The 56,822-nt window shown below is 59.7% G+C and carries 51 protein-coding genes and 2 pseudogenes (2 of these 53 cut by a window edge); 41 read left to right on the top strand and 12 right to left on the bottom strand.

Going from position 1 to position 56,822, the window contains the following annotated elements:
- On the bottom strand, nt 1-402 hold the 5' portion of the coding sequence (locus tag ACFO3S_RS22485) for a C40 family peptidase (RefSeq protein WP_378100643.1). Its footprint begins 114 nt before the window's first position; only the first 402 of its 516 coding nucleotides appear in the window; the start codon lies at nt 400-402; its stop codon lies beyond the left edge, outside the window.
- Nucleotides 403-649: 247 nt separating this feature from the next.
- On the opposite strand from ACFO3S_RS22485, the gene ACFO3S_RS22480 reads away from it, so the two are divergent.
- The 11 genes from ACFO3S_RS22480 (at nt 650) to ACFO3S_RS22430 (ending at nt 11,445) form a co-directional block, all read left to right on the top strand.
- Nucleotides 650-1,228: a guanylate kinase gene (locus ACFO3S_RS22480; protein ID WP_378100641.1), complete on the top strand. Its 579-nt coding sequence runs from the start codon at nt 650-652 to the stop codon at nt 1,226-1,228.
- A 153-nt stretch (nt 1,229-1,381) separates the two neighbouring features.
- Nucleotides 1,382-2,545: a nucleotide-binding protein gene (locus ACFO3S_RS22475; RefSeq protein WP_378100639.1), complete on the top strand. Its 1,164-nt coding sequence runs from the start codon at nt 1,382-1,384 to the stop codon at nt 2,543-2,545.
- A complete protein-coding gene (locus ACFO3S_RS22470; protein ID WP_378100637.1) occupies nt 2,508-3,752 on the top strand; it encodes a CpaF family protein in 1,245 nt (414 codons plus the stop codon). The genes ACFO3S_RS22475 and ACFO3S_RS22470 overlap by 38 nt, the downstream gene beginning before the upstream one ends.
- Nucleotides 3,749-4,489, top strand: coding sequence for a type II secretion system F family protein (locus ACFO3S_RS22465; RefSeq protein WP_378100635.1), 741 nt, complete (start codon nt 3,749-3,751; stop codon nt 4,487-4,489). Before ACFO3S_RS22470 ends, ACFO3S_RS22465 begins: the two co-directional genes overlap by 4 nt.
- Nucleotides 4,486-5,328 (top strand): type II secretion system F family protein, encoded by an 843-nt coding sequence (locus ACFO3S_RS22460; protein ID WP_378100634.1) that lies wholly within the window; start codon nt 4,486-4,488, stop codon nt 5,326-5,328. Before ACFO3S_RS22465 ends, ACFO3S_RS22460 begins: the two co-directional genes overlap by 4 nt.
- Before the next feature lie 30 nt (nt 5,329-5,358).
- Nucleotides 5,359-5,559 (top strand): Flp1 family type IVb pilin, encoded by a 201-nt coding sequence (locus tag ACFO3S_RS22455; RefSeq protein ID WP_378100632.1) that lies wholly within the window; start codon nt 5,359-5,361, stop codon nt 5,557-5,559.
- Entirely contained in the window at nt 5,543-6,250 is a 708-nt protein-coding gene (locus ACFO3S_RS22450; RefSeq protein ID WP_378100630.1) for a hypothetical protein, read from the top strand. The genes ACFO3S_RS22455 and ACFO3S_RS22450 overlap by 17 nt, the downstream gene beginning before the upstream one ends.
- Nucleotides 6,247-8,448 (top strand): hypothetical protein, encoded by a 2,202-nt coding sequence (locus ACFO3S_RS22445; protein ID WP_378100629.1) that lies wholly within the window; start codon nt 6,247-6,249, stop codon nt 8,446-8,448. Before ACFO3S_RS22450 ends, ACFO3S_RS22445 begins: the two co-directional genes overlap by 4 nt.
- Complete coding sequence (locus ACFO3S_RS22440; RefSeq protein WP_378100627.1) at nt 8,411-9,385, top strand: TadE/TadG family type IV pilus assembly protein; 975 nt, start codon at nt 8,411-8,413, stop codon at nt 9,383-9,385. The genes ACFO3S_RS22445 and ACFO3S_RS22440 overlap by 38 nt, the downstream gene beginning before the upstream one ends.
- Entirely contained in the window at nt 9,382-9,867 is a 486-nt protein-coding gene (locus ACFO3S_RS22435; RefSeq protein ID WP_378100625.1) for an A24 family peptidase, read from the top strand. Before ACFO3S_RS22440 ends, ACFO3S_RS22435 begins: the two co-directional genes overlap by 4 nt.
- 6 nt (nt 9,868-9,873) lie before the next feature.
- Nucleotides 9,874-11,445, top strand: coding sequence for a DUF6382 domain-containing protein (locus ACFO3S_RS22430; protein ID WP_378100624.1), 1,572 nt, complete (start codon nt 9,874-9,876; stop codon nt 11,443-11,445).
- A gap of 92 nt (nt 11,446-11,537) precedes the next feature.
- On the opposite strand, the gene ACFO3S_RS22425 is transcribed toward ACFO3S_RS22430, so the two are convergent.
- The 3 genes from ACFO3S_RS22425 to ACFO3S_RS22415 all read right to left on the bottom strand — a co-directional run bounded on the left by ACFO3S_RS22425 (nt 11,538) and on the right by ACFO3S_RS22415 (nt 13,399).
- Nucleotides 11,538-12,443 (bottom strand): TIGR01777 family oxidoreductase, encoded by a 906-nt coding sequence (locus tag ACFO3S_RS22425; RefSeq protein ID WP_378100622.1) that lies wholly within the window; start codon nt 12,441-12,443, stop codon nt 11,538-11,540.
- Nucleotides 12,444-12,467: 24 nt separating this feature from the next.
- Nucleotides 12,468-12,881: a hypothetical protein gene (locus tag ACFO3S_RS22420; protein WP_378100620.1), complete on the bottom strand. Its 414-nt coding sequence runs from the start codon at nt 12,879-12,881 to the stop codon at nt 12,468-12,470.
- A gap of 83 nt (nt 12,882-12,964) precedes the next feature.
- Nucleotides 12,965-13,399, bottom strand: coding sequence for a DUF2621 family protein (locus ACFO3S_RS22415; protein WP_378100618.1), 435 nt, complete (start codon nt 13,397-13,399; stop codon nt 12,965-12,967).
- Nucleotides 13,400-13,536: 137 nt separating this feature from the next.
- Here ACFO3S_RS22415 and ACFO3S_RS22410 point away from each other — a divergent pair, with 137 nt between their 5' ends.
- From ACFO3S_RS22410 to ACFO3S_RS22390, 5 genes are all read left to right on the top strand, one after another.
- Nucleotides 13,537-14,658 (top strand): deoxyribonuclease IV, encoded by a 1,122-nt coding sequence (locus tag ACFO3S_RS22410; RefSeq protein ID WP_378100616.1) that lies wholly within the window; start codon nt 13,537-13,539, stop codon nt 14,656-14,658.
- Between the two features lie 48 nt (nt 14,659-14,706).
- The gene (gene purU, locus ACFO3S_RS22405) at nt 14,707-15,606 is read left to right on the top strand and encodes a formyltetrahydrofolate deformylase (RefSeq protein ID WP_378100614.1); all 900 of its coding nucleotides are present in this window, start codon (nt 14,707-14,709) and stop codon (nt 15,604-15,606) included.
- Nucleotides 15,607-15,743: 137 nt separating this feature from the next.
- Nucleotides 15,744-17,756, top strand: coding sequence for a transketolase (gene tkt, locus ACFO3S_RS22400; RefSeq protein WP_378100612.1), 2,013 nt, complete (start codon nt 15,744-15,746; stop codon nt 17,754-17,756).
- A 28-nt stretch (nt 17,757-17,784) separates the two neighbouring features.
- Nucleotides 17,785-18,099: a pyrimidine/purine nucleoside phosphorylase gene (gene ppnP, locus ACFO3S_RS22395; RefSeq protein ID WP_378100610.1), complete on the top strand. Its 315-nt coding sequence runs from the start codon at nt 17,785-17,787 to the stop codon at nt 18,097-18,099.
- Nucleotides 18,100-18,240: 141 nt separating this feature from the next.
- Complete coding sequence (locus ACFO3S_RS22390) at nt 18,241-19,077, top strand: YitT family protein (RefSeq protein ID WP_378100608.1); 837 nt, start codon at nt 18,241-18,243, stop codon at nt 19,075-19,077.
- A 71-nt stretch (nt 19,078-19,148) separates the two neighbouring features.
- Here ACFO3S_RS22390 and ACFO3S_RS22385 read toward each other — a convergent pair.
- Together ACFO3S_RS22385 and ACFO3S_RS22380 are read right to left on the bottom strand one after the other, a co-directional pair.
- A pseudogene (locus ACFO3S_RS22385) lies at nt 19,149-19,469 on the bottom strand (PilZ domain-containing protein); the annotation flags it as partial.
- 78 nt (nt 19,470-19,547) lie between these two features.
- A pseudogene (locus tag ACFO3S_RS22380) lies at nt 19,548-20,558 on the bottom strand (NAD(P)-dependent oxidoreductase); the annotation flags it as partial.
- A gap of 38 nt (nt 20,559-20,596) precedes the next feature.
- Here ACFO3S_RS22380 and ACFO3S_RS22375 point away from each other — a divergent pair.
- Nucleotides 20,597-21,469, top strand: coding sequence for an SPFH domain-containing protein (locus ACFO3S_RS22375; protein WP_378100606.1), 873 nt, complete (start codon nt 20,597-20,599; stop codon nt 21,467-21,469).
- Between the two features lie 8 nt (nt 21,470-21,477).
- A complete protein-coding gene (locus ACFO3S_RS22370; protein WP_378100604.1) occupies nt 21,478-21,684 on the top strand; it encodes a type II toxin-antitoxin system antitoxin in 207 nt (68 codons plus the stop codon).
- A 66-nt stretch (nt 21,685-21,750) separates the two neighbouring features.
- Here ACFO3S_RS22370 and ACFO3S_RS22365 read toward each other — a convergent pair whose 3' ends face one another.
- Entirely contained in the window at nt 21,751-22,626 is an 876-nt protein-coding gene (locus ACFO3S_RS22365; protein ID WP_378100602.1) for an AraC family transcriptional regulator, read from the bottom strand.
- Nucleotides 22,627-22,827: 201 nt separating this feature from the next.
- Here ACFO3S_RS22365 and ACFO3S_RS22360 point away from each other — a divergent pair, with 201 nt between their 5' ends.
- The 5 genes from ACFO3S_RS22360 to ACFO3S_RS22340 all read left to right on the top strand — a co-directional run bounded on the left by ACFO3S_RS22360 (nt 22,828) and on the right by ACFO3S_RS22340 (nt 29,016).
- Nucleotides 22,828-24,564 (top strand): DUF4091 domain-containing protein, encoded by a 1,737-nt coding sequence (locus ACFO3S_RS22360; RefSeq protein ID WP_378100600.1) that lies wholly within the window; start codon nt 22,828-22,830, stop codon nt 24,562-24,564.
- Entirely contained in the window at nt 24,561-25,760 is a 1,200-nt protein-coding gene (locus ACFO3S_RS22355) for a Gfo/Idh/MocA family protein (RefSeq protein WP_378100598.1), read from the top strand. Before ACFO3S_RS22360 ends, ACFO3S_RS22355 begins: the two co-directional genes overlap by 4 nt.
- A 133-nt stretch (nt 25,761-25,893) precedes the next feature.
- Nucleotides 25,894-27,243 (top strand): glucose-6-phosphate isomerase, encoded by a 1,350-nt coding sequence (locus tag ACFO3S_RS22350; RefSeq protein ID WP_378100660.1) that lies wholly within the window; start codon nt 25,894-25,896, stop codon nt 27,241-27,243.
- Between the two features lie 75 nt (nt 27,244-27,318).
- On the top strand, nt 27,319-28,260 hold the full coding sequence (locus tag ACFO3S_RS22345) for a hypothetical protein (RefSeq protein WP_378100596.1): 942 nt from the start codon (nt 27,319-27,321) through the stop codon (nt 28,258-28,260).
- Between the two features lie 120 nt (nt 28,261-28,380).
- On the top strand, nt 28,381-29,016 hold the full coding sequence (locus ACFO3S_RS22340; RefSeq protein WP_378100594.1) for a YigZ family protein: 636 nt from the start codon (nt 28,381-28,383) through the stop codon (nt 29,014-29,016).
- Nucleotides 29,017-29,118: 102 nt separating this feature from the next.
- Here the strand turns inward: ACFO3S_RS22340 and ACFO3S_RS22335 are convergent, their stop codons facing one another.
- On the bottom strand, nt 29,119-29,520 hold the full coding sequence (locus ACFO3S_RS22335; protein WP_378100593.1) for a secondary thiamine-phosphate synthase enzyme YjbQ: 402 nt from the start codon (nt 29,518-29,520) through the stop codon (nt 29,119-29,121).
- 258 nt (nt 29,521-29,778) lie between these two features.
- Between ACFO3S_RS22335 and cysT the strand changes: the two genes are divergently transcribed.
- The 5 genes from cysT to ACFO3S_RS22310 all read left to right on the top strand — a co-directional run bounded on the left by cysT (nt 29,779) and on the right by ACFO3S_RS22310 (nt 34,641).
- Nucleotides 29,779-30,585, top strand: a complete 807-nt coding sequence (gene cysT, locus ACFO3S_RS22330) for a sulfate ABC transporter permease subunit CysT (protein ID WP_378100658.1) — start codon at nt 29,779-29,781, stop codon at nt 30,583-30,585.
- On the top strand, nt 30,582-31,379 hold the full coding sequence (locus ACFO3S_RS22325) for a sulfate ABC transporter permease subunit (RefSeq protein WP_378100591.1): 798 nt from the start codon (nt 30,582-30,584) through the stop codon (nt 31,377-31,379). The genes cysT and ACFO3S_RS22325 overlap by 4 nt, the downstream gene beginning before the upstream one ends.
- Before the next feature lies 1 nt (nt 31,380).
- Nucleotides 31,381-32,445 (top strand): sulfate/molybdate ABC transporter ATP-binding protein, encoded by a 1,065-nt coding sequence (locus ACFO3S_RS22320; RefSeq protein ID WP_378100589.1) that lies wholly within the window; start codon nt 31,381-31,383, stop codon nt 32,443-32,445.
- A gap of 104 nt (nt 32,446-32,549) precedes the next feature.
- Complete coding sequence (locus tag ACFO3S_RS22315; protein ID WP_378100656.1) at nt 32,550-33,572, top strand: sulfate ABC transporter substrate-binding protein; 1,023 nt, start codon at nt 32,550-32,552, stop codon at nt 33,570-33,572.
- A gap of 118 nt (nt 33,573-33,690) precedes the next feature.
- Nucleotides 33,691-34,641: a GNAT family N-acetyltransferase gene (locus tag ACFO3S_RS22310; protein WP_378100587.1), complete on the top strand. Its 951-nt coding sequence runs from the start codon at nt 33,691-33,693 to the stop codon at nt 34,639-34,641.
- A gap of 90 nt (nt 34,642-34,731) precedes the next feature.
- Here the strand turns inward: ACFO3S_RS22310 and ACFO3S_RS22305 are convergent, their stop codons facing one another.
- Nucleotides 34,732-35,535, bottom strand: coding sequence for a Cof-type HAD-IIB family hydrolase (locus ACFO3S_RS22305; RefSeq protein ID WP_378100585.1), 804 nt, complete (start codon nt 35,533-35,535; stop codon nt 34,732-34,734).
- Nucleotides 35,536-35,654: 119 nt separating this feature from the next.
- Between ACFO3S_RS22305 and ACFO3S_RS22300 the strand changes: the two genes are divergently transcribed.
- Nucleotides 35,655-36,653: a Gfo/Idh/MocA family protein gene (locus ACFO3S_RS22300; RefSeq protein WP_378100583.1), complete on the top strand. Its 999-nt coding sequence runs from the start codon at nt 35,655-35,657 to the stop codon at nt 36,651-36,653.
- Between the two features lie 977 nt (nt 36,654-37,630).
- Here ACFO3S_RS22300 and ACFO3S_RS22295 read toward each other — a convergent pair.
- On the bottom strand, nt 37,631-38,689 hold the full coding sequence (locus tag ACFO3S_RS22295; RefSeq protein WP_378100582.1) for a LacI family DNA-binding transcriptional regulator: 1,059 nt from the start codon (nt 38,687-38,689) through the stop codon (nt 37,631-37,633).
- 330 nt (nt 38,690-39,019) lie between these two features.
- Between ACFO3S_RS22295 and ACFO3S_RS22290 the strand changes: the two genes are divergently transcribed.
- The 6 genes from ACFO3S_RS22290 (at nt 39,020) to ACFO3S_RS22265 (ending at nt 47,466) form a co-directional block, all read left to right on the top strand.
- Nucleotides 39,020-40,450, top strand: a complete 1,431-nt coding sequence (locus ACFO3S_RS22290) for an L-fucose/L-arabinose isomerase family protein (RefSeq protein ID WP_378100580.1) — start codon at nt 39,020-39,022, stop codon at nt 40,448-40,450.
- Entirely contained in the window at nt 40,450-41,313 is an 864-nt protein-coding gene (locus tag ACFO3S_RS22285) for a transketolase (protein ID WP_378100578.1), read from the top strand. The genes ACFO3S_RS22290 and ACFO3S_RS22285 overlap by 1 nt, the downstream gene beginning before the upstream one ends.
- Nucleotides 41,306-42,256 (top strand): transketolase family protein, encoded by a 951-nt coding sequence (locus tag ACFO3S_RS22280; RefSeq protein ID WP_378100576.1) that lies wholly within the window; start codon nt 41,306-41,308, stop codon nt 42,254-42,256. The genes ACFO3S_RS22285 and ACFO3S_RS22280 overlap by 8 nt, the downstream gene beginning before the upstream one ends.
- Nucleotides 42,253-43,746, top strand: a complete 1,494-nt coding sequence (locus ACFO3S_RS22275; RefSeq protein WP_378100574.1) for an FGGY family carbohydrate kinase — start codon at nt 42,253-42,255, stop codon at nt 43,744-43,746. Before ACFO3S_RS22280 ends, ACFO3S_RS22275 begins: the two co-directional genes overlap by 4 nt.
- Nucleotides 43,747-43,821: 75 nt before the next feature.
- Nucleotides 43,822-46,509 (top strand): glycoside hydrolase family 78 protein, encoded by a 2,688-nt coding sequence (locus ACFO3S_RS22270; RefSeq protein WP_378100572.1) that lies wholly within the window; start codon nt 43,822-43,824, stop codon nt 46,507-46,509.
- Between the two features lie 18 nt (nt 46,510-46,527).
- Nucleotides 46,528-47,466 (top strand): nucleoside hydrolase, encoded by a 939-nt coding sequence (locus ACFO3S_RS22265; protein WP_378100570.1) that lies wholly within the window; start codon nt 46,528-46,530, stop codon nt 47,464-47,466.
- Nucleotides 47,467-47,785: 319 nt separating this feature from the next.
- Here ACFO3S_RS22265 and ACFO3S_RS22260 read toward each other — a convergent pair whose 3' ends face one another.
- Complete coding sequence (locus tag ACFO3S_RS22260) at nt 47,786-48,511, bottom strand: response regulator transcription factor (protein ID WP_378100569.1); 726 nt, start codon at nt 48,509-48,511, stop codon at nt 47,786-47,788.
- 6 nt (nt 48,512-48,517) lie between these two features.
- On the bottom strand, nt 48,518-50,449 hold the full coding sequence (locus ACFO3S_RS22255; RefSeq protein WP_378100567.1) for a sensor histidine kinase: 1,932 nt from the start codon (nt 50,447-50,449) through the stop codon (nt 48,518-48,520).
- A gap of 191 nt (nt 50,450-50,640) precedes the next feature.
- On the opposite strand from ACFO3S_RS22255, the gene ACFO3S_RS22250 reads away from it, so the two are divergent.
- The 6 genes from ACFO3S_RS22250 to ACFO3S_RS22225 form a co-directional block, all read left to right on the top strand.
- Nucleotides 50,641-51,984, top strand: a complete 1,344-nt coding sequence (locus ACFO3S_RS22250) for an ABC transporter substrate-binding protein (protein WP_378100566.1) — start codon at nt 50,641-50,643, stop codon at nt 51,982-51,984.
- Between the two features lie 91 nt (nt 51,985-52,075).
- The gene (locus ACFO3S_RS22245) at nt 52,076-52,948 is read left to right on the top strand and encodes a carbohydrate ABC transporter permease (protein WP_378100564.1); all 873 of its coding nucleotides are present in this window, start codon (nt 52,076-52,078) and stop codon (nt 52,946-52,948) included.
- Nucleotides 52,948-53,766, top strand: a complete 819-nt coding sequence (locus tag ACFO3S_RS22240) for a carbohydrate ABC transporter permease (RefSeq protein ID WP_378100562.1) — start codon at nt 52,948-52,950, stop codon at nt 53,764-53,766. Before ACFO3S_RS22245 ends, ACFO3S_RS22240 begins: the two co-directional genes overlap by 1 nt.
- Before the next feature lie 9 nt (nt 53,767-53,775).
- Entirely contained in the window at nt 53,776-54,780 is a 1,005-nt protein-coding gene (locus ACFO3S_RS22235) for a helix-turn-helix transcriptional regulator (protein WP_378100560.1), read from the top strand.
- Between the two features lie 96 nt (nt 54,781-54,876).
- Nucleotides 54,877-56,220 carry an alpha-L-fucosidase gene (locus tag ACFO3S_RS22230; RefSeq protein WP_378100558.1) on the top strand — a complete coding sequence of 448 codons (1,344 nt, stop codon included), beginning with the start codon at nt 54,877-54,879 and terminating at the stop codon, nt 56,218-56,220.
- Nucleotides 56,221-56,256: 36 nt separating this feature from the next.
- Nucleotides 56,257-56,822: the 5' portion of a Gfo/Idh/MocA family protein gene (locus tag ACFO3S_RS22225; protein WP_378100556.1), read on the top strand. The gene runs 508 nt beyond the window's last position; the window shows 566 of its 1,074 coding nt (coding positions 1-566); its start codon is at nt 56,257-56,259; its stop codon lies beyond the right edge, outside the window.

Raw genomic sequence — 56,822 nt, 5'->3', positions numbered from 1 at the left:
ATAGATGCCGACATGATTGACGGTGCCAGGCTTCGACACGCTGAAGAAGACGAGATCGCCTTTTTTCAGATTGCTTTTGGCGACATAGACGCCTTGCTTGCTTTGCGCCTGGGAGCTCCATTTCAGGTTTACGCCCTGCTTGGCGAACACGTATTTGGTGAAGGAAGAGCAGTCGAACCACAGCTTTCCGGGATTGTTCACGTTGAATTTGTAGGTGACCTTGCCCTTGAGCTGCTTGGCCAACGCGATAACGGCGTTCGCTTTCTGGGCGGAGGTTGCGCTTGCGGATACCGTAGACGCGGCATGGGCGGAAGGCTGTTCGAGCGCGCCGACGCCGGTGGCCAGCAGCGCGAAGCAGGCGGCTCCGATCGCGATTTTCCTCAGTCGTTTTGTTATGTTCATGTCGATTCCTCCTGATCTGATTCTCGATGACAAAAAGGAGTATATCATGATGCTTGTCCCTATATTGAGAAATTAAGGGCATCTTAATCTTGCCAATATGTGCCGATCAGCGGGATCGTCCTCAGCGATCGGCGAATAGCCGACGGCAATTGACGGTTCAAGCTCTTGTCTTCTATAATTGATAATTATCGGATAATTCTGTATTTTTTTAAAAGTAAACCGTTTTCATGGGAAGGAGAGGATACGGATGCGCGACACGAATCGGATATTCGTCTTTACCGGGCCGGACGGTTCTGGAAGAAAATCGGTTGCGGAAGCGGTCGGCCAAACCTTCGGCATGGAGAAGATTGTTTCGTACGCGACGAGGCCGCCTAGGCCGGGGGAAGTGAACGGACAGGATTACACGTTCGTGACTCACGAGGAGTATCGGGAGATGGAGCGGCGGGAAGAGTTCCTGGAAAGCGTCGAAATCGACGGCCAATTGTACGGCATACGCAGCCGGGATATCGAGAACAAGCTGGCGCAGCAGGATTCCGTCTATCTCATTTTGAATCATGAAGGCGCTAGCATCCTTAAGAAGATCTACGGGGACAAGGCTGTTCGTCTGTTCCTCTACGTGGATCCGCGGACGGCGGAGGAACGTCAGCGCAAGCTCGGATTGCCGGAGGAGGTCATTGCCAAGCACCTGAGCCATTACGAGCAGGAGCTCGGCTATCGCGCTTCCTGCGAGCACGCGTTCGAGAATTACGATTTGGCGCAGACGACTTACGAGATTACGAATACGCTGGAGACGTATCTGCAGCGGGATCTCGTCGACAAGGACTGACGGAGCGAAGAATCGAAGAGCGGGCGTTGACGAAAATGGAAAGTCATGGTATGTTAGGGCTACGATTTCAATAGCGAAAGCGGAAGCACCGCAAATTTCGACGCGTATGCGTCGGGGTTTGCGGTTTTTCGTTTTCCGGAGGGGAGGCGGAACATGGTCAAGAGGATCGTGCTGGCGGCTGCGGAGAGGGAATACGTCGCCAAGCTGGCGGAGTATTTGCGGGAAGAGGAGAAGAGCTGGGAGGTGGCGGCGTACACGCACGACAGCGCGCTGAGAAGGGAACTGCAGAGCGGGGGGAGAATAGACGCGCTGATCGGAGAGCGGGAGATGATAGGACCGTTGACCGTTTCGAGCAGCCGAATCGGAAAAGTCGTCGTTCTGTCGGACGAGTCCGGAACGGGGAGGCGGGGCGAGGAAGAAGTAGAGGAGTGGGTGGAGATTTCCCGCTACCAGCCGCTGCCGGCTCTACTGAGCTGCATACGAGGATCGTTGGGGGCGGACGAGGCCAAGCTGGAGGGCCGCTGCCAGATCTGGACGGTGTTCTCTGCCTCGGGTGGCGTAGGCAAGACGACCGTGGCGTTAAACCTTGTCCGCCAAGCGGGGGAAAGGGGGCTTCGCGTTCTCTATCTCAATCTGGAGGAACTGAACGCGACATCGCTCCTGTTCGGAAGAGGCGAGCCGGATGGGCTGTCCCGTCTGCTTTACGCGCTGCAGGCGCATCCGGAGCAATGGGAGGAGCAATCGCGGCGGCTGTGTCGACACCAGCCGCAATTGCGGGCCGACTACATCGACGCTCCGGAGCATCCCGGGGAGCGGCTTGCGCTCACTCCAGACGTCGCGCGAGAGCTGATCGACAAGCTGAAGTCCGGGAACCGGTACGACGTCATCGTCGTCGACCCCGATTCCGGCGCCGGAGAATGGCATCTGCGCCTGCTTGAGCAGAGCGACCGGATCGTCTGGCTGACGTTGGACGATGCGCAGTGTCTGCTGAAGGCGGAGAAGCTGCATCGGCACTGGGAGACGCGATTGGACGGCGCTCCGTGCAGGGTGTCGTACGTCATGAACAAGTTCGGCGGGGGACGGTCGGTTAACCGGTGGCCGCTGCCCGGAGCGGCGCCTGAGATGGCGCTTCCGTATGCTCCGGAGTGGAAGACCGTCGATCAGCCGGGCAGATTGCTTTCCTCGCCGGCCTATTCGGGAGCGGTGGAGAGGCTGTTGGACCTGTTGGGCGCGGACGGCGGCCGCTCGGGAACGGATCGCAGGAGGAGGGGCGAAGGCTATGGCGGACAGCGGGCTTACGATCGAGGAGCTGGTTGAGCTGAGGAACGCCGTTCGCGCCCGCTTGGCCTGGGACGACTCCATATCGGACGAGGAATTGCGGAAGCGGATCGAGGACGAGCTGTTCCGCAGAGATCGAGTACGGAGAATGACGGCGAGGGAACGCGGGGCGGCGGTCATGCGCCTGTATCATTCCTTCCGCGGTTTGGACGCGCTGCAGCCGCTGCTCGAGGACCAGGAGATCACCGAGATCATGATCAACTCCCACAACGAGATTTTTATTGAAAAGGGAGGGGAACTCCGAGCGGTCGATCTCGGCTTCGAGAGCCGCGAGAGGTTGGAGGATCTCATTCAGAGCATGGTCGGGCGCGTGAACCGAATCGTCAACGAAGCTTCGCCGATTGTGGACGCTCGTCTGCCCGACGGCTCCAGGGTACATGTGGTGCTGCCTCCGATCGCGCTGAAGGGGCCGACGGTGACGATACGCCGATTTCCGAATCAGCCGCTCGGAATCGAGGACTTGATCGCCAAGGGATCGCTAACGAGAGAGGCCGCAGACTTTTTGCGCGAGCTGGTGATGGCGAAATACAACCTGTTTATTAGCGGAGGGACGGGCTCGGGCAAGACGACTTTCCTGAACGCGCTCGCTCAGTGGATTCCCTCTCACGAACGGGTGATTACGATTGAGGATGCCGCCGAGCTGCAGATTCGGGGCATCGCCAATCTCGTTGCGCTGGAGACGCGCAACGCCAACAGCGAAGGCAAGGGGCAATTAGGCATACGCGAGCTGATTCGGGCATCCCTGCGGATGAGACCTAACCGGATAATCGTCGGCGAGGTGCGCGGATCGGAGGCGCTCGATATGCTTCAGGCGATGAATACGGGACATGAAGGCAGCTTGTCTACGGGACACGCGAACGGCGCCAAGGATATGATCTCCCGATTGGAGACGATGGTGCTTAGCGGAGCGGACTTGCCGGTGCCCGTCATCCGCCAGCAGATGGCTTCGGCGCTCGACATTGTCATTCATTTAAGCCGTTTTCGAGACTCCACTCGCAAGGTTGCGGAAATATGCGAGGTGACGGGAATGAAGGACGGGGAGATTTTGCTGAACGCGTTGTTCCGCTTCGAAGAAGAAGGGGAACGGGAGGGCCGCGTCGTCGGCAGCTTGCGCAGGCTGGCTCCGCTGCGCGATACGGGCAAGCTGCGCCATGCCGGTCTGCTGAAGGAGGAGAGGGGGAGTTGACGGACTACTCGGTCTATCGTCTGAATGCCAGGGAGAGGGTTTGGGCCATTGTCCTCGGCTGCGCCTTCTGCTATGCGAGCGTATGGCTGCTGTATCGGCACCCCTTCATCGCTGCGGCGGCCGCGCCTCTCGGGTTGGCGTACCCGCGTCTTTATGCCCGCAGCCTGTGCCGCCGTCGCAAGGAGAAGCTAAGACAGCAGTTCAAGGACGCCCTGCAGGCATTGACCTCCTTGCTCTCCGCGGGCAGATCGGTCGAGAACGCCTTTATGGCTTTGGAGAACGATCTGATCCTGTTAATCGGAGACAGCCGCTCCGACTTGATTACAGAACTAAGGGCGATCTCCAATCGGCTACATAACGGAGAGCAACTGGAGGCCGCCTTGCAGAACTTCGCCGGGCGTTCCGATCTGGAGGAGGTGAAGAGCTTCGCCGAAGCGATGGCGATCTGCAAGAGAGCCGGAGGAGATCTGGTCGAGGTGGCGAGAAGAACGTCTCAACTGATTGCCGAGAAGATGGACGTCGAGCTGGAGGTTTCCGTTCTGATCGCTCAGAAAAGGTTCGAAGCGAGAATTATGATGGTCATGCCCTTTGCTTTCGTCGGTATACTGGGCTTTCTGGCTGCCGATTATATGCAGCCGATGCGAGAAGGGATGGGGATCGTTGTGCTGACGGTTGGCTTGCTGCTGCTGGGGCTGTGCAGCTGGTGGATGCTTCGGATTATGGACATCAAGCTATGAGCGAATGGTTGATCCGAGCGGCATGCGTACTGCTGCTGGCTGGATATGCCGGGCTGATCGCAGCGGCCTCCCGGGGCCGGAAGGGACGCGCGCTTAGGCTTCGGACCGATCCGTTCGCGATTGCGCTGCGACATCCCGCCGTATGGAAGAGGACGCTGCCTCTGCTGGACAGAGCTCGCGTCTCGTTAGCTTTGCTTAACGGAGGCTCATGTCCGGAAGTCCGATTGATCGATTGGGCGGCGGAGAGCGCGGGGCTGGGCTACATGACGCTGACGGGCATGAGTGTGCTGGCCTGGGCGACGGATACGCCGGATTTGCTCGCAGTTGGCGCGGTGCTTGGAGTCTGCCTTCCGGTTTTGCGGCTGAAGGAGCTGTCGGCTCAAGTGGGCAAGCGCCGCCAGAGCATCGTGATGGAGCTGCCGGAGCTGTTAAGCAAGCTGCTGCTCATGGTGAACGCGGGAGAGAACGTCATGCGCGCGCTGTCCCGGGTAGCCGAGAAAAGGCGTTCGGCAGACAATCCGCTGTACACGGAGCTGCGAGCCGCGATCGAGAGCATGAACCGGGGAGAAAGCCTGGCAGCGGCGCTGGAGGAATGGGGGCGCAGGTGCGCGGTGCCCGAAGCCAAGCTGTTTGCGACGACGGTGCTGATCAATGCGAGAAGAGGCGGAGATGCGTTCGTACCCGCGCTTCGCGAGCTGACCCGGCAAATGTGGGAGAAACGGAAGGCGATCGCCAGAACGGTAGGAGAACAAGCCTCCTCCCGGCTCGCGTTTCCGCTGACCGTCGTATTTTTGCTCATCCTGGTGCTGGTCGGAACGCCGGCCGTATTCATGATGTGATTTCAGTCCATAGGGGAAAGGATGATCGGAATGATCGGATTCTTGTATCAGTACGGACTTCATGCCTGGCGCGCGCTGCGCGACGACGAGGACGGAATCGGCACGCTGGAGCTGGTGCTGATCGTAGCGGTGTTGATAGCGATTGTGCTCGTGTTCCGGGAAGAGATTATCGGATTTTTGAATAGTCTGATGGATAGGGTAGAGAGCAAGTCGGATGAAGTGTTCGAGTAAGAAGGAGATGGAGACGGCTGGGTCGTTCACGCTCGAAGCGTCGATGCTGCTCCCTTGGGTGGTGATGCTGACCTTCCTGCTGCTCTTGTTCTCTCTGTACATGTCGCAAGGAGCGCTGCTTTACTACAGCTCGGCCGTCATGGCCGAGAGGGCCGCATACAGCTGGGCGAACTCGTCCGCCGACATACGCACGGGCGGGTACCCCGCCGGGCAGCACGACGGTCTGTACTGGCGACTGAGCGACGATGCTCTGGTGCAAGGTCTGTTCGGAATGGCTTCGGATGAAGCGGGAGCGAGCGTAGAGGTGTATGCGGGCATGTCGGAAGGAGAGGGGAGCGGAGCGGCGGCCAAGCTGAGGAAGGCGGCTTACGCGACGTCGGCCAAGCATAACGCGGGAGCAGGGGAGCTGAGCTATTACAACATCGGCGTGAAGCGCCGGATCGATGCGGAGCTTCGAAGCCGCTGGCTTGCGGTTCCGCTTGTCCGCTTCAGAGGGGGAGGGCCGGCAGAAGCGCACGTATCCGCACTTGTCGTGGAGCCGGCGGAGTTCGTGCGCGCGTTCGATCTGATCCGCTACTATGCAGCCAAGCTTCAGAATGCCCCGGAGGGGGAAGCGAATTACCGCTCCCAGGCCGGAGAGGTTTTGAACAAACGCAAAACGTCCCTGGGGAACGGGGGGAGCGGGACATGAGACAATCGCAGAGTCGGGGAACGTTAGGCTCCGTCTCGATCTATTTTATCGCGGCGACGGCCGCGCTGTTCCTGCTGACCTCCCTTCTTATCGATTTCGCTCGAATGGCGGCTTTTCGCAAGCAGACCGAGCTGGCGGTCAAGTCGGGCGCGCGATCGGTCATGTCGTCATTCGACCCGGTCGTCTATGCGCGGTACGGCTTGTTCATACGGGGCGGAGAGCCCGCGAACGAGGTGTTCCGAACGACGCTGGAGGGAAACGCCTATGCGGGAAGCGGCGGAGGCTCTTTTGCCTTTCTGGATACGAGGTGGGAGCGGGCGGAGGTGACGGAGAGCAGGCCGCTCGCCGATCACGGCGTCTTTCGCAGGCAGATTCTCGAGGAGATGAAGTACAAGGCGCCGATCGATCTGACGATCGAGCTCGCCAGCCGGTTTCGGGGGCTCACGGGCACGATGAAGGAGGCGGCCCGCACCGTGGATCTGCTGGAGAAGATGCGTCGAGCCTACGACCGCAGGGAGAAGGCGTTGGACGGCGTCTACGGGCGGCAGAAGGAGCACGGGACAAGGGCGGCTCAGCGCGCGGAATCGGCTCTCGGTTCGGCGGGAAGCGTCGTCGGGGGCTACGACGATTACGTGGTGAAGAGAGAGGAGGATCGGTCCCGAAGGGAATCCCTGAGAAGATGGGAGGAGGAGAGAAGCCGACGGTTGAACGAAGGCGAGGATCCGGAAGAGATCGAGAAAACCCGGCCGGAGGGGCCTCGTTTCGAGGCGGAGGTAGCCGCATACGAGAGTCGAGCGTCCTCGGCGGCTCAGCAGCTCGGGAGGGCGGCGGACGATGCGCGCGCGGAATCGGACTCGTTCGTCCGAGCGGCCAAGGAATCGTTGAACGAGGCTTTGCGCGCGAACGAGGAGATGAGCGCCATCGCAGCCCGATCGAACGACGGGGCGGGGACAGGCGGAGAGAGGGAAGAAGACGCCATGGACGCCGATCACCGCCGGACGATGGAGGAGCTTCGCAATTCGGCGGAAGATTTGATTCTGGAGCCGGGCTTCTTCCGGGATTACGAAGCCGAGCTCGAACGGCAGCATAGCCGGGGACTGGCGCTTGCAGGCGAGATCCAGAGCCTCTCCTCTCTGATCGGCTCCGTTCCGGGCTCGACAGGTATGGGAGCCGCGTTGAGTGCAGGGGAAGCCCGAGCGAGCGCGAAACTTGCCGAGTTCTCCAGTGACTACGGGGCTGCGGGCGAAGTCATCGCAGCGCGGCTGGAGCTGTTGGAGTCCCGCCGCTCCCATGACGGCGAGCGCAGAAGGCAGGAGAGTCTGGCGAGGTCGGAATGGCAGAACGCTGCGAGCTTCCTGGGCTCGTTCTCCGGAAGATCCGGATCCGAGGAGGAGCAGGCAGGTTTTCAGGAGACGAAAGAGAGGGTCGAGGCGAACCGGGAGTGGAATCGGACGGAGGAAGAGGCGAAGAGAGCGGGAAGAAGCGACGATCCTTCGCAGGGCAGAGACGAAGCGATGTCGTCGGTGAACGGATGGTTGGACGCTCTGGAAAGCGCAGTTCTCGGAACGAGGGATCAGCTGTATTTCTCCGAATACACGCTCGGGAGAATGACGCATTTCGCTCCTTCCTCGGCTCGGGAGCTGCTGGCGGGAGGGGATGTCTCTTTGGATATCCACAGCCAGGAAACCGAATTTATTTTATACGGACTCCAGCATCCTTCCGGGAATATCGCGGCTGCCTACGGGGAAATCTTCGCTTTTCGGCTGGCGATCCGAACGATGGAAGGGTTGATCGAGTGCCGCGCGATGGGACACCCGCTGCTGGTATTGGCGGCTGCGCTTGTCTACGGTATTACTCAGGCGATGCTGGATATGGGCCAACTGCTGAACGCCGATCGTGTTCAGCTGTCGAAATATTGGAAGATCGACACGCGATATGCGGATTATATGCGTTTATTCCTCCTGATTCATGGAGGCGGCGGCACGTCGACGGCCAGAACGATCGCGTTGATGGAGCATGCCTCCGGCCTCGATTTTCGCGGAGCTTATACGTATGCGAGCGGCGAAGGAACGGCATCGGTCAGGCTGTGGTTTTTCCCCGGCCTGCTCAAGGCAATGGGGAAAGCCGGAGATTTGGGAGGAACGGTAAAGGGGAACCGCTATGAAGCGACGTATGCGGCAGATCACTCTTATTTCTAACCGGCAGCGGCTGGCTGAATCGGCTTCCGGCAGCGTAACGCTGGAAAGCGCGCTCGCGATGCCGATTTTCCTGCTGTTTGTCATGTTTCTGATCTTTCTCGTTCAGACGGCGGTTATCTCCATGGCGCTTCACGGCGCCTTGTCGCAGACGGTACGGCAAGCGGCAGCCGCCTGGTACCCGATCGCGCTGGCTGCCGACAAGGCGAGAGACTCCGAGTTGAACCGGCAGATCGAGCAGTGGAACGGCAAGTGGCTGAGCGTAGCGGATACGCTTCGCCGATACGGGCAGCAGTTGCCCTCCCCGATGAGCGAATGGGCGGAGCAGGCTTCCGGCGTGTCGTTCTCGCTGGAGGAACAGGCTGCCAAGCTCGCCCTCGGTCAACTGCTGACTCAGTTCGCTGACCGGCGCGTACTGGACTTGTCCCGGATCGACGTGGCCTCGGTCGGCCTGCCGGACGTCGCGAATCGCGCGGACGCCTACCTGACCTTGGAGGCCGAGTATTCGCTGCCGATGCGGGTTCCTTTTCTCGGACGCAGACTGGTGCTCCGAGAATCGGCCAGAGAACGGGTATGGATCGGGGGAAGCCCTTCGGCCTCCAGGCCGCACGACGACCAGACGGGAAAGCCGTTCGAGGTGTCGTTCGTATCGCTCGAGCCGAATCCGGCGAGACCCGGCCGCAAGGCGACGCTCGTCGTCCGAACCGAGCCGGGAACCGTCGTCGACCTGTCCATATTGTACAAGAGCGGTCCCAGCCAGGCGAAAAACCTCGGAAGCGCGACGGCGGACGAAGCGGGCATCGTGTCTTGGACCTGGCACGTATCCGGGAGAACGACGCCGGGACAATGGAGCATGGAAGTCTCGAACGGCGACGGAGGCGTGTGGAGGCATTCGTTCGAGGTTGCGGGCAGGGCGTCGGAGGAGGGGGATACACGGTGAACCTGTGGGAGTGGCTCATTGCCGGAGTTTTGTTGGGATCCGCGAGTTGGACCGATCTGCGCCGCTTGCGGATTCCGAACGGACTGAACCTGGCCTTCGCGGCAGGGGGCCTCGCGTATCAATTTCTCTGTTACGGGAGCAGCGGACTCGTCTGGGCGTGCGCCGGCGCGCTGTGCGGCTTTGTGCCGCTCTATGCGATGAACCGGCTGGGCGGCATCGGCGGCGGGGACGTCAAGTGGTTCGGAGCGTTCGGCACGTGGGCCGGACCTGCGTTGACGTTCCAACTGCTGGTCGTCTCGATTCTGATCGCTGGAGGCATAGCCTGCTTGCTTATGGCGCTTCGAATTCCCGGCTTAAGGAAGCTGGGCCGAAAGCTGAGATGGCCGTGGGGCGAGCATCCGGCGAGCGGGGACAGAAGAGTCAGGTTTCCTTTTATGCTGGCGGTGGCGCCCGGGTTTCTGATTCTATTGGGGAAAGGATAGAAGCGAATGAGCGTATGGCCGCTATCGGTAAGATTCGAACAGCGAAGGGGGCATGTCATGATCGTGGAGTGCGATCCGCCCCTGTCCCGCAGCGAGATCAACGAGACTCAGCTTCGCATGCTTCAGCATTGCGAGGCAGCGTCTCTGCTTCCGCTGGAGATCGAAGAATGCGACGGACAAGTCAGCTTGAGGTTCTCTTTGGCCGGCTCGCGCAGGCTTGCCGAGGCGACGAGAGCGGTTCGGTGGTCGATGAGCGAGATGATGGAGGCGCTGTGCAGGCTTGCCGATACGCTGGAGGAGTGCCGCATGATCATGCTGGACGCCGAACGGGTCCGGCTGCAGGACGAATTTATTTTCATAGGGAACGACGTTGGCGATATTCGGTTCACTTATTTGCCCCTTGCCGAGCCCCGATTCTCGATGACATCTTCAAGCTGGAAGGAGGATTTGGAAAGACTTGTCGTCCGATGGATGATGAGGGTCAAGGAACCGGACGGACCGGCTTTTCAACAGGTGCTGCGGCTGATCTCCAGCGCGGAGTTCGTTCCGGCGGCTTTAAGCCGATTCGGCAAAAGGTATTTGGCCGAAGCCTGGGGAGGCGAAGAGCCGCCGTTCGCGGCTGCCGATTGCGAACCTGAGCCGGTTCCGGTCTCCGAGCCGAAGACAGGGAGCAGGCAGGGGGAAGCGAAGCCGAGAGGCCGCTCGTGGGACTTGCTGCAGCCGGCTACGGGAGACGCACAGCCGGTCTCCGAGCTCTGGGGAGAGCCTCGGGCTTTCCCGTTCGACGCGGAAAGACGGGGCCCCGACGCTCCTCGGGCGGTGAGGGAGCAGGGGCCGCCAGATGTCGGGAGATGGCGGACGCTGATCGGTTGCGCTTCCCTGCTGACGCTTGCCGCGACCTGGAAATTCGTGTACCTGGACCGGCCGGGCGAGCAGCAGCTGCTCGTCAGCGCCTGTCTGACCTTGATCGCCGGAGCGGCGGTGCTGCTGTTCTGGAACGGACCGCCCTGGCGTTATCGAAGCCGAAGCGGCGCGCCGGCCGAGCCGGGACCGCGAGAGATCGAAGCGGCATTCCGCGACTTCCCCGACGAGAAGCCGAGCGAGGAGGCGGGCTGGAGGCCGCCGGGATTCCCGGTTCCGGAGAAGCTTCCCGACAGGGCTCCGGCGGCCGTCAGGGCAGAGGGGAGAGGGGCTGCGCCGGACACGACCTGGATTTCCGAGCAGGAACGGACGGCTTATCTGGACGGACCGATCTCTCCCGGACCCGAGGAGTACCATTTGATATGGAAATCTGGCGGCGAGCAGCTTCGCATTTCCTTGCGCGGGGACTCCTTCGTGATCGGGCGTTCGGAGGAGGCCGCCGATCACGTCGACGAGACGGCGGGCGTTTCCCGCGCCCATGTCGAATTCGTGCGGGTGTCCGGGCAATGGAAGGTGAAAGACCTGGGCTCCCGCAACGGAACCCGTCTCAACGACAGGCCGATGGCTCCTTATGAACTGTACCCGTTGCAGGCTGGAGACTGCATCGCGCCGGCCCGCTCGCAGTATATCTTTCAACCGGCGCTGGCGGGGCACTAGATCGAAGATTCGGCCGGGCGCTAGATCGCAGGCGTCTGCGCTCGCGCCCGGCATGGAAGCGCGAACGCCAAGGTGACGGAAGAAAAAAAGCCCTAGCGGGTTAAGTCCCGCAGGGCTTCTTCGAGCTTGGGAAAGGCGAAGTGAAAACCGTGATCGAGCAGCTTGCGAGGCATCGCCTTCTGGCCGGTCAGCACGAGCGTGCTCATCTCCCCCAGGACGGCGCGCAGCAGGAAATCCGGAACCGGAAACCAGTGCGGCCGACGCATCGCTTGTCCGAGCTTCCTGCCGAACTCGTCGTTGGATACCGGCTCCGGGGCGACCGCATTGACGGGGCCCTCGACCGACTTGTTGTCCAGACAGAACAGAATTAAGGCGACCATGTCCTGTAGATGAATCCAGGGAAGCCCCTGCTTCCCGCTGCCGATCCGACCTCCCGCGAACAGTCGATAGGGCAGCCGAATAAGCGGGAAAGCCCCGCCCTCCCGGGCGCAGACGAGTCCGATTCTCAGCTTGACGAGCCGCTTTGCCGGAATGAGATCGGCAGCCGCTTCCCAGCGGACGACGGTTTCGCCGAGGAAGTCGGCCGGCTGTGCGGGAGACGCTTCGTCGAATACCTGCTCGCCGGAATGGCCGTACAGCGAAATGCCCGAAGCGTTCACGACGACCTCCGGCGGGTAGCGCATACGCTTGACGTGTTCTGCGATTCGCTCGGCCGCTTGAACCCGGGAGCTTACGATTCGCTCCTTCGCTTTGGCTGTCCAGCGCTGATTAATCGTCTCGCCGGTCAGATTGACAATGCCGTCGAAGCCGGACAGCCGATCGGGATCGGCGTCCCAATCTTCCCAGGTCACGTAGCGGGGGTGGGGCAGCGCGTGGTCAAGGGCTGCGGAGAGAGGCTTTTTCCTCGTGACGATCCATACCTCGTCCCCCCTGGACAGCAGGGCGTGCGTTAATGCTTTGCCGATGAAACCGGTTCCCCCGCATAGCAACAAGCGCATGCCGCGCCCCCTCCTCGGTAACGGTTATTCTTTGTCGATGGAGACGATCGTTTTTTGCTCGACCGCTTCCTCTCCTCCGTCCATTTTCTCCACAATATATTGGAATTTGACGGGAGTGTTTTCTTCCCAATCTCCGACCTTCTCGACGATCTCCGGACCGACCTGGAATCCCATCGGGCCTTCCGCGGTCTCAATCTCGATGGAGTGGCTGTCCTGAAGCCCTACATATTTGCCCGTAGCTTCGATCTGTTCAGGAGCGCCTTCCGGATTCTGATTCTCCGAGTCGGGCGTCGCGCTTGAGGTCGGGCTGGCCGATGCGGAGGGACTGGCGGACGGAGAGGAGCTCGAATTGCCGTTGTCGCTGCAGGCCGTTCCGACTAAAGCCAAAGCGAGCAGGGCGGCTCCCAGTGTCATCGTCATTTGGTTGCGTTTTTTCATCGTGTTGATGCACCTCCTAAGAGGTTAGACGAAAATCCGCCTCAAAGGTTTCGTTTTTCTCCGAATCGCCGTTCCGAAAAGAGTCACTTGAGCAGATGGCTGTAGGCGGAATAGTCGATTTGTTTTTTCTCCAGAAAGTTGATCAGGCTCTTATGATCCCGAGCGGGGGTCGCTCTTATGTAGCCCTCGATGCAGTGCTCCTTCGTGACCTCCTTCGCGCCGCTCTCCACGGCGATCTGTCCGATCTTGGCGGCGATGGAGTGGCTTGCAATATCGCGAAAAGGGGTCGGAACCGGAGAGACGAGCGTCTGCAGCATTTCCTTGGACTCCGGGGTCCACAGATCGCGGCTTCGTTCCACCCAATAGTTTTGCCAATCGAGCTTGGATTTCCCGTCTTTTTGCGGGAGCACCTTGAGGAATTTGCGGAACATGAAAAAGCCGCCGACACCCATGAACACAACGAGCACGACAGTCCAGAACGCGATGAAATAAATAAACCAGGTTGGGGTCTCGCCCATTATGATCACCTCATTTTGAAATTATACCTCATTCCTAGATTTATTTCGACGTTCGCGATACAATAGGGAAATAATTGCGACAACAAGCCCCGAACGAACGAAAGGGGACGGAAACGAAGGCGAGAGGAGCCGGTATTATGTTGAAAATCGGATCGCACGTATCATTTTCGGACAAGGGGCTGCTGACGGCGACGAAGGAAGCGGTGTCTTACGGATCCAGCACCTTCATGATCTACACGGGCGCGCCCCAGAATACGCGCAGGAAGCCGATCGAGGATCTCTACATCCCCCAAGGCAAGGAAGCGATGGCGGAAGCGCAAATCGGCGAGATCGTCGTGCACGCTCCCTACATCGTCAACCTGGGTTCTTATAAGGAAGATACGTTCCGGCTGGCGGTTGACTTTCTGCAGGAGGAGATTCGCCGGACGCATCGGATCGGCGTCCGGAACATCGTGCTGCATCCCGGCGCCTACACCGAGAAGGATCCGGAATACGGCATCGCGCGCATTGCCGAAGGGCTGAACGAAGTGCTGGAAGGCACGGAGGAGACGGACGTGAACATCGCTCTGGAGACGATGGCGGGCAAAGGCACCGAGATCGGGCGATCCTTCGAGGAGCTGGCGCAGATTATCGAGCGAGTGCGTCTGAACGACCGGCTGACCGTCTGTCTGGACACGTGCCACGTTCACGACGCGGGATACGATATCGCAGGCGACATCGACGGCGTGCTGCGCAAGTTCGACGACATCGTCGGTCTTGACCGGATTGCCGTCGTCCACGTCAACGACAGCAAAAATCCGCTGGGAGCGGCCAAGGACCGTCATGCCCCGATCGGCTCCGGCTGGATCGGCTACGAAGGGATTGCCGGAGTCGTCGGACACGAGCTGCTGAGGGACAAGCCTTTTATTCTCGAGACGCCTTGGATCGGGAAAAACGAACGCCCGATGTACGAGGTGGAGATCGCGATGCTTAGAGGCGACGCCGAGGAGAGATTCGGCGGCGAGTTCATGGTCGATGTCGAGAGGCTGCACCACTTCTTCGAGAAGGTGGGGATCGACTCCCGTCTGTACGTGCTCAACACATGGGAGCTGCTGAAATCCGACGCCAAGGCGAGAAAAGCCGATCCGCGCGAACCGATGGAAAGGCTGTACGATATGCTGATGGAAAACCGCGTGCTTCCGGAGGAGTACAGCGAAGAAGCGGTGAACCATCGTCTGCTCGCGTATTTGGCGGGCGAAGAATGGTTATCCCAACAATAACACTGCCTGCTTCCAGGCAGCGTCGATAAGAGAGGTAGAAAAATTACGATGAGTCAAACCTACCAGCCGCAAGGGAACAAACGGCTTGAAGACAAAAACGCGCGCGCGCGCATGCTGATCTCCTGCCCCGACAAGGCGGGGATCGTCGCCGCCGTATCCCAGTTTCTGTACGAGCAAGGAGCGAATATCGTCCAGTCCGATCAGTATACGATGGACCCGGAGGGCGGCATGTTCTTCATGCGGATCGAGTTCGACTTGCAGGAGCTGGAGCAGCGCTTGCCGACGCTCCAGGAGGATTTTACCCGCGTTGCGGATCGCTTCTCGATGCGATGGAGCATTTTCCGCGCGGCGCGGCGCAAGAGAATTGCAGTGTTCGTCTCCAAGGAGGATCATTGCCTGATGGAGCTGCTCTGGCAATGGCAGTCCGGAGATCTGGACGCCGACATCAGCATGGTGATCAGCAATCACGAAGAGATGAGGGGAGTCGTCGAGTCGTTCGGCATTCCCTATCACTACGTCCCGGTTACGCCGGATACGAAAGCCGAAGCCGAGAAGAAGCAGCGCGAACTGACCGCAGGCAAAGCCGATTTGATCGTGCTGGCTCGCTACATGCAGATCGTGTCCCCGAAATTCATCGAGCAGTATCACAATCGCATCATCAATATCCATCATTCCTTCCTGCCGGCGTTCGTCGGAGGCAAGCCCTACCAGCAAGCTTATCATCGCGGGGTTAAGCTGATCGGAGCAACGGCACACTACGTAACGGAAGAGCTGGACGGAGGTCCGATCATCGAGCAGGATATCCAGCGCGTCAGCCACCGCGACAACGTCGCCGAGCTTAAGCGCATCGGGCGTCATATCGAGAGAATCGTTCTGGCGCGGGCCGTAAAATGGCATGTGGAGGATCGGCTGCTCGTCTATCAAAATAAAACCGTCGTGTTCGTGTAAGGGCCGACTTGTACAGACAGGTTATGGAAAACGCCATAACCGCATGTTACAATGTACAACAATCGAGCAGCGATCGCACGAACCGTCTGCCAAGGATCAGAAATGCACGCGAATAGACAAGAGGAGGGCTCTGTTTCATGACAGTCAGCGCCAAAACGATCGATCAATTATCCGTTACGACGATTCGCACGTTATCCATCGATGCGATCGAGAAAGCGAAATCCGGACACCCGGGCATGCCGATGGGGGCTGCCCCGATGGGATACCAGCTGTTCGCAAAAACGATGAAGCACAATCCGTCCAATCCGCAATGGATCGACCGCGACCGGTTCGTCTTGTCTGCGGGTCACGGCTCGATGCTTCTGTATTCCTTGCTGCACTTGAGCGGGTACGATCTCCCGATGGAGGAATTGAAAAATTTCCGCCAGTGGGGCTCCCTGACGCCGGGTCACCCGGAGTTCGGCCATACGGCGGGCGTAGACGCGACGACAGGTCCGCTCGGCCAAGGCATCGCGATGGCTGTCGGCATGGCGATGGCTGAAGCGCAACTGTCGGCGACCTATAACCGCGACGGCTTCGAGATCGTCAACCACTTCACCTATTCGATCTGCGGAGACGGGGATTTGTCCGAGGGCGTGGCCGCGGAAGCCGCTTCGATGGCCGGTCATCTGAAGCTGGGCAAGCTGATCGTTCTGTACGACTCCAACGATATCTCGCTCGACGGCGAGCTTAGCTTGTCGTTCTCCGAGAACGTCGGACAACGGTTCGAAGCCTACGGCTGGCAATATCTTCGCGTGGAGGACGGCAACGATCTCGACGCGCTGTCCAAAGCGATCGAAGCCGCGCAGTCGGAGCTCGGCAAGCCGACTCTGATCGAAGTGAAGACGGTCATCGGTTACGGCTCCCCGAATAAGGGAGGCAAAGGCGGCCATGCCGGTCCCCATGGCTCCCCGCTCGGAACGGACGAGGCCAAGCTGACGAAGGCGTTCTACGAATGGCCGCACGAGGAGTTCCACGTGCCGGACGAAGTGCGCGCCCACTTCGCGGCCGTGAAGCAGGCCGGCGAGCAGGCGAACGCGGCTTGGGACGCTCAGTTCGCGAAGTACAAAGCCGCGCACCCCGAGCTTGCGTCGCAGTTCGAAACGGCGCTGTCCGGCAAGCTTCCGGAAGGCTGGGATGCAGAGCTTCCGGCGTATTCTGCAGAAGACAAGCCGGTGTCTACCCGCGTCGCCTCCGGCAGCGCGATTAACGCTTTGGCCAAGAACGTGCCGTTCCTCGTAGGCGGCTCGGCCGACCTGGAGAGCTCCACGATGACGCATATGAAGGGCCTGCCGGTCTACCAGCCGGGCAGCTACGAAGGCCGCAACATCTACTTCGGCATTCGCGAATTCGCCATGGCCGCGGCTATGAACGGAATGATGCTGCACGGCGGCTTAAAAGTGTTCGGCGGCACGTTCTTCGTGTTCACCGACTATCTGCGTCCTGCCGTCCGTCTCGCTGCGCTCATGGGCTTGCCGGTCGTGTACGTCTTGACGCACGACAGCATCGCGGTCGGAGAAGACGGCCCGACGCACGAGCCGATCGAGCAATTGGCTTCGATTCGCGTCATTCCGAACTTGACGGTCATTCGTCCGGCTGACGGCAACGAGACCTCTGCGGCATGGGCTTATGCGCTGCAGAACAAGGACAATCCTGTGGCGCTTGTCCTGACTCGTCAGAATTTGCCGATCCTCGAAGGCACCTCCTCCGCCCGCAGCCTTATCGCCAAAGGCGGATACGTCGTATCCGAGGCCCAGGGCGGCGAGCCGCAGGGCATCTTGATCGCAACGGGCTCGGAGGTGCAGCTCGCGGTCGCTTCCCAGAAGGCTCTGGCCGAGCAGGGCGTTCATGTTCGCGTCGTCAGCCTGCCGAGCTTCGACCTGTTCGAGAAGCAGGAGGCAAGCTACAAAGAGAGCGTCCTGCCGAAGGCCGTGAAGGCCCGCCTGGCGATCGAGATGGCTCATCCGTTCGGATGGGAGCGCTACGTCGGCGATGGCGGAGCGGTTCTGGGCATCACCACGTTCGGCGCCTCCGCTCCGGGCGACCGCGTCATTAAGGAATACGGCTTTACGGTCGACAACGTCGTCGCCCAATTTAAGAAATTGATTTAATTCAAACAAGGGAGCAGGAGAGAAAAAGATGCCGCAGTTCAACAACGTATCCGTAGTGAAAAAAGCCAACGTCTACTTCGACGGCAAAGTGACGAGCCGCGCAGTGATTTTCGAGGACGGATCGAAGGTCACCTTGGGAATCATGCTCCCGGGCGAGTACGAATTCGGAACGGCTCAGAAGGAGATCATGGATATTCAGGCGGGCGAGCTCTCCGTGCTGCTTCCGGGCAGCGACGAATGGCTGGACATCTCCGAGCCGACGAAGTTCGAGGTTCCGGCTAATTCCAGCTTTAAGCTCAAGGTCAAGACGGTTACGGATTATATTTGCTCGTATCTCGACTGATCGAATTCCGACAGCGTCGGACAACCACTGCCATTCAGCAAGCGGCAGTGGTTGTTTTGCTTGGCGATTCAGCAAGTATAAAATACGCTAGCCTGATCTGAATCCCAAGAGAGAGTCACCCCGAAAGTGGAGGCCTCAGCGATGAAAAAAAGACTGGCCGATCTGGTCATGCTGACGATCGGGGCGTTCTTGTTCGCGCTCTCGATCAATCTGTTCGCCATCCCGAACGAATTTGGCGAAGGCGGCGTCACCGGAGTCACGATCATTCTGCACTACCTGTACGGATGGTCGCCGGGCTTGATCAGCCTGATTCTGAATGCATTCCTGCTGGTGATCGGTTATCAATTTCTGGATCGGACGACCGTCGCGTACACGATTGTCGCGGTGCTGCTGCTTTCGTCGTTTCTCTATTTAACGGAGGGAATGCACCTCGATTCCGAGGAGATCGTCGTGAACGCGATATTCGGAGGATTGATCGGCGGCGCGGGCATCGGCATGATCGTCCGGGCGGGCGGGACGACGGCCGGATCGGTCATCCTGGCCCGGATCGCTCATAAATATTTGGATTGGAACGTCAGCTACGCGCTGCTGTTTTTCGACCTGATCGTCGTGTTCGGCTCTTATTTCATCATCGGAGCCCAGGCGGTTATGCTGACGATTGTGATGCTCTATATCGCCACGAAAGTGATGGATTTCATCATTGAGGGACTGAATCCGAAGAAGGCGGTTACGATCATCTCCAGGGAACACGCGAAGATCGCCGACCAGGTCAACGCGCTGATGGATCGCGGAGTGACGGTGCTGTACGGCCGCGGATACTATACGAATGCCCAGCAGGAGATTCTGTACATCGTCATCAGCAAGCAGGAGCTGAGCATGCTCAAGCGGATCGTGAAGGCGAGCGACAAGCATGCGTTCATCGCCATTCACGACGTAAGAGACGTATTCGGGGAGGGGTTTATCGAACTGTCGAAATGACGTTCGGCGAGCGTCCGGTCAGGCGCGATCGGCGCCGTGAACGGACGCTTCCTCCGGAGGAAGTCCGGCCGTCAATCGTGAGCGGCGATATAATCTTGAAGTTGAAGGCGCTGATAGAGCGGCAGCCCGGACAGCAGGCAGCCGTACTTGAAGGCGCCTTTGGTGCGTTCGATGCGAATGATTCGGGCGGTCATCGGCGGAAGCTGCGACTCCTGCAGGAAGTGAATGACGATGAACATGTCCTTCTCCAGCGGGAATTCCGATTCGATCAGTATCCCGTCCTCGGACAGATCGCGCAGTCGTCCTTGGACCGATTGTCCCCGAAAACCCCCGTCGCCCTCCCATTGATAGATGGACATCATAAGCGGAATGTCCAGCGGCACTCTCGTCTTCTTGCGACGGTCGGCACTGTCGGCATCGCCGGCCGCATCCGTCGGAGGCGCTGCTTCGAGAGCCGCCGCCGAAGACTCGCCGAGTTTCCGGCCGATCCAGCCTTCATAGACGCGCGCCAAGGCGGCGAGATCAAGCTCGCCGTATCCGGACGCTTGTCCGAGCTGGAACAGGCTTTTGGCGGACTCCAGCATCGGGGTGGAGACGCCGAGCGAGTCGGTCAGCGCGGAGGAGAGCTTAAGATCCTTAAGCATCAGCTCCAGAGAGAATTGGACGCTGTAGTCCTCTTCGATAATCTTTTTCCCCTTGAGCTCCGCTTGCTTGCTGGCCGCTCCGCCGCCCTGCACGACGCGAAGGAAAGCGGACGCGTCGATGCCGCTTTTGGCGGCGATCGCCATTCCCTCGATCAAGCCGGCGGCGTTAATGCCGACGATCGTATTATGGGCGAGCTTGGCGTTCGCGCCGCTGCCGCCCGGCCCCATATAGATGACTTCCCGCCCCATGGCCAGCAGCAGCTCCTCTTGATCCGTTACCGTCTGTCTGTCTCCCCCCGCCATGAAGAGAAGCGTGCCTTCGATAGCGGCCGGCTTGCTGCCGGTTACCGGGGCGTCGATGAAATCGCAGAATCGGGCGGCAGCTTCCGCTCCTAGCCTTCTGGCCAGCGCGGGCGAAATCGTGCTGCAGTCGATCAGCGTCGTGCCCGGCTTAAGCGACTGAAACAGGCCGAATTCTCCGAAATAGACTTCCTCGATCGCCTGATCGTTGCTAATCATCGTAACGACGACGTCGGCTCGCTTGGCGATCTCGACAGGCGATCCGGCGGCATCGGCCCCGAGCTCGACAAGGCGGTCGGCCTTGCCGGATGTGCGGTTGTAGACGAGAACGGAATACCCCTTGCGCAGCAGGTTGGCGGCCATCGGTTCTCCCATCGTGCCGAGGCCGATAAATCCGATCGTTTTCATGTGATCGCTCCTTGTACTTGATCTGACTCTATTATCCCGTTCTTTCGCGGTTTTCGAAAGGCCTGTCCATAAATTCTCTGAAAAATCTCGAAAATTAAGGTGGTAAATAAATTCCAAAAGTGATATCATATGAATATCAAACAAATATAAACACAAGAGGTGTCGACATGACCACAAAAAAAGCTTGGCATGTGAACGGATTTCTGGCGCTGCTGCTGGCGCTGGCCTCCATCGGAGGCGGCATCGCTCTCATCGTGAACGGAGCCAGCCAGCCGGAATCGAACGGGATTCCCGTCTTCGCGGGCATCGTCCTCATCGCCGTATTTGTCGTTCTGCTGACATCGCTGACGATCGTGCAGCCTAACGAAGCGAAGATCATTACGTTTTTCGGCAAATACAAGGGAACTATAGTCAACAGCGGTCTGTGGCTGGTCATCCCGTTCTCGGGCAAGACGAAGGTGTCGCTGAAGGTGCGCAACTTCAACAGCCAGACGTTGAAGGTCAACGATGCGGAAGGCAATCCGATCGAGATCGGCTGCGTCGTCGTATTCAAGGTCGTCGATACGGCCAAGGCTGTGTTCGACGTCGACAACTACGGCAAGTTCGTCGAGGTGCAGAGCGAGACGGCAATCCGCCACATCGCCGCTAATTACGCCTACGATACGTTCCAGGACGAACAGAAGCCGTCGCTCAGGGGAAATGCGGACGAGGTGTCCCGGGAGCTGACGCGCGAACTGCAGACTCGCCTCTCCCTTGCCGGAGTCGAAGTGATCGAGACGCGCTTGACTCATCTGGCCTACGCGCCGGAGATCGCCAGCGCCATGCTGCAGCGGCAGCAGGCGATCGCCATTATCGCGGCCAGGCAGAAAATCGTGGAAGGCGCGGTCACGATGGTGGAGTCGGCCCTCCAGCAGCTGCAGGATAACGGAATTGAGCTGGACGGAGAACGGCGCGCGGCAATGATCAACAATCTGATGGTCACGATCGTATCCGACCGGGCAGCCACGCCCGTGATCAACACGGGTACGATGTACGGGTAAGGGAAGCTATGGCCAGGGATAAGAAGGCGTTCCCGCTCCGGCTGGACGCCGAAATTCACCGCGCGGTGGAAAGATGGGCGGAGGACGAGTTTCGCAGCGTCAACGGGCATATCGAATATTTGCTTCGCGAAGCGCTTCGCAGGGCGGGGAGGCTGCCTAACGGGAACCGGCGAGCGGAGCAGCCCGATTCTTCCTCCGAAGATTTGCCGCGATAGATGTACGATGATAAGAGAAGCCTGCTTGGACGCCCTGCGGGGGCCAAGCAGGCTTCTTCTTGCCGCTTAATCCAAGTATACGGTGTCGTACGGATACTCGATCGTGCGGCGCCGGTATTCGCCCGGCGCCAGATTCAGATAGCGGCGGAACACTTTGCCGAAGTAGCTCGGGCTGTCGAAGCCGCACTGAACGCCGATCGATTGGATGCTGGCGTCGGTTCTGCGGAGCATCGTAACGGCCGCTTCCACCCTTCTCCGCTGCAGATAGGCCAGCGGGGAGTCGTTCTCTTTCTTCTGGAACAGTCTGCACAGATAGGAGCGGGAGACGCCGCAGTGCGCCGCGATGTCCTCCAGCGTAATCGGGCGGGCGAAGTTGTCGATCATGAATCTTTTCGCTTGGCGAATGACCGGATGCATGCCTGCATCGGTGGAAGTGTAGTTCGTATCGCGCCTAAAGAACGACAGCATCCATCTGTACAGCCGGGCGGATAGCTCGGCTGAATCCGACAGCCGTTCGACTGAGACGTCGCGGTACAGCTCCCAGAACTGCTCGATCGGCTGCGCGCCGGCCGACAGCCGGACGACCGGCCCGTGCTTCTCGATCATTCTGTCCCACATGCGAAGCGCATCCTCGCCGCGCGCGTTCAGCCACAGGAAGGCCCAGGGCTGCGTGCCTTCCGGCGGATAATAGTAGCGGTGTTCGCTCGGCACCCGGACGAGAAATCCGCTTCCGGCGGGAAGGGCCCATGTCTGCCCGCCGATGTCGATGCGGCCTTCGCCGCTTAACGTATATTGGAAGATAGCGTGTCCCCTGTCATGACGGGTCAGGCCGTCGTTGCCGTAGCCGTGCGCAGCGTCGGTCGTCCAGCCGAGCGAGTCCAAGGTCATATAGGGCAGGTCTTCGCCGCCTGCCCGAAAGGCGTAAGAGCCGGGTTTGAGCATTTGAGATCCCTCCGGATAACATTCTGTTATTCATTATACGCTATTGGCCGATTAAACCGTGAGGACGGAGAAGGATCGTCCCTCGGATAAGGTCAATATCGTTATAGAAATGTGGAATATGTTCAGATTGTCGCGGGTATACCCTCCTGATAAGATATAGCCATCATCCAACCGCAATTCACGAAGGGAGCCGCGATATTCATGACCGGGCCTCATCCGCAGTTTGAAACCTGCTGTATCAGTTCTCTAGAGAAAGTGTTCGCCGACGAGGCTTTGCGCGCCGCGCCGTGGACGCGCGGGACGGCGTTATGGTCGGAGACGTACGCTTTCCAAGTCGCCTACCGCTCCGAAGCTTCTTTATTCCCGCTGCGCGTTGCCGTATCGTCCGAACTTGCCGCATGGACCACGGTGCGATCGGTCGGCTTGTCGCCGTCGGAGCTGCCCGTATTCGTCCGTTCCGACGATCACGTGCTGCGCAAGACGCCGGGACTGTACCCCGATCCGCTTCACTCGCTCCCTCCGGAAGGGGTTCGCGCCTACCCCGGACAATGGAGGGCGTTGTGGATAGCGCTGGAGCTGCCGTCCGAAGCCGAGTTTGAAGCGGCGGGCGGTTCGGCCGGAAGCGTCCGTTCGTTTCCGATCGAGATTCGGTTCGAGGACGAGGCCGGAACGACTCTGGGCTTCGAACGATTCGTGCTGGACGTTCTGCCGGCCGAACTGCCGGAGCAGAGGCTGATCCACACCGAATGGATGCACTGCGACTGTCTGGCCGACTACTACCGGACCGAGGTTTTCGGAGAGAAGCATTGGGAACTGATCGAACGCTACGCCGAGAACGCGGTTCGGCACGGCGTGAATATGCTGCTGACGCCTTTGTTTACCCCGCCTTTGGATACGGCCGTCGGAGGAGAGCGGCTCACCGTTCAACTGGTTGACGTCGAGCGGACGGAGGAGGGGGATTACCGATTCGGCTTCGACAAGCTGGCAAGATGGCTTCGCATGTGCGATCGCGTCGGGATCCGATACCTTGAATTTTCCCATCTGTTCACCCAATGGGGAGCGAAGCACGCGCCCAAGATCGTGGCGAAGGTAACCGAGGGAGGAGAGAGGAAGACGATGCGCCTATTCGGCTGGGAGACGGCTGCGGCTGGACCGGCTTACCGGCATTTCCTGGAACGGTTCCTCCCCGCTCTCGACCGCTTTATTCGCGAGAATAAGCTGGAGGACAGAGTCTACTTCCACGTTTCCGACGAGCCGAATCTGGAGCAGCTCGAGGACTACCGCAGCGCCAGGGGCATTCTGAAGGAGCACTTGGGCGGCTATCCTTTTATCGAAGCGTTGTCGGATTACGGCTTCTACGAGCAGGGACTCGTCCCGGTGCCGATTCCGGCGACCGACCATATCGGCGATTTCCTGGAGAACGGCGTGACGGAGCTGTGGACGTATTACTGCTGCGGTCAGACGGTCGACGTGTCCAACCGTTTCTTCTCTATGCCTTCGGCGCGCAACCGGATTCTGGGCTTTCAGCTCTACAAGTTCGGAATCCGAGGCTTCCTGCATTGGGGCTACAACTTCTGGAACACGCAGAACTCGCTGGCGGCGATCGACCCCTACCGGGTCACGGATGCCGGAGGCGCGTTCCCTTCCGGCGATGCGTTCGCCGTATATCCCGGACCGGAAGGTCCGCTGGACTCGATTCGATGGGAAGTGTTTCGGGAAGCGCTGCAGGATCTGAGGGCCTGCGAGCTGCTGGAGTCTCTCGCCGGACGCCGGAAAACGCTGGAGCTGCTCGAGGCGGATCTGCCGGAGCCGATAACGTTCGGCCGTTATCCGAGGGAAGCGTCCTGGCTACTGGAGAAGCGCAAGGAAATAAACGAAACGATCGCGCGGCTGGTCGGCGCGAATGGACAAGTCGGGGAGGAAGACATACGGATATGAAGAAGAAAACGACAATCGGCATGATCGGACTGGGCGCGCGCGGCGCTTCGCTGCTGGAGATGATCGTGCGCAACGCAAAGGACGTCGAGGTCGCGGCGGTATGCGATCTGTACGAGGACAGGCGGGAAGCGGCCGCGGATCAGGTCGCGCAGGCGGGAGGCCGGCGACCGGTATCGACGGAGCGCTATGAGGACGTTCTGGCGATGGCCGACATCGAAGCCGTCGTCATCGGCGCATCCTGGTCGGCCCATATCGATATCGCGATAGCGGCGATGGAGGCCGGCAAATACGTGGCCAGCGAGGTCGGGGGCGCCTATTCGGTTCAAGAGTGCTGGAGGCTGGTCGAAGCCTACGAGAGAACGAAGGTGCCGGTCATGCTGATGGAGAACTGCTGCTACGGCCGAGACGAGCTGATGGTGCTCAACATGGTCAAGCAGGGCGTCTTCGGGGAGATCGTCCATTGCGCCGGAGGCTATCATCACGATCTGCGCGACGAGATCGCCGGCGGAGAAGAGAACCGGCATTACCGGCTGCAGGAGTACATCCGCCGGAATTGCGAGAATTATCCGACTCACGAGATCGGCCCGATCGCCCGGGTGCTGGACATTAACCGCGGCAACCGGATGCTCTCTCTCGTGTCGGTGGCCTCCAAAGCGAGCGGCATGCAGGACTACGTCAGGCGGGCACATGGAGACGGGCACCCTCTGACCAACGTCCGGTTCCAGCAGGGCGATATCGTGACGACGGTAATCCGCTGCGCCCGCGGCGAGACGATCACGATTACGCTGGACACGACGCTGCCCAGATCTTACTCGAGAGGATTCACGGTGAGAGGAACAAGAGGGATGTTCTCGGAGGACAATCACTCCATCTTCCTCGACGGGGAGCACGACAGCTTTCATTTCGATTGGAAAAGCCAATGGGGCAATGCGGAGAGCTACTACGAGCGGTACGATCATCCGATCTGGAAAAAATATGTCCGCGAAGGCGTCAAGGGAGGGCATGGCGGCATGGACTGGCTGGTGTTCGCGGACTTTTTCGACTGTGTCAAGCACCGCAAGCCCACACCGATCGACGTGTACGACATGGCGGCATGGATGAGCATCGCCGCGCTGTCCGAAGAGTCCATCGCTCTGGGGGGACATCCGGTCGCTTTTCCCGACTTCACGAACGGCAAGTGGATCACGAGACGATAGCTCGAACGAAGACGGCCATCGACAATCTTCATCAAACCTTCATGGAACCTCGCTTGTATGAAATCCGATAATTCAGTATTCTATAGCTAATGTTCTATGACCCTGCGAGGTCGGAAGAGAGAGGGAGATGGCTATGAGCAAAACCGTTCAGTTCGACTATTCCAAAGCTTTGCAATTCGTCGCTCAACATGAGATAGACCATTTGGCGCCGGCCGTCAAGCTGGCTCACGAGCAGCTGCATAACGGCACGGGAGCCGGCTCCGACTACTTGGGCTGGATCAACCTTCCGTTCGACTACGACAAGGAAGAATTCGCCCGCATCCAGAGCGCGGCGAAGAAAATCCAATCGGATTCGGACGCGCTGGTCGTGATCGGCATCGGAGGCTCCTATCTGGGCGCGCGCGCGGCGATCGAGATGCTGCAGCACTCTTTCTACAATACGCTGTCTAAGGGACAGCGCCAGACGCCGCAAATTTTTTACGCCGGCAACAACATCAGCTCGACTTACGTTACGCACCTGCTTCAGGCGCTGGAAGGCAAGAACTGGTCGATTAACGTGATCTCCAAGTCCGGAACGACGACGGAGCCGGCCATCGCTTTCCGCATTTTCCGCGAGGCGCTGGAGAGCAAGTACGGCAAGGAAGAGGCGCGCAAGCGCATCTACGCGACAACCGACAAGGCGCGCGGCGCGTTGAAGGTGCTGGCGACCGAGGAAGGCTACGAGTCGTTCGTGATTCCGGACGACGTCGGCGGGCGTTACTCCGTGCTGACTGCCGTCGGCCTGCTGCCGATCGCTACGGCAGGCATTGACATCGAAGCGATGATGAAGGGCGCGCAGGACGCGGCCACCGCTTATAACAACCCGAACCTGAGCGAGAATCAGGCGTATCAGTACGCGGCCGTTCGCAATGCCCTGTATCGCAAGGGCAAGGCGATCGAGATTCTCGTCAGTTACGAGCCGGGGCTGCACTTCGTCTCCGAATGGTGGAAGCAGCTGTACGGCGAAAGCGAAGGCAAGGATTACAAGGGCATCTATCCGGCTTCAGTCGACTTCTCCACGGATCTGCACTCGATGGGGCAGTTTATCCAGGAAGGCAACCGGATCATTTTCGAGACGGTGCTGCAGGTAGGCGAAGTCGCCGAGCAGATCACCATTCAGAAAAACGAGGACGACCTGGACGGGCTGAACTTCCTGGCCGGCCAAACGCTTGACTTCGTTAACAAAAAAGCGTTCCTGGGCACCCTGCTGGCGCACACGGACGGCAACGTGCCGAATCTGATCGTGAATCTGCCGGACATGAGTCCGTATACGTTCGGCTATCTGGTCTACTTCTTCGAGATCGCCTGCGGCGTCAGCGGCTACCTGCTCGGCGTCAATCCGTTCGATCAGCCGGGCGTCGAAGCTTACAAGAAGAACATGTTCGCCCTGCTCGGCAAACCGGGCTTCGAAGAGCAGAAGAAGGCGTTGGAAGCGCGTCTGTAACTCGATATTGACCAAGGAGCGCTTCCGGGCGCTCTTTTTTATGCTGCTGATCCGAGGAGAGGAGCGAACAAACGTATGGATACCTTAGCGACAATTCGGCCGACGGGGAAAGGCGGCGGAATCGTATGGCCGGCCGCAGCTCTCGTGCTCGTCTTTCTCTGGGCGGAGCCGTCTCTTCTGCTCTTTACCTCTGTGGCGGGATGGTTGACGGTCGTCTCGGGCTGGATCGCCCGCAAGCGGATTCGGCGGGAGATCGGCACGAAGGATGCGATAGGCTCATGGCTGGTCCTTGCCCTGCTGGCCGCATTCGTATGGGGGTGCGCGGAAGCCTTCGTCCGGCTGAGACAGGGGATGTATCATCCTTTCGCTGCGGGTTCGGCGGCCGGAGGAGAATGGGCCGTCGCCCTGGGATTGGGGCTGCTCATCGCTTGCATCGGGGGCGCATGGCTGTTGTCGTCCGCCGTTCCGGCCGCATCGGCCGGGGCTGGGCTGCGTATTCATGCCGTCCTCGTCCGGACGTTCGGGGGCTTGAAGCGCAGCCCCGCGTCGGGCTCGTTCGCCGCCATTGCCGGGAGCGCGACTGTCGCAGCCGCCATGGTCGGAACGCAGGCCGACGCGCCGTGGCGGATCGCCGCGGGCCTTGCGGCCGCTTACGCGCAGCTCTGCTGGCTGGCGGCAATCGACCGCGACAAGCCGGGAAAGTCTCGACCGGCTCCCGGATGCGAAGCGAGACCGGGCAAGGGGAGCAGACGGGCTGCGCTGATCGCCCTCTTCGTCCTTCATCTCGTGCTGTTCGGGTTCTATATTCTCCTGCACGGAGCGTTAAAAGGCTGGAGCTGGAGCCTGGCCTCCCTGTATCCGTTTAGCTGGGTCGGAGGGGCGGTCTGGGCGCTGATCGCCTGGCTCCTCTCGTTGTCGAAGGTCGCGTACGCCGCCGCCATGATCGGGATCGGCCTGGCTTGCGCGCTGCTCCTGGGCGCAATCGCGAGCGCATACGATTGGGAGGTTTTCGTGTAAGTCGTTCGATTCGAGAAGGGACGGCTGAGCGCGCCTTGCGAATTCCTTCGGGCGGGGCGATGTGATAGGATGGGAAATAGCACATTCCCGCGCTGCGGGGAACGAAACGAGAGGTAGGCTATGCTAGCAAGATACTCGACGGTCCGGCAATTCGGTTCGGACGAGATCGTCATTAAGAAATCCCGGTTCATCGGCTACGCCAAGCCCGCGGAGTCCGAAGAGGAAGCGGTCGTTTTTATCGAAGAAATCAAGAAGAAGCACTGGGACGCCACGCATAACTGCTCCGCTTACCTGATCGGGGAGCGCGACCAGTATCAGAAGGCGCTGGACGACGGAGAGCCGAGCGGAACGGCAGGCAAGCCGATGCTGGAAGTGATCAAGAACCGCGGGCTGAAAAACGTCGTCGTCGTCGTGACCCGTTATTTCGGCGGCATTATGCTGGGAGCGGGAGGATTGGTTCGGGCCTATACGGACGGAGCCGTCGTCGGGATCGACGCGGCCGATCCGATCGTGAAGGTGCTGCACCGCGAGGTTGTCGTCGACGTCGACTATACGTGGTACGGCAAGCTGGAGAACGAGTTGAGGGGGCGGGGCTTCCGGGTGGGCGAAGTCGCTTTTACGGATCGCGTCAGAGTGCCGTGCTATCCCGAAGCCGGAGAGGCGGCGGAACGCTTTCAGGCCTGGATCACCGATCTGACGCAGGGACAAGCCGTCATCGAGATCGGCCCAGAGAGGTATTTCATCGAGGGGGAATAACGCGCTTCCCTGCAGCTGCGCGAAGCTGGGACCGGTGCGCTCTGAGCCGACCCAGCCGGGCTGCAGCGTCGGGGGCGTCCGACTTTGAGCGTACAAGTTTTTTTATTCCCCGATCAGTTTGACGTAGAAAGTCCGTTCGCGAGGCCCGTCGAACTCGCAGAAGTAGATGCCCTGCCAGCGTCCGAGCAGCAGACTTCCTCCGGCTACGACCAAGGTTTGCGAAGTCCCCGTCGTGATGGCCTTCAGATGGGCCGCCGTATTTCCTTCTGCGTGGCGGTATTTCGGATGCTCCCACGGGTAAACCTCGTCCAGACGCATCAGAACATCCCTTTTGACGTCCGGATCGGCATTCTCGTTAATGGCGATGCCGGCTGTAGTATGCGGGCAGTAGACGATGACTGCGCCGTCCGTTATGCCCGATCTGGCGACGGTTTCGGCGACCCGTTTCGTGATATCGATCATTTCGTCGCGGTGCGAGGTGAGCAATTTTTCCCTGACAAGCATGCATTCTCCTCCTTTTTTCCCCATTATACCACCTGCCTCCCCCAACTGCGCCCAAACGATGCCCCGAGGACAACTCACCATTTATAAGAGCTTTGAATAGGTTGCATTAAAAATTTTAATGAAATAGGCGGTATTGCTTCGAATATGGATTGACGAAGGAAGCCGTTATCTGGTAAAGTAACAATACCAACTAAGTTAATAGGAATTATGTTATATACAGCTCTCAAAGCTCGGGAGGTACACGTCAACGTGAGTTCCATGCTGCAGGGTCGCTGGTGGAGCTGGGGATTTCGCAGCACCGTCATGCTTTATTTTGTTGTGCTGATTATTTTTCCTATTATAGGGATCTACGGGCAGTCCCTCTCATCGGGATGGGCGGCTTTCGCCGACAATGTAACGGAGCCGCTGGCCTGGAAGGCTGTTCTGCTTACGGTCAAACTGGCGCTGATCGCAACTGTCGTCAATATGTTCATCGGAACGATGTCGGCCTGGGTGCTGGTCCGCTACCGGTTCCCGGGACGCAGGCTGCTGAACAGTCTGGTGGATTTGCCGTTCGCTCTTCCGACAGCGGTGGCCGGGCTGATGATTCTGCTGCTGCTCGGTCCGCGCAGCGCCGTCGGAGCGCTTGCGGAGAAGCTGGGCTTTACGATTCTGTTTCATCAGCCGGCCATTGTCATCGCGATGGTGTTCGTCACCTTTCCCTTCGTGATACGGGCCGTTCAACCTCTTCTCGAGGAGATGGACGCCTCGGAGGAGGAAGCGGCCTATACGCTGGGAGCGACCAAAGCTGCGACGTTCTGGAAGGTCGTTCTCCCGAGCATGCTGCCGGGCATTCTGAGCGGAGCGATGCTCGCTTTCTCCAGAGCGCTGGCGGAGTTCGGCGCCGTCGTGCTGGTCGCCGGCAACATTCCGGGCAAGACGCTGATTGCGTCGGTATACATCTTCGGAGAGATCGAGAGCGACAACGCGATCGGAGCTACCGCGGTCAGCGTCCTTCTGCTGACGTTCTCCTTCCTGATTCTGTGGACGGTTAATTACGTCCAGTTGAGGAGGAAGAACGGATGAGAAGACTGTGGATCGGGCTGACCGTCGCCGTATTCGGAATCCTGCTGATCGTTCCCGTTATCCGGATCGCCATGGGGGCGTTCGACGAGGGCTGGGGCGGCTTCGCCAGAGGATTGGCCAGACCGGAGACGCTGCACGCGCTCTACATGACCGGACTGATCGTCGTCATCGTCACGGTCGTCAACACGCTGTTCGGGGTTATGCTGTCGCTGTATCTGGTGAGGGCCGCCTGGCTTGGCCCGCGCATGAAGCAGCTGCTGAACAGCATCGTCGATCTTCCTTTTGCGGTCTCGCCCGTCATCGGAGGTCTGATGATCGTGCTGCTGCTCGGACCGGAGACGGCGCTGGGCGCCCTGTTCAACAAGGCCGGCATCGATATCGTCTATGCTCTGCCCGGCATGATCATTGCTACGCTGTTCGTCACGTTCCCGCTTATCGTGCGCGAGGTCATGCCGGTGCTTCAAGAGATCGGCAGCGCCCAGGAGGAAGCTGCGGCGACGCTCGGAGCAAGCGCATGGACGACTTTCTGGCGCGTGACCTGGCCGTCCATTCGCTGGTGCGTCGTCTACGGCGTCGTGCTGACGGTCGCAAGGTCGATGGGCGAATTCGGCGCCGTGCTCGTCGTATCCGGCAACATTCTGTTCAAGACGCAGACGGCGACGACGCTCGTCTATCAGGACGTGGAGAACTTTAATCTCACCGCGGCCAACTCCATCGCACTGGTGCTGGCGGCAGGCTCGGTTACGCTGCTGCTGCTGATGGAATGGGCCAAATCGAGAAGAGGAGTGCATTGAGATGCATATCGAGGTTCGCGGATTAAACAAAAAATTCGGCGATTTCCAAGCGGTATCGGACGTCAGCTTCGAGATCGAAAAAGGACAGCTGATCGGCCTCCTCGGGCCCAGCGGAGGCGGCAAAACCTCGATTCTGCGCATGCTGGCCGGTCTCGAATCCGTAGACGAGGGCGATATTCTGTTCCACGGCAAGCGGGTGAACGATCTTCCTCCCCAGGAGCGGGGCATCGGCTTCGTGTTCCAGAACTATGCTTTGTTCAAGCATATGACGGTGGCGGAGAACATCGCGTTCGGCCTGGAAGTGAAGAAGTGGAGCAAGCAGAAAATCAAAGACCGGGTTTCGGAGCTCGTCGAATTAACCGGACTGTCGGGCTTCGAGAAGCGTTACCCGCATCAGCTGTCCGGCGGTCAGCGCCAGCGGGTCGCTTTCGCCCGCGCGCTCGCTCCCGAGCCTCAGCTGCTGCTGCTCGACGAGCCGTTCGCCGCGATCGACGCGAAAATCCGCCACGAGCTGCGTTCCTGGCTCCGCGAGATGATCGACCGGCTGGGCATCACGTCGATCTTCGTCACGCATGACCAGGACGAGGCGATCGAGGTTGCGGATCAGATTATGATCATTAACAAGGGCCGTCTGGAGCAGAAGGGCACGCCGTGGGAAATTTACAAAAATCCGGAATCCCCGTTCGTGGCGAGCTTTATCGGCGAATCCACGATCGTGGAGGACGTATCGGCCCTGAAAGGCTTCGGCGGACCGGGAGAGGGGCCGGAGACGAAGGCGCTCATTCGCCCGGAGTACGTCGAGATCGGCAAAGCGTCGGATTTCGAGCTGTTGTCGGCGACGGAGACGGGGAAGGTTCGACACATTCATTTCCGCGGCAGCGAGTGGCTGGTGGAAGTCGAGATCGGCGCGATCAAGCTCGTGACTTACCGTTCCCTGGAGAAGGAAATCCTGCAGCCGGGCGACGAAGTCCGGGTGCTGATCCATCGAGCTTACTTGTTTAACGACACCGATAGCTGGGTCATGGAGAACAGGCTGAAGGAAGACCCGATGCCGGTTCACATCTAGTGATGCCGGAACGGATGGGAGCCTGCGAAGGCGCCGGGAGGTTCGCGATGAAGAGAAATAACCGCACGCCCGCAGCCGGGCGTGCCGCGTGGTATGGCACTCTGATGATGATAAGCCTGTTGGCGTTCGTTCTGTCCGGCTGCGGCGGAGGCCGGGAGGAGCCGGGTGCGGAGGCGGCCGCGGAAGCCGGAGACGTGACGCTTGTGCTCGGCGCGTATTCGGTCGCCAAGGACGCGCTGCAGGAGATCATCCCCGAGTTCAAAGCCCGCTGGAAGGAAACGACCGGACAGACGGTCGCTTTCCAGGAGTCGTACGAGGCTTCTGGCACGCAGACCCGCTCGATCATCGGAGGCTTCGATGCGGACGTGACGCTGCTTGCTCTCGAGGGAGACGTGGATAAGCTCGTCAGCTCCGGTCTCGTGTCGGCGAACTGGAAACAGGGGCCCACGAACGGGATGATTACGCGTTCGATCGTCGTGCTGGGCACGAGAGCAGGCAATCCGCTCGGCATCCGGGACTTCGAGGACTTGACCCGTCCCGGCGTGAAGGTGCTGTACCCGAATCCGAAAACGTCGGGAGGCGCCCAATGGGACATTAACGCGATCTACGGAGCGGGGCTGAAGAAGGCGGAGCAGGCGACGGGGACGAAGGACGCCGCCGCCGCGAAGCAGTTCCTCGTCGACGTGCACCGGAATATCGAATCGATGGACAAGAGCGGACGCGCTTCAATGGCCGCCTTCGAATACGGGGTCGGCGACGTTATCGTGACCTACGAGAACGAGCTGCTGGCGCGGATCGCCAAGGGCGTGGAGTACGACATCGTCGTACCGCCGAGCACGATTCTGATCGAGAATCCCGCCGCCGTCGTCGACCGTAATGCCGACCGTCATGGGGTAAGGGAGGTCGCGGACGCTTTCGTCGAATTTCTCTACTCGGACGAAGCTCAGAGGCTGTTCGCCAAGCACGGCTTCCGACCGGTGAACGAAGCGCTGGCCGCTCAGATGGAGGATCAGTACCCTCAGCCGCCCGAGTTGTTCACGATCGATTATTTGGGCGGATGGGACGAGGTCAGAGATACGCTCTACGACAGGCGGGGGATCTGGTATCAGGTGTTGGCCGGGCAATAACAGTCCCGATCATGGTAAAAAACAGCTTTAGCGGGAAAGCTATGCACCGCTGGGCTGTTTTTTTGCTATAATTATCGATTAGAACAGGAAATGCGCAGACAATAGGGAGGATTATCATTTGCAGAAACCAACCACGATACGTATTATGCTCATGATTCTTTATTTTCAGCTTGTTATGTTTCTAATCGGAGTCGGATCGCTGCTGGCCAACCTGAACCAGATTGGCGATATCCCGGAAGGCAACCTGTCCTTCATGATCGTTTACATACTCCTTACGGTGCTATCGATGGTTGGCATGATCATTATGATCAACAAGAGGAAATATCTGTTTGCAGTGCTGATTTCCATCGTTCTACTAATGTGTTCCATGATTACGAACCAAATGCAAATTATGTTAACGCTTGTCGTGATTATGCTGTTCCTTCTGAAGCCGACGCGCGACTATTTCCGCGGGCAGTACGTCGCTCCGCCTTCCCCGAGAGCCCGGACGGCCCAAGCCGAGACCGCCGAAGGAGAAGAGGCCGACAAGGCGGCGCTGGAGGAGCCGGACGAAGCTCCGGCCGAGCCTCTCGTCAAGCTGAAGAAGGATCCGGAAGTGCATATTCGCGAGGCGACGCCGGATGATGCGGATACGGTGTATACGCTGATGAGAATGGCGTTCGAGGAGTACCGTTCGGCGATTCCTCCGTCGAGCGCGCTGGACGAGACCGAAGAATCGGTGCTGGAAGCGCTTCGCAGCGGCACCGAATCCGCCGTGATTCTGTATGAGGACGATACGGCTACGGCTATGGTTCGCTTTAAGTACGACGGCGACGCCATCTATTTCTTCCGCCTGTCGGTCGTGCCGCATCGGCGCAGAAGAGGTTATGCAAGACAACTCGTCAAATGGATCGAGACGCATGGCATCGCCAAGGGCAAGAAGCTCAGCCGCTGCAAAGTCCGGCAATCGGTTCAAAACAATCTCGTTCTCTATCAGAATATGGGGTACGAGGTCGTCGATCAGGAGCTTGTCGTTCGGCCTGCGGGTACGGTCAAGGCGTATACGCTCGAGAAGAAGCTGTGGGAATAAAGGCGGGGAAGAGGCGCAATACCCGTCGATTGGATTAAAATGAGACGAAGCGCTTCCTGCCCATTAGAGCCGGAAGCGCTTCGTTCGACGTTAAGCGTTCAGCACGAACTTCTCGATCACGTGCCGGACGCCTTCTTCATTGTTGGTCAGCGTAACGTAGTCGGCGATTTCCTTCAGCGCCGGGACGGCGTTGGCCATCGCCACGCCGAGGCCGGCAGCCTCGACCATCTCGTGGTCGTTCATCGCGTCGCCGATGGCGATCGTCTCCTCGATTGGAATGCCGTAGTAGGCGGCGAGGAAGCGGAGCGCGTGACCCTTGGTGCCCTCCGGATGGAGAAACTCCAAGTAGTTCGGCTTGGACTTCGTCAGATGCGCTCTGGAGCCGAATCGGCTTCTCAGGTCTGGCATCATGGCGTCCAATCTGGCAGGCTCGTCGATGACGAGCAGCTTCGTCTGCTTCGGATGCTCGATAATGCGTTTGTAATCCGGTTCTACAATATAGGGAATGTTCGATTGTTTGGCATAGCTTTGAATGTGGTCGTTGTCCTCGGCCACATAGAGCTTGTCGTCGATGTAGCTCTGCAGATGCAGTCCGTTGGCCGCACAGTATTCGTAAAGCTCAAGGGCAACGCTTGTCGGAAGCGAGCGTTCGTACAAAACCTCCTCGTCCAGCAGATTTTTGATCAGCGAGCCTTGGTAGGTGATGATCGGAACGTTCAGTCCGACTTGTCGGGCGATCTTCTGGGCAGAGTCGAACATTCTACCCGTCGCGATAGTCAAATGCACGCCTCTGGCGATGGCGTCGTTCATGGCTCGCCGCGTTCCTTCGGTCACCGTCAAATCGTCCGTTAACAGCGTGTCGTCGAGATCGGTAGCAATCAGGCGGTATGGCATCCTTCTCTCCCTTTCTATCTCGTTGGTATCGTCCCATTGTACCCCAAATTGGCGTGATCGAAAAGATCGTCAGGCGTGCTATAATTAGGGGGAAAACGAGAGAAGAGAGGGATTCGGCAATGAAACGTTTGCGTTGGGGAATACTTGGGTGCGCCGCGATCGCGGATCGCGCAGTGATACCGGCCATTCGCGCTTCGGAGACGGGGGAGCTCGTCGGCGTCGCCAGCAGGAACGAGGAGAAGGCAAAGGCGAAAGCGGAGGAGTTCGGCATTCCGAAGCATTACGGAAGCTATGAGGCGCTGCTGGACGATCCGGAGATCGATGCCGTGTACATCCCGCTTCCGAACCATCTTCACAAGGAGTGGACGATCGCGGCGGCGAAGGCCGGCAAACATATTCTCTGCGAGAAGCCGCTGGCGCTCAACGCAGCGGAGGCGCAGGAAATGGTCGATTACTGCAAGCAGGCAGGCGTACATCTGGCGGAAGCCTTCATGTATAGACATCACCCGAGAATCGCTAGAGTGAAGGAGATTCTCGCTGGTGGAGAGATCGGAGAACTGAGAGCGATTCGCGGCGTGTTTACCTACAATGGAGCCGAGAATAAAAGCGATATCAGACAGGTGAAAGCTTGGGGAGGCGGGGGACTGTACGACGTCGGGGTCTACCCGCTCAGCGCGGCGCGCTGGATTACCGGAGCCGAGCCGGAGGCGGTCACGGTTCACGCGCTGTTTTCCCCGGAGCACGACGAGGTCGATATGATGGCGTCCGGTCTGGTGGAGTTTGCGGGCGGCGTGGCGCTGACGTTCGACTGCGGCATGTGGGCGACGTTCCGCAACGAGCTGGAGATCGTCGGCACGGAAGGCACGATCTTGCTGAAGCCGTCGTTCCTGCCGAATAAGGAGAACGATATGATCGTCGTGCAGGCCGGCGGGGAAAGCCGCACGGAAGGCCCTTATGGCGTGGACGCCTACGTCGCGCAATCCGATCAATTCGCCCGCGTCGTCTGGGGCGAGGAGCAGCCGCTGTTCCCCGCCCAGGACGCCGTCGACAACATGAGGCTGGTGGACGCTTGCTTGGAGTCCGCTCGCAAGCGGCAGCGGGTTGTGCTGTTACGCTAGCCACATAAAAAGCTCCCTCTCCACAATTTCGATAACGGAGGGGGCTTTTTAAGTAGGGACCTTTCCTATCCCCTAACATTCCTGGTGTCAGTAGGTTAACCGTACTATGCACAGCCACAGCCTTTGACGTTGAGGCCATTTCTTGCCCTTGGCCCCGCAGCTATGGAAGCGGGGGAGGCCATTTCTTGGCCTTAGCCCCGCAGCTAGGGAAGCGGGGGGGCACTTTCTTGGCCTTGGCCCCGCATCTCAGGGAAGCGCGGAGGCACTTTCTTGGCCTTGGCCTCGCATCTCAGGGAAGCGCGGAGGCACTCTTTTGGCCTTAGCCCCGCATCTCAGGGAAGCGCGGAGGCACTCTTTTGGCCTTAGCCCCGCGGCTCGAGTGACGTCAAGGCACTTTTATGGCCTTAGCCCCGCGGCTCGAGTGACGTCAAGGCACTTTTATGGCCTTAGCCCCGCGGCTCGAGTGACGTCAAGGCGCTTTCTTGGCCTTAGCCTCGCGGCTCGAGTGGCGTCAAGGCACTTTTATGGCCTTAGCCTCGCGGCTCGAGTGACGTCAAGGCACTCTTTTGGCCTTAGCCCCGCGGCTCGAGTGACGTCAAGGCACTCTTTTGGCCTTAGCCCCGCGGCTCGAGTGACGTCAAGGCACTTTTATGGCCTTAGCCCCGAGGCTCGGGAAGCGCAAAGGCACTTTTTTGGCCTCGGCCCCGCGGCTTAGATAGCGCCGAGCCACGGACGCCCCGCAGTCTCGATTTCGCCTAAGCCCAACCTACTCGGCAGGACTGGGGGACGACAAATTGTCTCAAAAGTGGCATGAAAAGCCGGGAACCCTTGCGCAGCAAGCGGTGCGAATCTCCCAGGGAAATCATAAGGGCTTGAGGTTGCACCCTGAAGCTATTTTACCATTCGTCGCCATCCATCCATCCATGGTTGCTTAGTGACGTTATTGCGGCAGAGGAAAAAGCCAGCCGATCCCAGACTCAAACGGTCCGAAGGACGGAGGCCGGAGATGCTGTCGACAAGCGCTCGACGAAACGGGTGTCGACGCGGGTTTTCATCCGGGCGTCGGAGCCGTGCTCGGCCGGATCCGTCAGCAGGTCGACGGCGAGCCTGGCCATCTTCTCCTTCTCGACATGGATCGTCGTCAGCTCGGGCGTGACGATCACGGACTCGCTGATGTTGTCGAAGCCGATGACGGAAATGTCTTCAGGGACGCGGTAGCCGAGCTCGGCCAGCGTCTTCATGGCGCTGATGGCGATGTAGTCGCACTCGCAGAAGAGCGCCGTAGGCAGCCTGCCCTCCGACCGAATGCAAGCTTCGAGCTGTCGGCGCATCGATTCTTGGGACGAAAGCAGCGTCGGCGCGACGGCGAACGTTCGGCTCGGCGCAATCTCCAAGCCTCTCTCCCGAAGCGCGGCAAGGAAGCCCGCTTTACGCTCCTCGAAATTATGAATCCGCACGTTGGAAGCGACGTAGCCGATATCCCGGTGGCCGAGCTCGCATAGGTGCGTTCCCGCCTGATAGGCGCCCATGGCGTTGTTGATTTCGACAAAGTGAATCGGCAGCGTATCGTAGCACGTATCCAGAACGACGAGCTGCGGGAGGCGATCCGCCACGGTCGCGATCTGTTCCTTGCTCAGATTGGTGCCAAGCAAAATGGCCCCGCTGCTGCGATGCTCCTCGGCAATCGCGCGAACGTTGTGCTCGAACTGATCCATATCCACGGACGAGAACATAACGGAATACCCCTTGGAACGGCAGCGCTCTTCGACGTAATGAATCAGTTCTCGGAAAAAGGGCTGCTGGTAATACTCCTCAAGCACGATTCCCAGATTGGTGATGACCAGAAACAATATCGATTTGGAGGCTTTGTCGGACGTTGGCGACGAGCTGCGCGGCTTGGCGTTGTACCCCATTTCCCGGGCAATGCGCAAAATTCGTTCCCTCGTCTCGCTGCCGATGCCGGGCTTGCCGCTGAGCGCCAGGGAGACGGCCGATTTCGATACTTGCGCGATTTTTGCTATATCTTCCATTCTCATCGGAATTTCTCCGTTCTATTCAGAATAGGGGACTAAAGGCGTTGAATTCGAAGCTGTTGAGTTGAGTTTAGTTTACTACTGTTTTCCCGTTTTGTACAACACCTAAACTAAACAATCACAATAATCCAGCTAAATAGACTAAACTAAGGCTAAATTTTAGTTGACTCCCTATTTTTACGGTGATAGGATGGGGGTGTAAGGGAATGAAGACGGAACGTTTTAAGTGATTGTTTAGTTGAATATGCACTCTGTTTAGTTCTGTTTAACTGATTTACGAGGCCGTTGAGGCAGGACAGATCCGAATAACCGAATCGAAAGGGAGAGAGCGACATGAAAAAGTTGAAGCTGGGGTACGCCCCGACGAGAAGGTTCACGTTCAGTGCGGAAGACGCTTTCAAGTACAAGGTGCAGATCCGCGAAAAGCTGGATTCCTTCGGTATGGACATCGACATTGTCGACTTGGAGGGGCTTAATCCGGAAGGGCTGCTGTACGACGATCGGATCGGGGCGGAGGAAATCGCGGAGCATCTGCTCAAGGAGAAGGTCGACGCTGTCTTCTTCCCGCACTGCAATTTCGGTACGGAAGATACGGTAGCCCGGGTCGCCAAGACGCTCGGCAAGCCGGTGCTGCTCTGGGGGCCCCGCGACGAGGCGCCGCTGGAGGACGGCATGCGTCTCCGCGATACGCAGTGCGGCCTGTTCGCAACGGGCAAGGTGCTGCGCCGCTTCCGCACGCCCTTCACCTACGTGACGAACAGCCGAGTGGACGACCCCGTGTTCGAACGCGGCTTCAAAAATTTCGTGGCGGCTGCCAACGTGGTGCGTCATTTCCGCAGCCTGAGAATTTTGCAGATCGGGCCGCGGCCGACATCGTTCTGGACGATGATGTGCAACGAAGGCGAGCTGCTGGAGCGGTTCGGCATCGAGCTGCATCCGATTACGCTGGTGGACATTACGAATGCGGCGAAGAAAGCCGAGAAGTCCGGAGGTCCCGAGCTGACGGAAGCGATCCAATACATTCGCGACAAGCTGGACATCTCCGAGGTGACCGACGACGACGTCAAGCGCGTGGCGGCGCTCAAGGTGGCGATGAAGAAGCTGGCGGTCGATTCCGGCAGCACCGCGATCGCGATTCAGTGCTGGTCCGCCCTGCAGGACGCGATCGGCATTATGCCCTGCCTGGCCAACGCGATTCTCACCGACGAGCAAATTCCGGTCACCTGCGAGACCGACATTCACGGGGCGATCACGTCGGTGATGGTTCAGGCGGCGGCCATGAACGAGGCGCCGACCTTCTTCGCCGACATCACGGTCCGCCATCCGGAGAACGACAACGGCGAGCTGCTGTTCCACTGCGGCAATTTTCCCGTGTCGCTCAGCGTGGAGAACAAGCCGAAAATGCGCAAGCATTTCCTGTTCGACGATCACGCGCCGGGCACCCACGAAGGAGAAATCCGCGGGGGCAGCATGACGATCGCCCGCTTCGACGGCGACAACGGCGAATACCAGCTGTTCCTTGGCAAGGCGAAGGGCATCACGGGACCTTACACGCGCGGCTCTTACGTCTGGGTAGAGGTCAACGACTGGCCGCTGTGGGAGGAAAAGCTGGTGAAGGGCCCGTACGTGCACCACTCCGTCGGCATTCACGCCAACGTCATACCGGCGCTGTACGAAGCCTGCCAATACATTCCCGGCCTGACGCCGGATCCGGTCGATCCGACGGAGGAGCAAATCCGCGCCTGGCTGAGAGGGAGCGTGTAATGATGGCAAGCATACTGGAACTGAAGCGCAAGTCTCTGCAAATCCGTAAAGAGCTGATGACGATGATCCATGCGGCGAAAGGCGGACATACGGGAGGCTCTCTCAGCAATACCGACATTTTGACCGCCCTTTATTATGAAGTGATGAAGCACGATCCGAAAAATCCGAAGCTGCCGGACCGCGACCGTTTCGTGGCGAGCAAAGGCCACTGCGTCGAGTCGCTCTGGTGCATTTTGGCCGATCTCGGCTATTTTCCGAAGGAGGAGCTGTCCACGTTCAGCCAATTCGGGACGAGACTGATCGGGCATCCGAACAACAAGGTGCCCGGCATCGAGATGAACACCGGGGCGCTCGGCCACGGTCTGGCCGTATCGGTCGGCATGGCGCTGGCCGCCAAGCGGGACGGCAGTCCGTACCGCGTCTATTGCCTGATGGGCGACGGAGAGCAGGCCGAAGGCTCGGTCTGGGAGGCGGCGATGGCGGGAGCGCACTACAAGCTGGACAATCTCGTCGGCATCATCGACCGCAACCGACTGCAGATCAGCGGCAGCACGGAGGACGTCATGGCGCTGGAGCCGCTGGACCGGAAGTGGGAGGCGTTCGGCTGGCACGTCGTCGCCGTGGACGGCCACGATTACGGCGAGCTTCTGCGGGCGTTTCGCGCCGCGCCGGAGGCGGCCGGGAAGCCGACGCTGCTGCTGGCGAACACCGTTAAGGGCAAGGGCGTTTCTTTCGCGGAAAACAAACCGGAATGGCACCATCACGTCCCGAACGACGAACAGCTGAAGCAGGCGCACGAGGAGCTCGACGCCGCGCTGGCCGCGCTCGAGAACGAACAGGAAAGGAGCGGAACCCATGCCTAATACGATTCCGAACCGTCAGGCGATGTGCGAAACGCTGCTGGAGCTGGCCGAGGGCAATCGCGACATTATGGTGCTGGCCAGCGACTCGCGGGGCTCGGCGGCGATGGCTCCGTTCGCGAAGAAGTATCCCGAGCAGTTCGTGGAGACGGGCATCGCGGAGCAGAACATCGTCGGCATTGCGGCGGGCCTGGCGCACAGCGGCAAAACGCCGTTCGTGACGTCTCCGGCCTGCTTCCTGAGCATGAGGAGCATCGAGCAGATCAAGGTGGACGTCGCGTATTCGAACACGAACGTCAAGCTGATCGGCATCAGCGGCGGCATCTCGTACGGCGCGCTCGGCATGTCGCACCACTCGGTGCAGGATATTGCCGTCACGCGCGCGATTCCCGGCTTGGCCGTCGTGCTGCCGGCGGATCGCCACGAGACGAAGAAGATGACCCGCGCCATCGCCGAATACGAGGGCGGCGTCTACGTGCGGATCGGCCGCAATCCGGTAGAGGACGTGTACGAGGAGGACGACGATCGCGAGTTCGTGCTCGGCAAAGCCGTTCGCCTGAAGGACGGCCACGATCTGACGCTGATCGCCGCGGGCGAGACGGTGCGGGTGGCGCTGGACGCGGCGAAGCTGCTGGAAGAGAGCGGCATCCAGGCCCGGGTGCTCAACATGCATACGATCAAGCCTCTGGACGTCGAGGCGATCGTCGCCGCGGCCGAAGAGACGGGAGCGATCATCACGCTCGAAGAGCACAGCGTGTACGGCGGACTCGGCGCCGCAGTCGCCGAAGTCACGTCCCAGCATTGCCCGGTTCCGCTGAGAATTCTCGGCATTCCCGACGAGCCCGCGATCGCCGGCAAGACGGCCGAGGTGTTCCGCCATTACGGCCTGTCGGCAGAGAACGTCAAGGAGCTTGCCGAGCGGCTGGCAGGCGCGAAAGCACGATGAGCTACCTGCTTACCGTAGACCAGAGCACGGCCGGCACAAAAGCGATGCTGACCGATCGGGAAGGACGCATTCGTCATCGGTGCTCGCTCGCGCACCGGCAAATCTATCCGCGGGACGGTTGGGTGGAGCACGATCCGCTGGAACTGTATGGTAACGTAAAGGCTGCGATCCGCAGCGTGATGGATCAAGCCGGCATCGGCCCGGACGGCGTCGCGGCGCTGACGATTACGAATCAGCGCGAGACGGCGCTGATCTGGGACCGCGAGACCGGCCTGCCGATCGCCAATGCGATCGTCTGGCAGTGCCGGCGCACCGCCGATTGGTGCGAGGGGAGGAAGCGGGAAGGACTGGAGCCGCTTGTACTCTCCCGTACCGGCCTGCCTCTGGATCCTTACTTCTCGGCGGGAAAATGGAGCTGGCTGCTCGAGCACGAGGCGGCCGGCATTCCGGTCGAACGGCTGGCTGCGGGGACGATAGACAGCTGGCTGATCTGGAAGCTGACCGGCGGACAAGTGCATGCAACCGATTACACGAATGCGAGCCGGACGCAGCTGTTCAACATCCATACGCTGAAGTGGGATGAGCAGTTGGCCGACAAATTGGGCATTCCGCTGTCGCTGCTGCCCGAAGTGAAGGACAGCGACGCCGTGTACGGCATGACGGACGAGCCGGAGCTGTTTCCGGTGCCGAAGCCGATCGCCGGCGTCATCGGAGATTCGCAAGCGGCGCTGTTCGGTCAGCAGTGCACCCGGCCGGGCATGGCCAAGGGCACCTACGGCACCGGCACGTCCGTGCTGATGCATACGGGCGACGAGCCGGTCAAGGCAGGCCACGGGCTGGTGACGGCGATCGCCTGGGGAATCGGCGGAAGGGTGGAATACGCGCTGGAGGGCGTGATTCGTTCGACCGGAGATTCCTTGAATTGGGTGCGCAACGAGCTCGGCCTGTTCAAGGACCACGCCGAGCTCGAAGCGGCAGCCGCGGACATCCCCGATACCGGCGGGGTCTATCTCGTCCCCGCGTTCGTCGGACTGGGCGCTCCGCATTGGAATGCCCGAGCCCGCGCGGCTATCATCGGCCTGAACCGCTCGTCGGACCGGCGCCATCTGCTGCGCGCCGCACTGGAGAGCATCGCTTATCAGGTCGCGGACGCGGTTCGACTGCTGTCGGCGGAAACCGGGCTGCCGCTGAGCGAGCTTCGCGTCGACGGCGGGGCAACGGCCAACGAGCTGTTGATGCGTTTCCAGGCCGATCTGCTGAACGCGGAGGTCGTTCGCTCCGAGGCGGCCGAGCTGTCCGCGCTCGGCTCCGCCTATATGGGGGGGCTTGCGCTCGGATGGTGGGACCGGAACGATTTGTTTTCGTTTTACCGTAAACATAAAAGCTATTCTCCCGGCATGGACGGAGAGACACGGGAGCGTCTGAACCGGGGCTGGCAGGCGGCGGTCAAAGCCGTGCTCGCGGCCGAGGAGGCTTCGCGCGAGGGATGATCCTCGCTGCGCTCGCGATGGAAGAACCGAATGCGGGTCTTCCGCGAAAATCAATAGGAAACGGAGGAATCGCCGATGTCGTTGCGCGTCGTCCAACTTAAAACGGAGTACGTCGAAAATCCGCTGGGACTCGATGAGAAAAAGCCGAGGCTGTTCTGGAGACTGGAGTCGGAGGAACGGGGAGCCGCGCAGAGCGCGTACCGCATATTGGTCGCCTCTTCCGAGGAGGCGCTGGATCGCGAAGAGGGGGATCAATGGGATTCCGGCAAGATAGAGTCGGACAGCTCCATCCAGGTGACGTACGGCGGTAAGCCGCTCGTCTCCGAAGGGCGTTATTACTGGAAGGTTCAGGTGTGGGACGCCCAGGGCAGGCCGTCCGATTGGAGCGAGACGGCGTTCTGGACGATGGGGCTGCTGGACCGCGGCGAATGGAAGGCTGGATGGATCGGCCGCAAGACGGAGCCCAACGCGAACATGCAGCCCTCCCCATTCGTGCGCAAGTCGTTCGCCATCGATGGCCAAGTGGCGAGAGCGACCGTCTATGCCACGGCGCTGGGGCTGTACGACCTCCGGGTGAACGGCGAGAAGGTCGGAGATCTGTTCGCGCCGGGTTTTACCGATTACGACAAGCGGGTGCAGGTGCAGACCTACGACGTGACGCACCTTCTGAAGGAAGGGGATAACGCGGTCGGCGCCGTGCTCGGCGACGGCTGGTACTGCGGAACCGTCGGGTTCCTGGGCAGCAAGGTGTACGGACAGCGTCCGTTCTTCCTGCTGCAGCTTCACATCGAGCTGGCCGACGGCACGAAGCGCATCGTGGCGACGGACTCGTCCTGGCGGACGGCCCGCGGGCCGATTCTGTATTCCGACATGATCAAGGGGGAGGCGTACGACGCCCGTCTGGAGCTGGACGGCTGGGACCTTCCCGGCTTCGACGATTCGGGCTGGGAGCAGCCGGACGTCCGGCCGGGCTACAACGGTCTGCTGACCGCTTCGCTCGAGCCTCCGGTGCGCATCACCCAGACGATGAGGCCGATATCCGTGCGCCGCACGGAAGCGGGTACCTACATTTACGATATGGGACAAAATATGGTCGGCTGGACGGAAGTGAAGGTTCGCGGCGCGCGGGGAAGGAAGATTACGCTGAGCCACGCCGAAATGCTCAACCCGGACGGCTCGCTGTATTTGGACAACCTGCGGGTGGCCGTGCAGCAGGATCACTACATCTTGAAGGGCGAAGGGCTGGAGCGCTACGAGCCGCTCTTTACGTTCCACGGCTTCCGCTATGTCGAGCTGATCGGGTATCCCGGCGAAGCGGATCTTGACACGATCGTCGGCAAGGTCGTGCATTCCGACACGCCTCGCACCGGGCGGTTGGAGACGGACGACGACAGGGTCAACCAGCTGTATTCGAACATCGTGTGGGGACAGCGGGGCAACTTCCTGTCCGTCCCGACGGATTGCCCGCAGCGGGACGAGCGGCTCGGCTGGACGGGGGACGCCCAGATTTTCGCCCGGACGGCTTCCTACAATATGGACGTGTCCCGGTTCTTCACCAAGTTCATGTGGGACATGATCGACGCGCAGCAGCCTTCGGGCGCCTTCACGGACGTAGCCCCCGACGCCGGGTGGATTCGTCACAAAATGTGGAACACGCGGCTCAACTGGTTCGCGCCGGACAACGCGGGCTGGGGAGACGCGGGCGTCGTCATTCCGTGGACGCTGTACCTGATGTACGGGGATACCCGCATTCTGGAAACCCATTACGACGCCATGGTTCGCTGGGTCGAATATTTGAAGGCGAACAGCGACGAGCTCGTCCGTCCGAACTACGCCAATTACGGCGACTGGCTGTCGATCGATGCCGATACGCCGAACGAAGTGCTGGCGACCGCCTATTTCGCCTACAGCACGAAGCTGCTGTCGCGCATCGCCGGCGTCCTCGGCAGGACCGGGGACGAAGCGCATTACGACGGGCTGTTCCGGGACATCGCCGCCGCCTTCCGCCGCGCCTTCGTCGACGGGGAGGGACGCATCCGCGGCGAGACGCAGACCGTCTACGTGCTGGCGCTGCAGTTCGGCCTTCTGGAGGACGGGCTGCGCGACAAGGCGATCGTCCGCCTCACGGACAACATCCGGGAGCGGGGCGACCGGCTGTCGACCGGCTTCCTCGGCGTCGGCTATCTGCTGCCCGCGCTGACGGACAGCGGGCGGCTCGACGTCGCCTATACGCTGCTCACCCAGGAGGCGTTCCCGTCCTGGATGTATTCGATCAAGCACGGGGCGACGACGATCTGGGAGCGTTGGGACGGCTGGACCGAGCATAACGGCTTCCAGACGCCGTCGATGAACTCGTTCAACCATTATTCTCTAGGCTCCGTCGGCGAGTGGATGTTCCGCTATATGGCGGGCATCGAGGCCGATCCGGCCCGTCCCGGCTTCCGCCATACGCTCATTCGGCCTCAGCCCGGCGGCCGGCTTAACGAGGCGAAGGCGGAGTACCGTTCGCTGTACGGTCCGGTCGCCTCGGAATGGAAGCGGTCGTCCGACGGAAGCTTCCGTCTTGCCGTACGTATACCGGCGAACGCGACGGCGACGGTGGTCGTTCCCGGCACCGGCGTCCAGGTAGACGGCCGGTCCGTCGAGGAGGCGGCATCCGGGCAAGGCTGGAAGCTGGCCGAACGGACGACGACCGCCGCCGTCTTCGAAGTCGGCTCGGGCGAGTACATGTTCGAGAGCGTCTATGGCGCGACTCGGGAATAGGGGAAGGGGAGCAGGAAAATGAACGCGATTTTCGAACGGTTTCCATACCGGGTTCCGGCGGGCAAACGCGTACGCGTCATCGTCAACACCGACGCGGCGAACGAAGCGGACGATCAGTATGCGATCGTGCAGGCGCTCTTGACGCCCAAGCTGATCATCCGCGGCTTTGTCGCGACCCACTTCGGCACGCACAGAACGGATACGTCCATGGAGCAGTCTTACGCCGAGATCAAGCGGATTTTGGATCTGATGGACATGAGCGAGGATTATCCGGTGTACCGCGGCTCCGCAGGACGCTTGAATCCGGACGCCCCGGTCGTCAGCGAGGGCGCGCAGTTCATCATCGACGAGGCGATGCGGGACGATGCGCAGGAGCCGCTGTTCGCGATCTTCCTGGGCGCGATTACCGACCTGGCGGCCGCCTATAAGGCCAAGCCCGAGATCGCCGGAAGGCTGACGGCCGTCTGGATCGGCGGAGGCGCTTATCCGCAAGGCGGCGAGGAGTTTAATCTGGGCAACGACATCGCCGCCGCCAACATCGTATTCCGGTCCGACATTCCGCTGTGGCAGGTTCCGAGGGACGTCTATAAAATGCCGCGAGTCTCGCTTGCGGAGCTGGCCGTCAAGGTAAAGCCATGGGGGAAGATCGGCGACTACCTGTTCCGGCAGCTGGAGGAATTCAACCTGCTGCCGATTCATACGCCGCGCTGGCCGCCCGGAGAGTCGTGGAATATGGGCGATTCCCCGGCGGTATCTCTGCTGATCGACGATCAGAACTTCGATTACGAGCTGCGGTCCGCGCCCGAGGTTCGGGAGGCGGATATGGGCTATGTCCATCCCGGGACGGCCAGGCCGATCCGGGTATACACCAGCGTGGATTCCCGTTTCATTCTGGAGGATCTGTACGCGAAGCTTCAGCTGTTTCACGAGCTGAGCTCTTCCGGTCAGAGCACATAGGGAAGAGGGCCGTCGTCCGGGCAGGGCGACGGCCCTCTTTTCTCGGTGAAACGCCTCCGACAAAAACGCGATTCCGCCTCTAGAGGACGCCGAAGGCGTTGTTGCTTGGTGATTCAGAAAGTATAAAATTCCCTATACTTCTCTGAATCACCTCCGACATAAACGTTATCTCGCCGGTCCCAAGGACGGCGTAAGCCGTTTATGCTTGGCTATCCCGATCCGAATCCCCTTCGACCTGAACGATGTCCCGCCGATTCCAAGGACGGCGCGGTCCGTTTAGGCTCGCTTGCGAGATCGGCGGCGCCGGTCTCGCCGCGCTTTACTTCTGGTATTCGCGCGGGGTCATTCCCGTCGCCTGCTTGAAGATGCGGCTGAAATAAAACGGATCGCCGTAGCCGACCTGCTCGCCGACCGTCTTGACGGGAAGATCCTTCCGGTGCTTGAGCAGATGCTTCGCCTCGTTGATTCTTAGCGTGGCGATGTACTTCGAAGGCGCTTCGCCGGTATGCTTGAGAAAAATTTTGCTTAAATAGGCGGCGGAGAAATTGAACTGCTTGGCGAGCTGCTCCAGACTGATTTCCTCGTGAAAGTGCTCCCTCAGGTAGCTCTGAATGCGCTGCACCGTTTTCTCGATGTCATTGGCCTCGACGATGGGCTCCTTGGAGAGCTGCGCCCTGACGTCGTTCAGCACCTCCGCCAGATCGTGCTGCTTAACCGGCTTCAGCAAATAATGCTTGACGTTGAATTTCATCGCCTGCCGGGCATATTCGAAGTCGGCGTACCCGCTGGCGATAATGACCGCGGTGCGCGGATAATACTTGTGAACCTCCTCGATCAGCTTCAGACCGTCCATCACGGGCATGCGAATGTCCGTGACGAGAAGCTGTGGCTGCAGCTGCCGGACGAGCTCCAGCGCCTCCTCGCCGTGCGTGGCTTCGCCGACGACGGCGAAGCGTTGCCGGCTTTGCTCGATTTTGCGGACCAGACCGCTGCGGATCAAATCCTCGTCCTCGGCGATCACGGTTGAGTAAGTCACTTCCTGCATGCCGAATCACTCCTTATGCAGCAGCCCTCCGATGCGCACGGACGCGCCGCCGGTCGGATGGTTGCGAATTTCGAAAATTTTGTGCTCGCCGTAAATCAGGTTTAATCTTAAATAAATGTTGAGCAGGCCCATGCCGTTCAGCTCCAGCGTCGGGAGGCTGCTCTCCTTCTCGAGCGAGGAAAGCCTGGCCTGCAGCCGGGCGAGCTTGTCCGGCTCGAAGCCGCCTCCGTAGTCTCTCACCTCGACCTGCCAACAGGTGTCGGTCATGGAGCCGATGATATCGATCCGCCAAGGCGGGGCTTGGGAGGTGCCGAATTTAATGCTGTTTTCGACGAGCGGCTGAACGGCCAGCTTCGGCACCGTCTGGGACAGCAGCTCCTCCGGCACGGAGACGCGGTAGGTTAGCCGCTCGCCGAAGCGCATTTTGTTGATCTCCAAATAGTTGATCGTATGCGTCAGCTCGTCCCGCAGCGGCACCTGGCGCTCCTTGGAGGTGATGTACCGCAGAAAGTCCGACATATGCTCGATCGTCGCGATCAGCGGCTCGTTCATCCGCTGCTCGGCCATCTCCTGAAGGTTGGCCAGCGTATTGTACAGAAAGTGCGGATTCATCTGCGACTGCAGAGCGTTCAGCTGCGCTTGCAGGCTTTGCGCCTCGGCCAGCAGCAGATGGTCCAGCGACTGCTTCAGCCGCTCGCTCATGCTTTGGAACGCGTCGTGGAGCTCGTCCAGCTCGATGAAGCCGCTGTTCATTTTCTGCTGGGCGATGATGTTGGAGCCGATATGCTCGAACGAAAAGTTGCGAACCGCGCGCCGAATTCTGTAAATGGGGAACGTGATTTTATTGGCCGCATAGAAGCTCAGCCCGATGCCTAGCGCCAGGAGCACGAAGGCGGTGCCGAACAGCTGGAACGTGAATTTCTGAAGCGGCCGGAACAGATCGCTTTCCGACGTCGTCAGAATCGTCGTCCACCCGGTCGACGACGAATGGTGCAGCGACAGCAGCTGCTTCTCCGACGTGATCGGGTCGGTGAACGGCAGATTGCGATGCAGGTCGCTTCCCTTGTCCAGAGAAGCGACGAGACTGCGGAACGCTTCGTTCCGTTCGCTGTCGTGCTCGAACGGATAGATGATCCGGCCGTCCCGGTTCAGCACATAAATATGCCCGTTGTAGGGATTGTTGCTCTCGAAATCGGCAGCGCTTGCAAGAATGCGGTGCGCGTACTGCTTCACCTCGATCGCGCCGATCGGCACGTTGTACTCGTCGTACAGCAGCCGATAGAGCGAGATGGAGTATTTCCCGGCCTCGGAAGAATAATACTTGGACAGCTGCAAGTCCAGATTCGGGTCGGAGATCAGCTTGCCCGGCTGTCCCTGCAGCAGCTGTTCGATGAACGGCGCCTCCTCCGGCTTGTAGGCCCGTTCCCGATTGTCGAAGCCGGTGCCGTAATAGCGGCCGTTAAAGGAGTACAAGTAGATCTGCTCCACCAGTCGGGAAGGCCCGATAATGGCGGTCAGCGCGTCGGTCAGCACCTTGGCGTCGTTGTTCTGCCGAAAGCGCTGCTGCTGAGCGTCCGCGACCGGGTCGGCTTCGGGCCGGCCCGAAGCCGCATCCTCCGGAGACGTCGAGTTGTTGTTCGCGCTGGCGTCCGGGTCGGCCGGGCGGCCGTCAGCCGGCCTTCTGTCGGACATATAGCTGGCGAAGCGCTCCTTGACGAGATTGGAGTACATCACGTTCAGGGAAACCCGATTCAGCTGCTCGATCTGCTGAACGAGCTGGTCCTGAATCGAGACGCCGAAGCTGTCCAGCGTGCTCGTCGTCTGACCCCTCAGCTGTTGGGTCGACCAGGAATAGAAGAAGAGGACGAACGTCGCGAATACGATCAGGATAATGGAGGAATACGTTAGAAATAAAGCCGTTCTCATACTTTTAAACATATGTTGTACCCCTTGGAGGCTAAACTGAACTAAACATCAGTTAAATTATACCTCAACTTTTCATAGATGTAAGCGGTTAAATTTAGACAAGTTTAGGATCGATTCATCTATGGAGGAAAAAAATCTACTCATTATACTTAAGAGTATCATCTTCGGATGAGCAAGCGAATAACGAACAGGGGGACTTGCGAATGAAGAAATGGACGATGACCTTGCTTTCCGTGTTTCTGGCGATGACGGCCGTGCTGGCCGGCTGCGGAGGCAACGACAAGGGGGGCAGCGCGTCGCCGTCGGCCGGCGGAAGCGGATCCGAACAGGGGGAAGGCAAAAAGAGCGTAACGCTGACTTATATGGCGAGCCAGGGCTGGATCAAAGACTCTGAGATGGAGCTGGCGAAAAAGTTCGAAGAGGAAACCGGCATTAAAATCGATTACCAGATCGTGCCTTCCGACCAATATTTCAACGTGCTGAAAACGAAGCTGAACGCCGGCGAAGGTCCGGATATTTTCGGCGGACAGAGCGGATACAGCGAAATAACGATGAACTACAACGTCGAGAAAAACGCCGTCGATCTGAGCGACCAGGAATGGGTGAAGCGCGAGGACCCGCTGTCCGTAGAGCAGCTTACCGCCAACGGCAAAGTGTATGCGCTTACGATCTGGGACACTTACAGCAGCTTCGTGATCGCGTATAACAAAAAGCTGTTCAGCGAGCTTAACCTGGAAATTCCCAAAACCTACGAAGAGTTCAAGAACGTCTCGCTGAAGATTCAGGAGTCCGGCGTGACGCCGATCTACCAACCGATCGCCGACGGCTGGCATCATGTGCTGTGGTTCGCGGAGCCGGGGCCGAACTACGATAAGCTGGAGCCGAACCTCTATGAGGATCTGAATCAGAACAAGCGGAAATTCGTGGACAGCCAGGCGATGCTGGATTCCTTGACGCAGCTGAAGGAAATGTACGACCTGGGCTTCTTCGGCGACAACACGTTATCCGACACGGGCTCCGACACGGTGGCGAAGCTGGGCACCGGCGAGTTCGCGATGAGCCTGGTGGCGCAAAGCGCAGCGCTTGAAATTGCCGAGGAATACGAGGAATTCGAAGTCGACGATTTTGGCTTCTTCCCGATTCCGCTGACGGACAACCAGATTTATTACATCAATCCGGGCGGACCGAGCAAATTCATCTATTCCGGCTCCAAATACATCGAAGAGGCGAAGGAATATTTCAACTTCCTGACCCGTCAGGAAAACCTGCAGTATATGCTCGACAACGACCCGACGATTTCCAATCTGAACTTCCCGGGTCTGCAGAACAAATATACCGCCGAGCAGCAAAAAATGTTCGACAGCTATCCGCAGCGCGGCACCGATATTCAGAACTACGTCAACTACGTGAACCCGCAATGGATGGACATCGGCAAGGATATCGTCGCGATGCTGTCCGGCGTCATTCAGCCGATCGACGTGCTGAGGAGCATCGACCAGCGCCGTGCGGATATGGCCAAGGTGGCGCAGGACCCGAACTGGCAATAAGTTCGGCGACCGGCAGAATCGGGGGTGGCAATGGCCCGGAAGCGCGGGCCGTTGCCAGCTTCATTCTAGGGGGAAATGAGGGGAATTTGCGATGAATCGAGTCATGTATCCGTTTTATTTCAGCATTGCGACACTGGTCGTTTATTCGATATTTTTCGTTGTGCCGGGCATTATGGGAATTTATTTTTCGTTCACCGATTGGAACAGCTATACGGACGAAATCCGCTTTATCGGCTTCGACAATCTGGCGAAGATCTTCTCCGGAGAAGCGAAGTATCTCAGTTATATCGAAAATACGCTCGTGTTCACGGTCAGCACGGTTGTGCTCAAGACGGCGCTTGGCCTGCTCTTCGCGATGATGCTGAACGACGGCATCCGGGCGAAGGGATTCCACCGGGTCATGCTGTTTATGCCCTCCATCGTTCCGATGCTCGTGGTCGGCCTGATCTTCAAATCGATCCTGAATCCGGCGACAGGGCTGCTGAACGAATCGCTGCGTGCGATCGGACTCGACTTTATGGCACAGAAATGGCTGACCGATCTGAACTGGGCTTTCAAATCGATCATTGCCGTAGATATCTGGAAAGGCGTCGGCTACATTATGATCATTCTGCTGGCCGGTCTGCAGTCGATCGACAAAACCTACTACGAGGCGGCGGCCATCGACGGAGCGAACTTCTGGCAGAAGCTGGTGCGCATTACGATCCCGCTTATTGTGCCGGCGCTCGTCGTGACGACGGTGTTGAACCTGCTGCACGGCCTGAAGGTGTTCGAAGCGGTATACGTATTGACCAACGGCGGTCCGGGTTACGCGACGGACGTGATGTATACGGCGATATTCAAGGAGTTTTCCACCGGTAATTACGGTATGGGCACGGCGCTGTCTTCCGTCCTGTTCGTCGTCATGACGGTGCTCGGCTACTTCGTCATACGCCTGATGTCGAGAGAAGGTGACGAACGATGATGAACAAGGCGATTCTGCCGGCGCTGCGCAATGGGCTGGCCTGGATTCTGAGCGCGATCATGTTTATTCCGCTGCTGCTCGTCGTCGTCAACTCCCTGAAGACGAAAGCGGAGGCGAACGGCATGAACATGTCGCTGCCGAAGGTGTTCCAGTGGTCGAACTACTCGATCGTGATCGAGGAAGGCAAGCTGGTGCAGTCGTTCTTTAACAGTCTGCTGTACGCGACCGGAGCGACGGTCGGCAGCATCCTGCTCGCCTCGCTGGCGGCCTACGTCTTCTCGCGCAATCGCACGAGGCTGAACAAGGCGATGTACTTTTATCTGATTATGGGAATTGCCATGCCGGCCAACTTCGTCACTTTGATGAAGGTCATGCAGTGGACGCATCTGCTGAACACGCAGATCGGCATCATTCTGCTGCTGGCGGCGTCCAGCATCCCGTTCAGCGTCTTTCTGATCTACGGCTTCGTCGGCGGCGTGCCGCGGGAGCTCGACGAAGCGGGGGTCGTCGACGGCTGCTCTCCGCTCCGTCTGTTCGTATCGGTCGTCATGCCGATGCTGACGCCGGTGCTGGTGACGGTCGCGATTCTGAACTTTATGGGCTCGTGGAGCGATTTTATCCATCCGCTCTACTTCCTGAACAATTCGGACAAGTGGCCGATGACGCTGGCCGTGTATAATTTCTTCGGCCGCTTCCAGGTGAACTGGAACCTCGTGTCGGCGGACATCGTGCTGACGACGCTCCCGGTCATCGTTATTTACTTGCTCGGCCAGAGATTTATCATTTCCGGCATGACGGCCGGCTCGGTCAAAGGGTAAAAGAAGGTGATGAAGCTGCTAATGCAACAGGGAAGGCAACATGCGGACGGCTCCTGGCACGCGTTCTGGAGACAGGCCCGACAGCCGCTGACGCTGGAAGGCCGCAGCGACACGGTGGAGCTGATCTGCCTCGCCGCAGGCAGAGCGCACGTCGAGCGAGGCGGGTGGAAGCAGGCGCTGAATCCCGGCGACTTCCTGCTTGCCGGGCTGCTCGGCGCGAGGACGGCGGTTGTGCCGGCCGCCGCCGGCTGCCGCCTGCTGCATATCCGGCTGTCCGCGGAGCTGCTGCTGGGCTTGCCGCAGGGCGGCCGGCTGCTGGCGATGCTGTACGCGGCATGCGAAGGCGAGATTATCGGCCCGCACTCGCCGTGGGCGCAAGCGATGCTGGAAGCGGCCGAAAGTCTGGCCCTGCAGCAGGAGCGCGAGGGCTCGGACGGGCAGGGCGGCCGACAGCTGCTGCAGTATGCGAAGCTGGCCGAGCTGCTTGGCTACCTGTACGAGGGCTTGAGCAGAGAGCGTTTCTCGGCCGGACAGCAGGAAGGCGGCTATCGGGCGGCGGCGGAAAACCTGCTGGACGCGGTCGCTTACATGATCGAGCATGTGACCGGCGATCTCGATATGCGGGCGGTCATTCGCCGAAGCGGGCTGGGCCGGACGCAGTTTTACGAGGAGTTTCGCCTGCTGACCGGCATGAGCCCGAAGCAGCTCATTCACCGGCTGCGCATCCGGATGGCGATTCGTCTGCTGCGCACCTCGGATTTAAGCGTCACCTCCATCGCCTACGAATGCGGCTATCGGTCGCTGAACTACTTTCACAAGCATTTCAAGGAGCAGTATGCGGTGACTCCGCGCGAGTACCGCAATCGGGACAGGTTGAAGCGCAGCGCCTCGAGCGCTTCGTCGAGCGGGCCCCGCGCCATGGAGACAGGGAAGGCGGCCGCCGCGGGCAGAGGCTTGGAATTTCTGGCCTACACCGGTTTTATCGATCAAAGAAACGCAAAACAACCTGTCTGAAGCCGGCAAAGCCATTCCCTTCGGAATGGAATGAACTTCTTCAGCCGGTTCAACCCCTATAGACAGAGCGGAAGGTTAAGAGGAGGAGCGAAGCAAATGGCTAACGACAAGGAGAAAACGGGGGCAGCGGCCCGGCAGGCCGTGTCGGCGGCGCACGATCCGTCCAGCGAGTGGTTCACGGAGGCGCGGTTCGGCTTGTACATTCACTGGGGACTGTACGCGCTGGGAGCGCGTCACGAATGGATGCGTTCCCGGGAATTTCTGAGCAATGAGGAATACGACAAATACTTCCGGCATTTCGATCCCGATCTGTACGACCCGGCGAAATGGGCGAAGCTGGCCGGGGATGCCGGGATGAAATATATGGTCGTTACGACCAAGCACCACGAGGGCTTCTGCTTATGGGACTCCAAGCTGACCGATTACAAGGCGACCAACACGCCTTGCGGCCAGGACCTGCTGCGCCCGATGCTGGAGGCGTTCCGCGCGGAGGGCATACGCACGGGGCTGTACTATTCGCTGCTGGACTGGCACCATCCCGACTATACGGTCGATGTGAAGCATCCGATGCGCTACAACAAGGAGTACGCGGCGCTGGACGCGCAGCGGAACTGGCAGAACTATGTGGAGTACATGCACGGGCAGACGAGGGAGCTGTTAACGGAATACGGCGACATCGACGTGCTGTTCCTCGATTTCTCGATTCCGCCCGAGGAGGGCTTCCCGGGAAAAGGCAAGGACGAATGGCAGAGCGAGCGGTTCGTCGACATGGTGCGTTCGCTGCAGCCGAACATTCTGATTAACGACCGGCTGGGCGTGCCGGGCGATATTACGACGCCGGAGCAGTATCAGCCGCGGGAGTGGATCAAGATCGACGGCCGTCCGGTGCTGTGGGAAGCCTGCCATACGTTCAGCGGCTCCTGGGGCTACTACCGGGACGAGGAGTCCTGGAAGAGCGCGGAGCAGGTTCTGCGCATGCTGATCGACACGGTGAGCAAGGGAGGCAACTTCCTGCTGAACGTCGGGCCCAACGCCCGCGGCGAGCTGGACGAGCGGGCGGTGGAGCGGCTGGAGGAGATCGGCGTCTGGATGAGAAAGCATCAGCGTTCCATTCACGGCTGTACGGCCGCGCCCGCCCATCTGCCGCCATGCCCGGAGGATTGCAGATTTACGTATAATCCGAAGACGAACCGACTGTATCTGCATCTGTTCGCATGGCCGTTCAAGCAGATTCATCTGGCGGATTTCTCGGGACGGGTCGAATATGCGCAGCTGCTGGACGACGCTTCGGAGATCCGCATGGTTGAGGGCGAGAAGAAGCTGACGATGGAAGCGGGCGCGTTCGACGAAGGCCGGCCGGCCAATATGCTGACGCTGCAGCTGCCGGTCAAGAAGCCGAAGGCGGCGATTCCGGTCATCGAGCTGTTTCTGAAAAATTAGCTTGACGCGCGAGCGGGAAAGCGGGAGGAGATCATCATGAAAAAAAAGTACCGGATGGGCGTTATCGGCCTGGGGGAAGGGCGCAGCATTATGTCGGCCGCGCTGCAAAGCGAACAGTGGGAGCTGGCGCAGGTCTGCGATCTTAACGAGGAGCTGTGCCGGCAGCGGGCCCAGGAGTTCGACTTTCATCGCTGGACGACCTCCTACGAGGAGATGCTGGCCAACGACGAGATCGACGTCATCGCCATCTATACGCCGGATCAGCTTCATTTCAAGCATATCATGCAGGCGGTTCAGGCCGGCAAGCATGCGATCTGCACGAAGCCGGTGCTGCCCTCGCTGGACGACGCCGCGAAGCTGCTGGCCTTCATGCGGCAGACGGACCGCAAGCTGTTCATCGGCCAGAGCACGCGCTATTTCGAACCGATGCTTCATCAGCGCCGCGACTTCGAAGCGGGCAGGCACGGCGAGGTGTCGGTCGTGGAGACGCATTACATCACGGACGGCCGCTGGTTTCTGGACAAAGGCTGGAGCCGGCAGGCGGGCTTCAGCTGGTTTTACGGCTTTATGATTCACGCGGTCGATCTGGTGCGCTGGTATAT

This window comes from Cohnella hongkongensis (genome assembly GCF_042654645.1).
In the GTDB taxonomy this organism is placed as follows: Bacteria; Bacillota; Bacilli; order Paenibacillales; family Paenibacillaceae; genus Cohnella; species Cohnella hongkongensis.
This window is presented reverse-complemented; position numbering and strand designations above follow the sequence as displayed.

Bases quoted from the DNA above. Each gene is read 5' to 3' on its own strand.
- ACFO3S_RS22480 (WP_378100641.1), top strand. From the start codon at position 650: ATGCGCGACACGAATCGGATATTCGTCTTTACCGGGCCGGACGGTTCT.
- ACFO3S_RS22475 (WP_378100639.1), top strand. From the start codon at position 1,382: ATGGTCAAGAGGATCGTGCTGGCGGCTGCGGAGAGGGAATACGTCGCC.
- ACFO3S_RS22470 (WP_378100637.1), top strand. From the start codon at position 2,508: ATGGCGGACAGCGGGCTTACGATCGAGGAGCTGGTTGAGCTGAGGAAC.
- ACFO3S_RS22460 (WP_378100634.1), top strand. From the start codon at position 4,486: ATGAGCGAATGGTTGATCCGAGCGGCATGCGTACTGCTGCTGGCTGGA.
- ACFO3S_RS22455 (WP_378100632.1), top strand. From the start codon at position 5,359: ATGATCGGATTCTTGTATCAGTACGGACTTCATGCCTGGCGCGCGCTG.
- ACFO3S_RS22450 (WP_378100630.1), top strand. From the start codon at position 5,543: ATGAAGTGTTCGAGTAAGAAGGAGATGGAGACGGCTGGGTCGTTCACG.
- ACFO3S_RS22445 (WP_378100629.1), top strand. From the start codon at position 6,247: ATGAGACAATCGCAGAGTCGGGGAACGTTAGGCTCCGTCTCGATCTAT.
- ACFO3S_RS22440 (WP_378100627.1), top strand. From the start codon at position 8,411: ATGAAGCGACGTATGCGGCAGATCACTCTTATTTCTAACCGGCAGCGG.
- ACFO3S_RS22430 (WP_378100624.1), top strand. From the start codon at position 9,874: ATGAGCGTATGGCCGCTATCGGTAAGATTCGAACAGCGAAGGGGGCAT.
- ACFO3S_RS22425 (WP_378100622.1), bottom strand. From the start codon at position 12,443: ATGCGCTTGTTGCTATGCGGGGGAACCGGTTTCATCGGCAAAGCATTA.
- ACFO3S_RS22420 (WP_378100620.1), bottom strand. From the start codon at position 12,881: ATGAAAAAACGCAACCAAATGACGATGACACTGGGAGCCGCCCTGCTC.
- ACFO3S_RS22415 (WP_378100618.1), bottom strand. From the start codon at position 13,399: ATGGGCGAGACCCCAACCTGGTTTATTTATTTCATCGCGTTCTGGACT.
- ACFO3S_RS22410 (WP_378100616.1), top strand. From the start codon at position 13,537: ATGTTGAAAATCGGATCGCACGTATCATTTTCGGACAAGGGGCTGCTG.
- purU (WP_378100614.1), top strand. From the start codon at position 14,707: ATGAGTCAAACCTACCAGCCGCAAGGGAACAAACGGCTTGAAGACAAA.
- tkt (WP_378100612.1), top strand. From the start codon at position 15,744: ATGACAGTCAGCGCCAAAACGATCGATCAATTATCCGTTACGACGATT.
- ppnP (WP_378100610.1), top strand. From the start codon at position 17,785: ATGCCGCAGTTCAACAACGTATCCGTAGTGAAAAAAGCCAACGTCTAC.
- ACFO3S_RS22390 (WP_378100608.1), top strand. From the start codon at position 18,241: ATGAAAAAAAGACTGGCCGATCTGGTCATGCTGACGATCGGGGCGTTC.
- ACFO3S_RS22375 (WP_378100606.1), top strand. From the start codon at position 20,597: ATGACCACAAAAAAAGCTTGGCATGTGAACGGATTTCTGGCGCTGCTG.
- ACFO3S_RS22370 (WP_378100604.1), top strand. From the start codon at position 21,478: ATGGCCAGGGATAAGAAGGCGTTCCCGCTCCGGCTGGACGCCGAAATT.
- ACFO3S_RS22365 (WP_378100602.1), bottom strand. From the start codon at position 22,626: ATGCTCAAACCCGGCTCTTACGCCTTTCGGGCAGGCGGCGAAGACCTG.
- ACFO3S_RS22360 (WP_378100600.1), top strand. From the start codon at position 22,828: ATGACCGGGCCTCATCCGCAGTTTGAAACCTGCTGTATCAGTTCTCTA.
- ACFO3S_RS22355 (WP_378100598.1), top strand. From the start codon at position 24,561: ATGAAGAAGAAAACGACAATCGGCATGATCGGACTGGGCGCGCGCGGC.
- ACFO3S_RS22350 (WP_378100660.1), top strand. From the start codon at position 25,894: ATGAGCAAAACCGTTCAGTTCGACTATTCCAAAGCTTTGCAATTCGTC.
- ACFO3S_RS22345 (WP_378100596.1), top strand. From the start codon at position 27,319: ATGGATACCTTAGCGACAATTCGGCCGACGGGGAAAGGCGGCGGAATC.
- ACFO3S_RS22340 (WP_378100594.1), top strand. From the start codon at position 28,381: ATGCTAGCAAGATACTCGACGGTCCGGCAATTCGGTTCGGACGAGATC.
- ACFO3S_RS22335 (WP_378100593.1), bottom strand. From the start codon at position 29,520: ATGCTTGTCAGGGAAAAATTGCTCACCTCGCACCGCGACGAAATGATC.
- cysT (WP_378100658.1), top strand. From the start codon at position 29,779: ATGCTGCAGGGTCGCTGGTGGAGCTGGGGATTTCGCAGCACCGTCATG.
- ACFO3S_RS22325 (WP_378100591.1), top strand. From the start codon at position 30,582: ATGAGAAGACTGTGGATCGGGCTGACCGTCGCCGTATTCGGAATCCTG.
- ACFO3S_RS22320 (WP_378100589.1), top strand. From the start codon at position 31,381: ATGCATATCGAGGTTCGCGGATTAAACAAAAAATTCGGCGATTTCCAA.
- ACFO3S_RS22315 (WP_378100656.1), top strand. From the start codon at position 32,550: ATGATGATAAGCCTGTTGGCGTTCGTTCTGTCCGGCTGCGGCGGAGGC.
- ACFO3S_RS22305 (WP_378100585.1), bottom strand. From the start codon at position 35,535: ATGCCATACCGCCTGATTGCTACCGATCTCGACGACACGCTGTTAACG.
- ACFO3S_RS22300 (WP_378100583.1), top strand. From the start codon at position 35,655: ATGAAACGTTTGCGTTGGGGAATACTTGGGTGCGCCGCGATCGCGGAT.
- ACFO3S_RS22295 (WP_378100582.1), bottom strand. From the start codon at position 38,689: ATGAGAATGGAAGATATAGCAAAAATCGCGCAAGTATCGAAATCGGCC.
- ACFO3S_RS22290 (WP_378100580.1), top strand. From the start codon at position 39,020: ATGAAAAAGTTGAAGCTGGGGTACGCCCCGACGAGAAGGTTCACGTTC.
- ACFO3S_RS22285 (WP_378100578.1), top strand. From the start codon at position 40,450: ATGATGGCAAGCATACTGGAACTGAAGCGCAAGTCTCTGCAAATCCGT.
- ACFO3S_RS22280 (WP_378100576.1), top strand. From the start codon at position 41,306: ATGCCTAATACGATTCCGAACCGTCAGGCGATGTGCGAAACGCTGCTG.
- ACFO3S_RS22275 (WP_378100574.1), top strand. From the start codon at position 42,253: ATGAGCTACCTGCTTACCGTAGACCAGAGCACGGCCGGCACAAAAGCG.
- ACFO3S_RS22270 (WP_378100572.1), top strand. From the start codon at position 43,822: ATGTCGTTGCGCGTCGTCCAACTTAAAACGGAGTACGTCGAAAATCCG.
- ACFO3S_RS22265 (WP_378100570.1), top strand. From the start codon at position 46,528: ATGAACGCGATTTTCGAACGGTTTCCATACCGGGTTCCGGCGGGCAAA.
- ACFO3S_RS22260 (WP_378100569.1), bottom strand. From the start codon at position 48,511: ATGCAGGAAGTGACTTACTCAACCGTGATCGCCGAGGACGAGGATTTG.
- ACFO3S_RS22255 (WP_378100567.1), bottom strand. From the start codon at position 50,449: ATGTTTAAAAGTATGAGAACGGCTTTATTTCTAACGTATTCCTCCATT.
- ACFO3S_RS22250 (WP_378100566.1), top strand. From the start codon at position 50,641: ATGAAGAAATGGACGATGACCTTGCTTTCCGTGTTTCTGGCGATGACG.
- ACFO3S_RS22245 (WP_378100564.1), top strand. From the start codon at position 52,076: ATGAATCGAGTCATGTATCCGTTTTATTTCAGCATTGCGACACTGGTC.
- ACFO3S_RS22240 (WP_378100562.1), top strand. From the start codon at position 52,948: ATGAACAAGGCGATTCTGCCGGCGCTGCGCAATGGGCTGGCCTGGATT.
- ACFO3S_RS22235 (WP_378100560.1), top strand. From the start codon at position 53,776: ATGAAGCTGCTAATGCAACAGGGAAGGCAACATGCGGACGGCTCCTGG.
- ACFO3S_RS22230 (WP_378100558.1), top strand. From the start codon at position 54,877: ATGGCTAACGACAAGGAGAAAACGGGGGCAGCGGCCCGGCAGGCCGTG.